The following is a 57003-nucleotide window of genomic DNA, read 5'->3' as shown; positions in this document are numbered from 1 at the left end:
CATCTTTGCTTGGACACCGCCGCATTTTTGGGCGCTGGCTATCCACCGTCGCGATGATTATGCCAAAGTGAATATGCCCATGTTGCCAGTAACGCATGGCATTGAATATACAAAAAGTGCCATTCTGTTATATACCCTAATACTATGCATTGTGTGTCTCTTACCTTATATTGTCGGCATGACCGGCGCTATTTACTTAGTGGCCAGTACGTTACTGAATTTACGGTTTTTGCAGTACGCGTGGAAACTGAAATTCTTTGCAGAGGCCAGCACAGCGATGGCCACCTTTAAGTTTTCCATTGTGCATTTAATGTTGCTATTTTTGGTGTTAGTGGTCGATCATTATTTTAAGGTATTAACGCTTTATGTTTCGTAGTATTAGTTATTTATTATTGACCGTAGGGGCATTGGTCGCCGGTGTGCTAACATTTTTGATGTTACAACAACCCGCAGCGCCGAAGCAGGCATTGGTGTATCCTCAGGCGCGAAATTTAGCCGAGTTTAGCTTAACCGATCAACATGGTCAGACCGTTGGTCGACAAGATCTGTATGGGCAATGGACGCTCGCTTTTGTTGGCTACACCTTTTGCCCAGATATTTGCCCGCTGACCTTAGCTAAGCTTGCGGGTGTGCAGCCCGAATTAGCGAAAATGCTCAACGAGCCATTGAAAATCTGGTTTATTTCGGTGGATCCACAGCGTGATACACCTAAGCAAATTAACGAGTACGTCAATTATTTTCAGCAACCGGCATTGTTAGGTGTTACGGCAGGACACGATCAGCTGTTTCCGTTTGTTCGAAATATTGGTTTGATGTACGCCATGAGCAGTAATGCCGAAGGCAATTATCTGGTTGATCATAGTGCTTCGGTAGTGCTATTGAATCCACAAGGACAAGTGGTAGCTATGTTTAAACCCGAGATGGTGGTTGGGCAGCCGCCGGTGATTGATCCCGAACAGCTGCTTGCTGATTTCCCGTTGGTGTTAGCGCAACTTAAATAACGTTATTGACCTTAGCCTGCGTTTAACCAAGGTTGCGAATACCAATAAAAGTAACCTTTTTTACTGAGCGATGGCGCAGTGCAGTTATAACGACTACGTCCGCGATTTAAAGGTTTACTGGCGGTGACTTCAAATGTTGTTGCATTTAACCAGACCGGCTCAAGCACTTCACTGCCTGCATAGCAGCGCAGTTGTTGCCGACGAAAATCCTCTATTTGCAGGGATAAGCGCAGTGTAGGCGGGTTAGCACTGACTTGCTGATCGGCCATCACATACTCTGTAATAGGAAAGGCCAGCGTACGCAATTTTTGACTGAGATCTTTGAGATCCGCATACTGACCCGCTGCAGGATAACGCGGGATCCGCGTTAATTTTGTTAAAGGGCCAATGGCTCCCGATTGCTGACCAATACCGATAAAGCCTAATTGCTGCACTAAATCTTCTAGTGCATTATTAAATTCGCCATAAGGGTAGGCTAACCATTTATGCTGTTGGCCCGTTTCTTCTTGAATGCGCTGCTCTGCTTGCAGAATACTTTGCTTCATCCGCTCTAACCAAGCCACTTCTGTTTCATCTTTATTGCGTGTTGCCATATGCTCATGCCACATGGCGTGGTTAGCGATTAACACGCCATCATCTGACATTTGTTTGACTTGCGGCCAAGTTAGCACCGGCCCGATACGCTGATCAATCGCGCCTGGGCTGATAAAAAGCGTATAGGGGTAGCCGAATTCCTGCAAAATAGGGTGGGCCGTGGTGAAATTGTTTTCATAACTATCATCAAAGGTGATTACCACGGCATTATCGGCAATCGGTTGTCCCGAGGTTAATTGTTGAATTAACACATCAAGGCCAATAACTTGAAAGTTGTTATCGCGAAAATAACTGAGATGGGCGCGAAGTTCATCTGGGGTAACACTGCTCACACGCGGCGTGTCGCTGGCAACATGATGATAAATCAACATTACGGCCGCTTGAGCCGGAGAAAGTATTAACGAAAGTAACAGAAGTATCAGCGCACGCATAAAAAAGCCCCAATAAGGATATCGAGGCTGTTATAGCATAGTTGGTAATAAAATGCTGCTAGCGCACTTAGTAATAAGAGTGTTCGCCGCGCTGGTGCTCTGTAATGTCTTTTACGCCAGACAACTCGCCTTCGAAACGTGCTAATAACTCTTTTTCAATGCCTTCTTTTAACGTTAAGTCGACTTGTGAGCAGCCATTACAGCCACCGCCAAATTGCAGGATTGCCACGCCAGTGGGTGTTAATTCCATCACGCTAACACGGCCACCATGGTTGGCTAATTGCGGATTGATTTCACTATCGATGACATATTGCACGCGTTCCATTAAAGGGGCGTTGTCACTCACCTTACGTACTTTGGCATTCGGCGCTTTTAATGTCAGCTGTGAACCCATCTGATCGGTCACAAAATCGATTTCTGCGTCCACTAAGTAAGGTTTACTTTCTTCATCAACCACCGCGTCAAAGCCGGTAAAGTTCAACGTGATATCGGTTTCTTCAACCGCATCGGGTGGACAATAAGACACGCCACATTCCGCCTGAGCCGTGCCAGGGTTGACCACAAACACCCGAATGTTGGTGCCAGCAGGTTGTTTTTCTAACAGCTTGGCAAAGTGGGTTTGAGCCTGTTCTGAAATTGCAATCATAGTAGTACCTGACTAAATTACTAGGTTATGCCTTATGATACTCTTCCTATTGCAGCGATGCCAGCCCTGCTTGAGTTTTGTGCTGCTTTCTGGCTAACTTGGCTAATACTCTAGAGGGAATATAATGAAAAAACTGGCTACAATTATTTTGTTTTTTGCAGTTTGGCAGGTACAGGCCAACTACTTCAACGAAAAAGTCATTAACGACGTGTCCGCACCTGAAGCGGTGTTAGGTTTCAAAGTGGGTGACTGGCATGCGCGACATGATCAAATTCAACGTTATTTTGAAGTGGTCGCAGCTCAATCGGATAGAGCACAACTGGAAGTTATCGGGAAAACTCATGAGCAGCGGCCGTTGCTACAATTGGTTGTTTCTTCTCCTGAAAATTTAGCTAATTTAGAACAAATTCGCTTGCAGCATTTAGCTCAGGTGCAAGGCAATGCTCGCATTACTGCAGATAGCCCAGTGGTCATTTGGTTGGGTTATAGTATCCATGGTAATGAAGCGAGTGGCGCCAACGCAGCCTTGGTTTTAGCGCATTATTTAACGGCAAGCACTAATCCAGAAGTACAGCAGTGGTTAAAGCAGGCAATCATTTTAATTCAGCCCAGTTTAAACCCTGATGGTAATGACCGCTTTGCAAGTTGGGTGAATATGCATCGAGGCAAAGTCGCGGTGACAGATCCACAACATCGAGAGCATATTGAACCCTGGCCGAACGGCCGACCGAATCATTATTGGTTTGATTTAAATCGGGATTGGTTATTACTGCAACATCCGGAAAGTCAGGCGCGTTTAGTGCAATTTCACAAATGGCAGCCGAATATTGTTGGCGATTATCATGAAATGGGTACCAACAGCACGTTTTTCTTCCAGCCCGGCATTCCGTCACGCAATTACCCATTAACACCTGAGCGCAACTTTGAGCTGACTAAAATGATGGCGGGTTTTCATGCGCAAGCCTTTAATCAACGAGGCGCACTGTATTACACGCAAGAAAGCTTCGATGATTTTTATATCGGTAAAGGCTCAACCTATCCGGATATCAATGGCAGTGTCGGCATCTTATTTGAACAAGCCAGTAGCCGTGGCCATGCCCAAGAGTCGATTAATGGTGTCTTAGCTTTTGCTGATGCCATTAAAAACCAGTTTGATGCCTCGTTATCAACTATTCGTGGTGCTGTAACCAATCGGCAACAGCTATTAACCTATCAACAAGCGTTTTTCGAGTCTGCCGCGCAGCAAGCCCGCAGTGATCGCGCTAAAGGCTATATCTTAACGGAATCGCAAGATCAAAGTCGTTTAACGGACTTATTGCGTTTATTAGCACAGCATCAGATCACGGTATATCCATTAGAGCAAGATTGGCAATATGAGCAACAACAGTTTAAAGCCGGTCAAAGTTATTATGTGCCATTACAACAGGCGCAGTATCGGTTATTAAAAGCGGCCTTTAGTACCGATAAGTCCTTTAATGACAACACGTTTTATGATGTGTCGGCTTGGACCCTGCCTTATGCTTATAACATTGATTTTGTTCAGGTCAACCGCGAGCCTGGCCGTGCCTTAGCTGAACAACCTTGGCAATGGCAGCCTCGGGCACCGCAACAAACGCCAGAAGCAGAAGGTTATGCCTACGTATTAAATTGGCAGGATCAGCAAGCCCCAGTAATGCTGCATGCGATGCTGGCTGAAGGTTTAGTGGTGCGTGCAGCGCTGGGTGATTTTACGGGGACTACCACCAAAGGTAATCGCGGCTTTAAAGCGGGTGCCATGGTTATCCCTGCGGGTTTACAGCCACATGCAGATTGGTTTTTCCGCTTACAAAAAATACAAGAGCGCTTTAATTTACCCATCTATACCCTCACCACAGGGCTAAACAGTCGTGGTAGTGATCTGGGTAGTAGTAATTTTACGCCTGTTACTTTACCGCAAGTGTTAGTGGTGGCAGGGCCAGGTGTCAATTCCACAGAAGCCGGTGAAGTGTGGTTTAACCTCGAGCGTTTAGCCGGTGTTTCACCCAGTATGATTGAGCCTGATCGCTTATCACGAGTTAATTTAAACCGTTATACCCATATTATTGTGCCAGATGGTAACTATCGCAGCTGGTCTGAGGCAGACATTAATCGTTTGCGGCAATGGACCATGCAAGGCGGTATTTTGTGGGGTCATAAAGGTGGCGCCACTCTGTTAGCGCAAGCCAAACTGCTACAAGCTGCGGTGTGGACTGCAGATGATATGGCCGAGCTGATCCCTGCTAATGAATTAACCTATGCTGATAAAGAGGCTTTGGCCGGCAAACGTCGCATTGCTGGGGCTATTTTTAATGCTGAATTGGATTTATCACATCCGTTAACCTTTGGTCTCAATCGTAAAGATATGCCGCTGTTTAAAAACTCTAATGTGTTGTTACAGCCAAGCAAAGCACCCTTTGTTAATGTTGCTAAGTACAGTGCTGAACCCCATTTAGCCGGTTACACCGCAGCAGAATACGTACCACGCATAGCCGAAGGTGCGGCTCTCGTTGCGCATAACTTAGGTCGTGGTCGGGTCATTGGTATGACGGATAACCCGGTGTTCCGTGGCTATTTCCAAGGTTCAAGCCGTTTACTCGTCAACGCACTGTATTTAGGTCATGGTTTTAGTGCTAACGCGGAAGATGAAGAGGATGACGAGTAGTTAAACGCGGGGGTTACCGCCAGCGTCCAAACGCTAACTTGGCTAGCACCATGCTGTTTTAGCAGGCGCGTCAGCTGATTGGCTGTTGCGCCGGTTGTCACAACATCATCAATTAATGCTACATGTGCCGGTAATTTGCCGGCACAAGTTATTTGAAACACCCCTTTTAAATTCTTCTGGCGCTGTTGTCGATTTAACCCCACTTGATGTGCGCCGTCTTTGCTGCGTTGTAAAATATCCAACAATGGCAACTGCAAATTGTTGGCGGCAAGCTCAGCCAGTATTTTGGCTTGATTAAAGCCACGTTTCCGCTCTTTTTTACGCGTCATTGGCACATACACAATCGCATCGGGCAAGGGGTGGCCTGCAGCTTGATAGTGTTTCAGTAGTTGCACAAACTGCTGCTGTAATAATGCGGCCGAATAGGCATCGGCATGAAATTTCCAACGGCGGATCCAATGCTTAAAAGGTAATTGATACCAAGCTAAACTGAGTAAGCGATCAAACTGGCAATCTGTTAAACCATTGCTGACTGCCGGAAGCCAGAGCAGGTTATAATGGCAGAGGGCAAAAGGTAATTGGGGTAAAGCAGTTTGGCAATCAGGGCAAAGCAATTGCTGATGGTTGAGCACTGGCAGGGTGCACCACAAACAGGGAGACGGCAGAAGTTTTTGCCATAGCCAACGCAATGTATCGAGTAGCTGCATAGTCATCAGTGGTCAGTGTAAATGGAATAAGCATGGCAGAAATGAGTAAAAATGCTAAGCCAACCTTGGTGCTATTGCACGGTTGGGGATTGAACAGCGGTGTCTGGCAGCAAGTTAAAGCCACCCTATCAGAAGATTATCAGGTCGTTACGCCAGATTTACCGGGTTTTGGCAAGAATCAGCGTTTTCCAAGCGGCTATGCTTTTGACGACGTTGTAACGCAACTAGCGGCGATGATCCCTGTACAAAGTTATCTATGCGGTTGGTCGTTGGGGGGGCTATTAGCTATTGCCATTGCCGCACGTTATCCCAATAAGGTTGCGCGATTAGGGTTAGTTGCCGCCTCACCGTGTTTTCTGGCGAACGCCAACTGGCCTGGTATGCAAGCGGCAGTACTCGAGCAATTTGCTCAAGCACTGACCCAGAATATTGCGCTGACTATTCAGCGTTTTCTGGCGATCCAGGCGATGGGATCAGAACATGCCCGCGCTGATATTCAACAGCTTAAACAGGCGATTGCCGCCGCACCTTTGCCTGCAGACGAGGCCGTACACGGGGCTTTACGTTTATTAACAGAGCAAGATTTAAGGCAAACGTTTAGCACCTTAAGCCAGCCGGTGTATGGTTGCTTTGGTCGGCTTGATTCATTGGTGCCAGTTGCGGTAGTGCCTGAACTACAAACACTTTTGCCAAAAGCGCACTGCACGGTATTAAACAAAGCCTCGCATGCGCCCTTTATTTCTCATCCTAACGAGTTTGTCAGTTGGCTACAGAATGGGTTGTTGGCAAAGGAATAGCTTTCTTTTTCTGGCTTTATGGTTAATAATTAATCAATATAGATCTCATTACGGAAGTCACACTATGCAAATACAATCTGCTTATGCTGCAGGCATGCAAGGTTTGCAGCGCGCGAGTGCCGGGATTACGGAAGAAACCGTTAATATCAATCGGCAAACTCAGCAAAATCGTATTCAAGAGCAAGATGTTGCCGCACAAAACAATCGTGAAGCAACCGCTGCCACAGCATCTGAGCCGGTGCAAGACACAACGCAATCCATAGTTAAAATGGAGCAGCAACAAGTCGCGGCACAAGCGAACGTTCGTTCTTTGCGTACGGCAGATGAAATGCTCGGTAGTATCATCGATATTCGAGTGTAAACTCTATGCAAATCACATCCACCTATCCTAACGTCAGTATCAACACCGCGAATCCGGCAACGGAACAGGCGCGGCGTGATATGCAGCGTCGAGAGTTGGTGGAGCCTGTTCGTGACACTGAAAAGGGCAGTGCTGAACGTGCATTAAATTCAGATGATCGCACCCGTAATGGCAATGCGAACAGCAATGTCACTTTGTACGACCGTAATGGTAAAGAAACCGAAACCCAACAAGCGGTAGAAGGGCGGCAGCAACAGTCTTCCGATCAGCAATCTTCTGAACAACAGGCTTCAGAGCAAAAATCTTCCGAGCGGCAAGCCGCTGAACAGGCAGAACAACAAGCCCAAACCGAGCAAAATGAAGTGCGTGAGTTACAAGCGCGCGATCAAGAAGTGCGGGCACACGAGCAAGCGCATGCCACCATTGGCGGTCGTTATGCCGGTAGCCCCAGTTACGATTATCAACAAGGCCCTGATGGTCGTCGTTATGCTGTCGGTGGCGAAGTGCAAATTGATCTCAGTCCTGTGCCAGGTGATCCGCAAGAGACTATTCGTAAAATGCAGCAGGTTAAAGCGGCGGCATTAGCGCCTGCTGAACCTTCGGGGGCAGATCGCAGTATTGCGGCGGCAGCGAGTCAGCGTGCGCAACAGGCCCAGGCAGAATTAATAGCACAAAATGCCGAAAAGCTGATTGAAGCTGCGGCCAGTTCAACAGCTAATAGTGAAACAACTGCTTCGTTGAATGCTGCGACGGCAACAGACACCCCTCAGCAAGTAGAGTCGGCACCGGTTGCCGGTATTGTATTACCGCAGCGTGAGCGCCTAGAAATAAACTCCATGATGCAGACACGTACTAAAGTGATTCAAAACTTCTACCAGTTGGCGACAGAGCCACAACAGCGGCCACTGCGCCAACAAGCCTAAGTTTCAGCCCATCGCTACTTTTTGGTTTTCGCTAATGCGGCGGCAAAGGCCTGTCCCATTGCCGCGTTTGCGCTCTCGGGTTGCGGTTTTACCTTGGCTGTTTTAGTGGTTACGGGTTTTTGACCACTCGCTGCCGTTGTCGCCTGCTGTGTAGGTTCGTTTAATTTCATGGTAAGAGCAATACGTTTGCGCGCCGCATCCACTTCTAACACCTTAACCTGCACAATATCCCCAGCTTTAACAACCTGATGCGGGTCACTGACAAATTTATCGGCTAAAGCTGAGATATGCACTAAACCATCTTGATGCACACCGACATCGACAAAGGCACCAAAGTTGGTGACGTTAGTTACGACGCCTTCTAAACGCATGCCGACTTTTAAATCCGCTAAGGTTTCCACGCCCTCTTTAAAATGCGCCATTTGAAATTCTGGCCGCGGGTCGCGCCCTGGTTTATCGAGCTCTTTGATTAAATCGGCGATGGTCAATAAACCAAAATGTTCATCAACAAAGCGAGCCGGATCAAGCTGCTGTAAAAAGCTGCTATTGCCAATAATTTGCTCCACGCTTTTTTGGTGTGCCGCTAAGATTTTTTCCACTAAAGGATAGGCTTCAGGATGCACACCAGAGGCATCTAACGGGTTTTCGCCATTGTTGATGCGTAAAAAGCCAGCCGCTTGTTCATAGGCTTTAGGGCCAAGGCGTGGCACTTTCAATAGTTGTTTACGTGTGTTGAAGCGACCATGCTCATCGCGATATTGCACAATATTTTGTGCCAAAGTTTTATTCAGGCCCGCCACTCTGGCTAACAAGGCGGCAGAAGCGGTATTCAGATCAACACCAACAGCGTTTACGCAATCCTCGACTACGGCATCGAGCGATTTGGTTAATAAACTCTGATTGACATCATGTTGATATTGGCCAACACCGATGGCCTTGGGTTCAATTTTGACCAGTTCGGCAAGCGGATCTTGTAAGCGACGGCCGATTGAGACTGCGCCACGAATTGAGACATCGAGATCGGGAAATTCTAAGGCCGCTAATTCAGATGCTGAATAAACCGAAGCGCCGGCTTCCGACACCATGACTTTGCTGATACGTTGTTGTGGTAAGGCTTTTATCACTTCAGCGGCCAGTTTATCGGTTTCTCGCGAGGCGGTACCATTACCCACCGCAATTAATTCAATCTGATACTGTTTAGATAGGGCAATCAGCGCTTGTAATGATTTGTCCCATTGATTAGTTGGTGCATGAGGATAGATAGTCGTGTGATTAAGCACCTTGCCTGTTTCATCAATGGCGGTCACTTTAACGCCGGTACGTAGGCCAGGATCGAGCGCGAGTGTAGGGCGCATACCGGCAGGCGCGGCCATTAGCAGATCTTTTAGATTACGCGCAAACACCTTGATGGCTTCGGCGTCAGAGCGCTCACGCAATTCGCTAAGTAAGTCATTTTCTAGGTGAAGTTGCAGTTTCACTTTCCAAGTCCATTGCACCACGGTGCGTAAAAACGCATCGGCAGGGCGATCAAGCTGGCGCAATTTAAAGTGATTCGCCACCATTTGCTCACAGATAGCATGCGGTTGCTCAGCGTTAGCATCGGGGATCAATTGTAATTGTAAGATACCTTCGTTTCGTCCACGAAACATCGCTAAGGCGCGGTGTGAAGGAACATGTTTCAGCGGTTCGGTATGTGAAAAATAATCACTAAATTTAGCGCCTTCCGCTTCTTTACCGTTAACTACTGTGCTTTGTAATTGCGCATTGGCAGTAAGGTATTCACGTAGTCGAGCTAACAAATCCGCATCTTCAGCAAATTGCTCCATTAAGATATATTTTGCCCCATCTAGCACCGCTTTCACATCGGTATAGCCGGCATCAGCATTGATATACGCAGCGGCGGCTTGCTCAGGTTGCAGCATCGCATTGGCTAATAATGCCTCCGCTAGCGGCAGGATCCCCGCTTCAATAGCTAATTGGCCTTTGGTACGGCGCTTGGTTTTATAAGGCAGGTATAAATCTTCTAAACGGGTTTTATTATCGGCGGCTAATAATGCCTGCTCTAGCGCAGTGGTTAATTTGCCTTGCTCAGCAATGGTTTTTAAGATCACTTGCCGACGCTCTTCTAACTCGCGCAAATAGGTTAAACGCTGATCTAAGGTGCGAAGTTGAGTGTCGTCTAAAGCGCCTGTCACTTCTTTGCGGTAACGGGCAATAAAGGGCACTGTCGCTCCTTCATCTAATAAAGCGATGGCTGCGGCAACTTGCTCTGGACGAGCAGCAATTTCGGCGGCAATTTGTTTAACAATGATAGACATAATAGCTTCCTGTCTGCATTGTGCAGTAACCACGAGGCAGACGTTGGTGAGTTAAATGAGTATAGGCTAAGGCCTTAACGAGAAAATAATAGCGTGACATTTTACAATGCTGCATCGGGGTAATGGATAGCAACGATATACCAGTCTTTTAGTCCGGTCGGTGTTTGCACTGTGGCCATATCATCAACTTGTTTTTTGAGTAAGGCGCGGGCCATCGGAGCATCGATAGAAATGTAATCGTTGCGACCATAAATTTCATCTGGGCCGACAATCCGAAAGGATAACGTTTGACCATCATCATCTTCAATTACAACCGATGCGCCAAAGAAAACACGACCTTCTTGCTGTGGCGAATAATCGACAATACTTAGCGTATCTAAGCGCTTTCGTAAAAAACGGATACGGCTATCGATCTGTCGCAATAAACGTTTATTGTACTGATAATCCGCATTTTCTGAGCGATCCCCAAGGCTGGCAGCCCAGCTAACAATACGGGTGACTTCGGGTCTTTTTTTAAACCACAGTTCATCATGTTCGTTTTTTAATTGCTGATATCCGGCGCGCGTGATCAATGTTGTTTTACTGCTGGTTCTTTTCACGAGAAGTAACAAGCCTTGTTAAAAAAAGCATAAAGTGTTGGGCGATGTTGCCAGTTGCTAGTGCTGATTATCAATCAAAGCCGTTGTTGGCGTAAAGCCTTTTAGGGGCCTACCGCGCTACATCATCAGCTCTTTTAGAATAAAGGAGCTGCCTTGTCTTAGTGATGGCGTGTTCGTTTGAAAAGTTTTGTAACATTGTTTGTGCTTAAGGCTTGATGCAAAGCCAGTGATTTCGTTTATAGTGAGGAAAATGCAGCACAAAGGACAAGGCAGTGGTCACAGAGACAACAAAAATCCTAGTAGTGGATGATGACTTACGTTTACGCTCATTATTAGAGCGTTATCTGGTCGAGCAAGGTTATCAGGTACGCAGTGTGGCAAATTTTGAGCAAATGCAGCGCTTAATGGAGCGTGAGCATTTTCACCTGCTGGTGCTCGATCTGATGTTACCTGGTGAAGATGGTTTATCTATCTGCCGTAAATTGCGTCAACAAGAAAACGATATTGCTATTATTATGCTAACGGCAAAAGGGGATGAGGTTGATCGGATTATCGGCTTAGAAATGGGCGCAGATGATTATTTACCGAAGCCTTTCAACCCCCGTGAATTACTGGCTCGTATTCGTGCAGTGCTGCGCCGTAAAAACAAAGACGTGCCTGGTGCGCCAAGCCAAGAAGAAACTATTGTCACTTTCGGTCCTTTTCGTTTTAACCTTGCTACCCGTGAAATGTTTAAAGGTGATACCGTTTTACCATTAACCAGCGGCGAATATGCGGTACTTAAAGTGTTGGTGAATCATCCCCGAGAGCCGCTCTCACGAGACAAATTGATGAATCAAGCGCGTGGTCGTGATTATTCAGCGATGGAGCGCAGTATCGATGTGCAGGTGTCGCGCTTACGTCGTATGTTAGAAGATGATGCAACTAACCCTCGCTATATTCAAACAGTATGGGGTTTAGGCTATGTGTTTGTACCCGATGGTCGGTTGAATTAATGCCGTTTTTACCGAAAAGCGCCTTTGGCCAAACGGTTTTCTTAATTGGTTTTTTGCTGCTGATCAATCAATTAGTGTCGTATTTCTCGGTGGCGTTTTATGTAATTAAACCCAGCACGCAACAAATAAGCTATCTGATTGCTCGCCAAGTTAACTTACTGATCCCAAAAACGGATGTGTCGGCAGAAGCCAATGCGATATTACGTCAGCATGTCGAAAGCATCACCGGCGCTCAACTGTTTTCGGAAGCCGAAGCACAAGAGCAAGGCTTAGCGAATGCCAGTTATTATCGTTATTTTTCACAACTGATGTCGAAAGAGTTACAAACTGATACCGAAGTTCGTATTTCGCAAACAGAAAACTTTGTATTTTGGGTGCGTTCAAGCACTGCTCCCGAGTATTGGGTCCGCGTACCACTCACCGGTTTAGAAGAAACTAGCTTTCCGTTATTAACCTTTTATTTATTAATGATTGGTGTCCTCAGTGTTATTGGTGGCTGGTTGCTAGCACGTCATCTAAATCGGCCTTTACAGGGGCTACAGCACGCAGCGATTCAAGTTGGTAGAGGTGAATTTCCACCACCATTGTCAGAAAAAACCGGTGCAAGGGAGATTACAGCAGTAACCAAAGCGTTCAATTACATGGCAAAAGGGATCCAGCAGCTTGAACAAGACCGTGCGCTATTGATGGCTGGTGTGTCACATGATTTGCGCACACCGCTTACACGGATCCGTTTGGCTTCTGAGATGATGAGTGAGCCAGATAGCTGGATCAGAGAGGGCATTATTAACGATATTGAAGATATGAATGCCATAATCGATCAGTTTATTGATTATTTGCGCCATCACAAACAAGAAGAGCTACAACAGGTGGCGTTAAATGAATTGCTGCTGGAAACCGTGCAAGCGGAATATGTGCAGCAACGGCAGTTGATAACACGTTTAGATCCGCACTTGCCATTATTGTGGCTGCGCCGCATTGCGATAAAACGGGTATTAAATAATTTATTGGAAAATGCACTGCGCTACAGTGACGGCGCTATTGAAATTAGTAGTGGCTATCAGCGCCAAAAGAAATTGGTTTACTTTGAAATCCGGGATCACGGCCCAGGTATCCCAGAAGATAAAATGCAGGCTATGTTTACGCCATTTGTGCAAGGTGATGAAGCGCGAGGCAGTGGCGGCTCTGGCTTAGGCTTGGCCATTATTAAAAAAATTATTGATACGCACTCAGGTGAAGTTCGATTAAGTAACCATGCGCAGGGTGGCTTAGTCGTAACTGTACTTTTTCCCTTGCAAAAACCGCATTAGTTTTTTTGTAACATTTGTCAACCATTCTTGACGCAAAGTTTAAATATACACATCTCTTTACACTTATTTTGTCTCTAACATCATTACATTTGTATGAAGCTGTGGTAAAAACAGTAAGGAAGCCGTTAAAACGTACTTGGCTTTAATTATAAAAACAACATTCTCGCGGTGATGCCCATCACAAACCTAGTGAAAGGTGTTAACGCTGGTTAATAAGAGCGTTTAACGATAAATAAACGCCAGCATAATGACATAAAAACAATAGTTTTAAGGAGCAACACCTTGGTGAACATGAAAAAAGCCCTACTGGCATCGGCCATCAGCATAGCGATCTCAGGCTCTGCGCAGGCAGGTATTCAGCAATTAAAAGCGGCCAATGGCCAAAGCGTACATGAAGTTTATGGTGCTGTGTCAGCTTCTATTGACGAGCAAGCTCAAACGCCTAGCGCTTGGTACGTATTATTAAATGCCCCTGCCACTACCGAAGCATTAAGCGGTCAACAATATAATGTGCAACTTGCGCAGCAAATTACCGCTCAAGTTGAAACTTTACAACAAGACATCACAGCGCAATTATCAGTATTAGATGCAGATGCACAAGTTTTAGCAACGACTAAAAACTTAGCAGCCGGTATTGTTGTGCAGGCTAGCCCAGAAGCTTTAGTTGCACTGCGTGCGAATCCTGCCGTGGTTGATATTATGCCTATTTATGACAGCGAATTGCATGTCGCAGATAGTGCGCCTTACATCAAAGCGAAACAAATTGTCGACGATGGCTTAGCCACGGGTGCGAATACTCGAGTGGCTATTTTAGATACCGGTATCGATTATACTCATAGCCTGTTAGGCGGCCCTGGCACAGCAGAGGCTTATAGCGCTGCTATTGCTGCCTCTGCACAAAGCACGGCTCCAGCTTGGCCACAAGGCAGTGTGATTGGTGGTTTTGATTTTATTAATAATGATCCAAACCCAATTGACCCTGCGGCCGAAGGCCATGGTACTTGGGTAGCTAGCGCCGTAAATGGTATTGCCCCAGATACTTCTTTTTACGGTTATAAAGTGTGTGCGCCAGCACCGGTCAACTGTACGGGTGTGGCACAACTTCGTGCTTTAGAAGCTTCGATGGATCCCAATGGTGATGGTAACTTAGAAGACCGCGTTGATATTATCAACATGTCTTTAGGTGGTCAGTTTGGTTCAACTCAAACAACATCGGGTACGCAATTCTTAATTCAACGTGCAGTGAATTTAGGTGTGAACGTGGTGATTTCTGCCGGTAATGACGGCAATATTCCATTTCGCGTTGGTGGCCCAAGTACCACACCAAATGCTTTATCAGTTGGCGCGATGACCAACCCAGCAACCTCAGTGGGTGTATTTGAAAGTGCTGAGATTGATGGTGAAGATGTCGTTATGGTTGCAGCAGGTTTTAACAAAACCTTTGATTTTAGTTTTAATTCAAGCACGACACCTTTAGTGGTTATCCCGGGAAGTTACACTGCCTGTGATCCTTTAGCTGAAGATGTGGATTTAACGGGTAAAGCGGTATTGCTGTCGCGTGGTACCTGTGGCTTCGTAGTAAAAGCCAAAGTAGCACAAGATCGCGGAGCAGCGTTTGTGATCATTGCTAACAGCAACCCAGGTGAAGCACCGATTGTTGCTGGTGGTACAGACGACTCTGTGACAGTACCAACGATTATGATTACCAAAGAAGTCGGCGATGCTCTGAAAGCCAAGTTAGATGCTGGCGAAGTGGTGAGCTATGACATTAAATCTGCTGCTAAATCTGGTGCGGGTGCAACAGCCGATTTCACATCACGTGGCCCTTCAATGGATGGTTTATTAAAACCTGAAATTACTGCGCCAGGTGTGCAAATTCAAATGGCACGAACCGGCACGGGCACAGGTACCTCAAGAGCAAATGGTACCTCATTTTCAGCACCTATCACTGCCGGTGGTGTGGCTTTAGTACGTGAGTTATTGCCTGATCGCAATGCTTCTGAAATTAAAGCGACGTTAATGAACACGGCCAATATGGACGTGTACTTAACACCAAAAGCCATTAATCCAGATGCGAAGTTAGCGCCGATCAGCTTGATTGGTGCTGGTTTAGTAGATGTGGAAAAGGCGGTAAGTTCGCCAGTGGCTGCTTGGGTACATGATACCGCTTTTGATACCAAACAAGCGGCATTATCCTTTGGTTTACAGACGCTGGATAGCGTCAGCTCCATGACAAAGACAGTAACGGTCAAAAACTTTAGCACTAGTCCAAAAACTTACCAATTAAGTGCCCAAGCGCGTTACGCTGATAAAGCGGAGACCGGCGCATTAAATTGGAGCATGCCGGCTAGTATTACTGTGCCAGCAGGTCAAACTGTTAACTTTGATGTGACCTTGACGATTGACCCAGCTAAATTACCGGCATTTACATTAAGCAATGGCGTGTATTACAGCCCGTTGATGGCAGCATCTCAGCTAGATACTGCTGAATATGATGGTGCTATTGTTTTCAACGATGCTGCAACCAGCACAGCGAACGACTTACATTTGGTTTATCACATCATCCCGAAAGCCGCAGCGAAACTTCGCTTAGAAGGTGAATTAGTCAGTGGTAAAGCGGCAACAAAAATTACTAACACCGGTGTTGTTGATGTTGAACCTTTTGCTTCAACCTTAGTGGCAGCGTCGCCAGTCAACGCGACCTTGAATCCTAAGCATGATATTCGTGCAGTAACCTTGGATATTGCAGAGGCGGGTTTCTGTGGTTCAGGTTATGCAGTATACCCGACGATTCACTTAGAAGGTGGCGTTAATCACTTATTACAAGGCAACTATTCAGTTGATTTGGATGTGAATAACGATGGTGCTTATGACTATACAATGAACACTTTACTCATCACACGTTTTGGTGCGGCGTATGCGGCTTCGCCTGGTGTGTTTGTATCGTTTAATACTCGCTTTGGTACTTTATCTGGTCCATTTGGTGATGTAATCCACTATGCTGGTGGTAAACAAGTGACGCTTGAGGCTTGTTTTGAGTCTGTTGGCCTATCTGCCATGGATTTAGGTCGCACAGTGAATGCACGTGTTAGAACAAGTAGTGATTCTTACTCACTGACAGCAACGAACATTGCTGATTCACTGACCACTACGATGACTATTGCACCATCACCAGCGGTAACCTTATCAAGCAGCGCTGAAACAGCACCTGCTCCAACGGGTGCTGAAACGACAGCAGCAGATGATGACACTACTGTAACGATGTTACAACCAGGTGAGTCAGCTTATGTGATGCGTCCAGCGGGAGATAATCGTAGCTTTGTGATGATTTCTGCTGCTGCAGAAGCTATTGCCGTAGCCGATTACTCAGCCCCAATGGCAGCACCAACCGTTACTGCAAACCAAACTTTCTCCGTGAATGAAAACACAGCGACAGGTACAGTGATTGGTACCATTGATGCAGAAAGTGATTTCCGCTCTGCCGTAGCCGAGTTTGTTGTTCTGGGCAGTTCTTCTTCGGTCATCAAAGTAGAGAGCAACGGTGACATCGTTGTCGCTAATGCAGCTTTATTGGATTATGAAGCGGGTCTGACGTCAGTACAATTTGAAGTGGCTGCAATGGATACTTCAGGTAGTGTTTCTAGCCCAGCTAGCGTAACAGTAAATGTGGTTAACGTTGCAGATGCTATGCCAACCTTGACGGCCACGGTGAGTATGGCAACCTTAGCGTCGGGTACTGCTGCTGGTACAGTTGTGGGTTCTGTTGCTGCGCAAGCAAACGAATCGGGTGCCACGATCAGCTCGGTAACCACAAACAATTCATTGTTTGCGGTACAAAATGGCCAGTTAATTCTGACGCGTTCACCGAGCCGTGATGATGCGAAAACACATAGCATCGTGATCACCGCTCGTGACTCTGCAGGCTTACAAGCTACGGCTAACGCCAGTGTTACTGTAACGCATAAGAGCTCAGGTGCTTTCGGACTGTTTGGCCTGTTATTAGTGCCAGTGCTGTTTATCCGTCGCCGCTTTGCTAAAAAAGCGTAATTAAGCGTTCGCTTTAAACTAAAAAACCTCCGACTTGTCGGAGGTTTTTTTATAGGTTAAACGAAAAGTTTAAAGTTTATCGTGGATAGCTTGCAGATCATCTACGCTAAAGTGATAAGACTTATTACAGTATTCGCATGACATATCCAGCCCACCTAAGGCTTGCTGTTCTGCCACTACATCACGGCCTAAGCTAAATAAAGCGCTTTCACACTTTTGCTTCGAGCAACCACAGACAAAGCTAATCGTTTGGCTAGGAAACACTTCAACCTGTTCTTGATGGTACAAGCGATAGAGCATGTCATTAGGCGGCAGGTCTAACAGCTCCGTTGCGGTAATCGTATCGGAAAGGGTGACTAAATCTTGAAAATCCTCTCGCGCTTTATCAGGCTCAACCGGTAATACTTGTAACATAAGTCCGGCGGCACGGCTTTTCTCGCCAATATCGGTGAATAAATAGAGGCGGGTAGGCAACTGCTCTGATTGATGAAAATACGCTTCTAATGTTTCGGTGAGGCTATTCCCTGTCAACGGAATAATGCCCTGGTAGCGTTCGCCTTGAGTGGGAGTAATGGTGACTATTAGATAGCCATGCCCAATCAGTTCGTTAAAGCTGTCGCCTTGTAACTCCGCTTGCATTCGCACTACACCACGGAACTGTTGAAGGTGATTGCCGTTTACCGCGGCGAATTTAACTGGGCCATCACCTTGCAGCTGAACAGCAATTTCGCCTTCAAACTTTAAGGTAGCGGTGAGTAAGCTGGTCGCCATAACCAGTTCTGCCAGTAATTGCTTAACGGGTAATGGATATTGGTGATGTTCTAACATGTGTTCTAGGCTGTCACTCGCATAAGCTAATTCACCGCGAACATGTTTTTGTTGAAATAAAAAACGTATCAATGCATCCGAAGCCATGCTGGTTTCTCTCACTGCTGGGATTTTAATAATAATAATTGCCGCCGCTCTTTCTTATCAGGTTTGGTATCCGGATGCGGTGCAAATAAAGAGTTAGTTTTACGTAATTCCGCGCGTTCTGCGCGCCGCTGCGTACTTTCAGCGGTTTCTTCATAAAGTTGTTGTGCCAAAGGTGCGGCTAAACGCTTTTCAGTTAAGCCGGTCACGATCACAATTTTTTCATCTACACCTTGCGCTAAACGAATGGTTGCACCAATCTCAACTTGACGACTTGATTTACAGCGTTGGCCATTGTAATGAACCTTTCCACCGTCGATCATGTCTTTAGCTAACGCGCGTGTTTTATAAAAGCGGCAGCCCCATAACCACTTGTCTAAGCGAATGTTCTGCGGCGCTTTTTTATCAGTGTGATGTTGAGTTGTCATCTTTTACCTGTAAATTGTTCGACCATGGTAGATTATTTCACGTATAGACAAAGGTTATCACGAGTTGAGTTGACTAAAAACCATAGCTACCCTGATGGTCGGTTTGGCTATTATAGTGGAAAAGTTCCTTTTGGCTTACAATCAGCGTTATTTTTATGGTTATAAGTTTGTAAATAAGCACGGCAAAGCTTGTTGATGCCGTTGCAACTCAGTAAGATGCTTTAAGCTTAATATCAGGATGAGAGTATAAATTTGAGTTTCTCAATGTCCCTTCTTCAGTTGCCCACGCAGCTAAAAAAGCTGCCGTTACGGCCGTTTCGCAGTGCCTTGAATCTGTTGCTGCTGTTGATATTAGCATGGCTTCTCGCAAAATTGAGTTGGCAGTTACTGCCATCGCCCACCACGCCCGCCTTAATGGTGTCGAGCAGTGCTAGTAACGGCTACGTTAATCATGAAGTACCGCAAGATTTAAACAATTTAACGCGCTACGCGCTATTTGGTGAGGCGGCACCCGAAACAGCCGCGCCAGTGGCGGTTGTCACGGAGGCGCCAAAAACACAATTAAATGCCAAATTAACGGGCTTAGTGGCTGTGCCCGCTAAGCCTGAAGCCGGGAGTGCCATTATTGAGCAACGCGGCACAGAGGTAACTTATGCTGTTGGTGATAATCTTGAGGGTACCCGTGCTAAATTGCACCAAGTGTTAGATGATCGCGTATTGCTGGAAATTAATGGCCGCTATGAAACGTTAATGCTGGATGGTGTCGAATTTACGCGAATCGCGCAAGCAAATGCCGGCTTAGGCCGGGAAGATAATGCCGATGCCTATGTCGTAGAAGAGCCCATAGTGTTAGCTCAACCTATTGCGACAGGGTTTAATACACCTGAATTGCAGGCTCGCCGTGACGAGATTATGGCTGAGCCGATGAAGTTTTTCGATTATGTGCGGGTGACACCGGTACAACGAGATGGACAGCTTGCGGGTTATCGATTGATGCCAGGCAAAGATATTGCCATCTTCCAACAGCTTGGTTTTTTAGAAGGCGACCTGGCTGTTGAGATTAATGGTGTGGCGCTAAACGATATGCAACAAGCGTTGCGTGTAATAAATGATATCCGCGATGCCACTGAAGCATCGGTAAAGGTTGAACGAGATGGCGAAATCAGAGATATTCTGTTTAGTCTGTCACAATAATATAATGATAAAAATTGGTTAATCTCTCATGAAATCAGGCTTTTTCCTCAGGAACAAAGGGCGCACTCTTGCCAGTATGATGTTAGCTGCGTTGCTCAGCTTTTCAGTGGCTGCAGATAGTGACATTAAGTACTCGCCAAACTTTAAAGGCACCGACATTAATGAGTTTATTAATATCGTCGGTATGAATCTGAAAAAAACCATTATTGTTGACCCGCAAGTGCGGGGTCGGATCAATGTGCGTAGTTACGATATGCTGACCGAAGAGCAGTATTATCAATTCTTCCTCAATGTGCTGGAAGTATACGGCTTTGCTGTTGTCGAAATGGACAGCGGCATTATGAAAGTCGTGCGCAACAAAGATGCGAAGACATCCAATATACCGGTAGTGGGGGATGATGACCCTGGCTTTGGTGATGAAATGGTGACGCGGGTGGTTCCGGTGCGTAACGTCTCGGTTCGCGAATTAGCCCCCTTGCTACGGCAGTTTGTTAACCAGGGTGGTGGTGGCCACGTGGTAAACTACGACCCTTCTAATGTTATTATGATGACGGGCCCTGCTGCCCTCGTGGCGCGCTTGGTTGATATTATTCAACGCGTGGATAAAGCGGGCGATCAGGAATTAGAAATCCTGAAATTGAATTATGCCTCTGCTGCCGAAATCGTTCGTATTTTAGAAAATATCTATCGTTCACAGAATCGTGGTGAACAACCTGATTTCCTTGTGCCGAAAATTGTCGCAGATGAACGTACCAATAGCGTGATTGTCAGCGGCGAAGCGCAAGCCCGTGAGCGCGTGATTGCGTTGGCCAAACGTTTGGATGCGGAATTACAAACTAGCGGTAATACCCGAGTGTTGTATCTGAAATACGCCAAAGCTGAAGATCTCGTGCCAGTGTTAAAAGGCGTAAGTGATTCTATTGTCGCTGAAGCGCAAGGTGCACAGCAACCGACACCGCAAACGGCACGACGCAGTGGCGGTCGTGAAATCAGTATTGAAGCGCATCCAGATAGCAATTCTTTAGTGATAACAGCACAGCCCGATATGATGCGCTCACTCGAAGATGTCGTAAGGCAATTGGATATTCGCCGTGCGCAGGTGCTAGTTGAAGCGATTATAGTCGAAGTGTTTGATGGCACGGGCACCGATTTTGGTGTGCAATGGTTGAATGAAAATGGTGGTGGCACCAACTTTACCGGCACGAATACGATTCCAATCGTGAATATTGCAGCGGGTGCGGCACAAGCGTCACAAATTACGCGCGGAAATACCACACAATCTCGTGATCCTACCACCGGTGAATTAATTACTACCACAACTGCTGATACTAATCGTGACTATACACAGCTAGCCACTGCTTTGCAGAGCCTGAATGGCGCTTTGTTAGGGTTTTATAACGGTAACTGGGCTGCTATTTTACAGGCCGTTCGCACCAGTACTAACTCTAACGTTCTGGCCACGCCACATATCACTACCATGGACAACCAAGAAGCGATTTTCTTAGTCGGTCAAGAAGTACCGGTGATTACAGGTTCAACCGTTGGCTCTAACAATACTAACCCTTTTCAACAAGTACAGCGCCAAGAAGTGGGTATCAAGTTAAAAGTTACCCCACAAATTAACGAAGGCGATGCGGTACAGTTAGTGATTGAACAAGAAGTATCCAGTATTGGCGGCACTACCGCGGTTGATATCACGATTAACAAGCGTGAAATTAAAACCACCGTGATGGCCGATGATGGTGCCACCATTGTACTGGGTGGGTTAATTGACGAAGACGTGCAAGAAAGTGAATCAAAAGTTCCGCTGTTAGGCGACATACCTATTCTGGGGCATTTATTCAAATCAACCAGTGTCAGTAAGCGTAAACGAAACCTAATGGTATTTATTAAAGCGACCATTGTCCGTGATGGTAGCGCTATCAGTGGCATTAGTAAGCAAAAATATAACTTTATTCGTGCTGAGCAATTAAAGCGCGAAGAAGAAGGTATTCGCTTAATGCCGCTGACTAATCAAGCTGTGCTGCCTGAATGGGACGAGTCGTTAAAATTACCGCCCAGTTTTAACGAATATATTGAGCAGCAAAACCGATCTGCTGTTGATGGGAAGAAAGAACAATGATGAGCGATGTCGCCGACCTGGAAATAACACCGGTCAGCAGCAAAATCCGCTTACCGTTCGGATTTGCTAAACGCTATGGTGTGTTATTGCAGCAACAATCGCAAAATTGGGTGCTGTATGTGCAGCCGACAACGACGCCACAAGCTTTGCTTGAGGTGCGCCGTTTGTTGGCAGAGCCTTTTACAGTACAAAAGCTGGATGCTGCAGCCTTCGAGGCATTGCTCGAAGCTTCTTATCAGCGCGATTCTTCCGAAGCACAGCAATTGATGGAGGATATTGGTAACGAGGTCGATTTGGCTTCACTTGCTGATGAAATTCCTGAAACAGAAGATTTGCTAGAAAACGAAGATGACGCGCCGATCATTAAATTAATTAACGCGATGCTCGGTGAGGCCATCAAGCTAGGCGCGTCAGATATTCATGTAGAAACCTTCGAAAAAGCCTTAATTATTCGCTTTCGGGTTGATGGGTTATTGCGGGAAGTGCTGCGACCACATCGGCGTTTATCCAGCTTATTGGTATCGCGCATTAAAGTTATGGCCAAGTTAGACATTGCTGAAAAGCGTTTGCCTCAAGATGGTCGTATTAGTTTACGTATTGCCGGTCGCGCAGTGGATGTGCGCGTATCCACCATGCCATCGAGTCATGGCGAGCGTGTGGTACTGCGTTTACTTGACAAAAATAACTCGCATCTAAACTTAGCCGATCTGGGAATGACCCCTGCGGTAGAGCAGCTATTCTCGCAACTTATTTTAAAACCTCATGGCATTATTTTGGTCACCGGCCCTACGGGTTCCGGTAAAAGTACTACGCTGTATGCCGGTTTAACCGAAATTAACACTAAAGATCGAAATATTCTTACGGTAGAAGATCCGATTGAATATGAATTAGAGGGTATTGGCCAAACTCAGGTGAATAGCAAAGTGAATATGACCTTTGCTCGCGGTTTGCGTGCGATTTTACGACAAGATCCCGATGTGGTGATGGTCGGTGAAATTCGCGATCTTGAAACGGCACAAATTGCCGTACAAGCCAGCTTAACCGGTCACTTGGTCTTGTCGACTTTACACACCAACACCGCTGCAGGTGCAATAACGCGTCTTGAAGATATGGGTATTGAAGCCTTTTTACTGTCTTCGAGTTTACTCGGCGTGCTCGCGCAGCGACTGGTTCGTACTTTATGTCCGCACTGTAAAGCTGAGCATGTGCCAGATAAAGAAGAACGTCATTTACTCTCGGCCAATAAAAAAGAAGACTTGCTAATTTATCGTGCCACCGGCTGTGAGCACTGTAACTTTAGTGGTTACAAAGGCCGTACCGGCATCCATGAACTGATTGTGGTTGATGATCAGATGCGAGAGATGGTACATAACGGCAAGGGCGAGCAAAATATTGAAAAATATGCACGACAATTCAGCCCCAGTATCCGCAGCGATGGCTTTAGTAAGGTGTTAGCCGGTATTACAACGTTAGAAGAAGTACTGCGGGTTACCCGTGAGGATCTGTAATGGCAGCCTTTGAATATCAAGCCTTAGATGCCTTTGGTAAAAAAGCCAAGGGGGTATTAGAAGCTGATAATGCTCGTCAGGCGCGACAGCTGTTGCGTGAGCGTAAGCTAACGCCTTTGACCGTTGAAGTGGCCTCACAGCAAGAAAAAATGCTGGCCAGTGGTAAAAGTTGGTTGAAACGCAAAATATCAGCAGCCGAGCTGGCACTGATCACACGGCAAATTGCGACCTTAATTGCTGCAGCCTTGCCGATTGAAAGTGCCTTATTGGCGGTTGCCGAGCAGTGTGAAAAGCCGCGTTTAAAAAATATGATGATGTCGGTGCGCTCTAAAGTTGTCGAGGGTTATAGCCTCGCCGAGGGCTTAGCCGAATTTCCACACGTGTTTGACCATCTCTACCGCTCAATGGTGGCGGCGGGCGAAAAATCTGGGCATTTGGACCAGGTACTTAATCGCTTAGCTGATTATACCGAGCAGCGGCAACATATGCGTAATCAGATCATTATGGCCTCGGTTTATCCGATCGTTATGGTCGTGGTGTCTTTGCTGGTTATCGGTATTTTATTGGCCGCAGTCGTCCCCAAAATTACTGAGCAATTCGAATATATGGGGCAACAATTGCCTGCCCTGACCCGATTTATGATCAATGCCAGTGAGTTTACCCAAAGTTACGGTGTGATTATTGTCGTAGCGCTGTTGTTGTTACTGGTAGGTTGGCAACGATTATTACAACGGCCTGCATTTCGGTTGCGCTATGATCGGCGTATTCTCAGGGTTAAAGTGATTGGCCGCATCGTCAACAGTGTAAACACTGCGCGGTTTGCTCGTACGCTCAGTATCTTAAATGCCAGCGGCGTGCCGTTGTTAGATGCTATGCGCATTAGTGCTGATGTGTTAGCCAACAGTTACATGAAGCAAAGCGTGGCCGAAGCTGCGTCGAGAGTGCGTGAGGGGACATCATTAAAGTCAGCTTTAGAGCAAACTAAACTGTTTCCACCGATGATGCTGCATATGATTGCCAGTGGTGAAAAAAGCGGTCAACTAGATTCAATGCTAGGCCGAGCCGCTGATACTTTAGATCGTGAATTTGAAATGACCATGACCGTATCGTTAGAGATTTTTAAACCTTTAGTGGTTATCGTGCTAGCGGTGGTGGTGTTTCTGATTGTATTGGCAATTTTATTGCCGATTTTAGAGCTTAATAACATGGTAGGAAAATACTAAATGAAAAAGAGTGCCGGTTTTACCTTGCTGGAAGTGATGGTGGTTATCGTCATCCTAGGATTGCTTGCCAGCTTTGTCGTGCCAAATTTAATGGGTAATCAAGAAGAAGCTGCTCGTCAAAAAGTTGTGGTGGACATTCAACAATTAGAAAATGCCCTAGATATGTACCGCTTGCGCAATAGCTTCTATCCCACCACGGAGCAAGGGTTAGAAGCCTTGGTCACAGCACCCACCTCGCAACCGGTGCCACGTTCTTACCCTGAAGATGGCTTTATTCGTCGTTTACCCAAAGATCCTTGGGGTGAAGAGTATATTTTGATTAGCCCTGGCCAAATGGGTCGCTTAGATGTGTTTAGTAAAGGACCCGATCGAGTTACTGGTACGGATGACGATATCGGTAATTGGAATTTAGACGGTAGCAATTCAGGCAATAATTAATGCGGCGTGCTGCGGGCTTTACTTTATTGGAAGTGATGCTGGTGATACTGTTAATCGGCATCCTGGTATCAACGGTAGTACTGAGTTTTGGTAATGACTCAGTGCAAGACCGTTTAGACAAAGAGGTAAATCGCTTTCAACAAGTGTTTCAGCACTTTGCTGAAACGGCTGAATTGCAGCAGCAAGAATGGGGCCTAGTAGTCACAGCAAACAGTTACGCTTTTGTGTTATACAGCGATGATGGTTGGCAGTGGGTTGAAACGCCGACGGCTGCGGCAGCCTATCAATTACCTAGCGGCCTGTTATTGCAGTTAGAGCTAGAGGGTTTGCCGGGCGCTGAGCAAAATTTGTTGAGTGAGTTAGAGTTTGACACGCCTGAGTTAACAGAATTAGCTGAAACGGCGGCTGAGCCACCGCTACCCAAGGTTTTTATGTTGTCGTCCGGCGAAATCAGCCCGTTTCGATTGCAGTTTCGATGGCGTGAAAATGGTGAAACCTTAGAGCAAACGGTCGGCACCGATTTTAGTATTCCGTTAATACGTTTTGAATTAGGTAATCGTTAATGCGCCAGCGTGGTTTTACCTTATTAGAGCTCTTAGTCGCGCTAGTGATTTTTGCCACCGCGGGTGTGGCGATTATGCAAGCTAGCACAAATCACATGCGCGCTTTACTGCAATTAGAAGAGTTAACCATTGCCAGTTATGTCGCGAACAATCAATTGCAACAAGCACAATTTTCGCGTACTTGGCCTCCGCGTGAGTTAGAACAAGGCGAAGTCGAGATGGCAAACCGCACCTGGCGTTGGCAAATGCGTGCCACCACAGTGCCGGATCAAGACTTGCGGGAGTTGACGGTCAGTGTACGTTTAGAGCAGCAGCCCGACGTGGTGATATATCAGCTGAAAACCTATGTTGGACGGCTTGATGAATAACCGTGGATTCACGTTTTTAGAAATGTTGTTGGTGATGGCGCTTTTTGCCATCGTCGGTTTATCTTCCGTAGCCGTTTTAAGCACCGTGACGCAAAGCGATGCTGCCTCTAAGTTATCTATCGCCCGTTTGCAACAATTACAACGCGCGATGCTGTTGCTAGAGCGCGACATTATGCAGATCAGCCCTCGCTATGTGCGCATTGAAGGTGATGCACCGCAGCAAGAGCGGTTGTGGGGTGAGCAGTATTTGCTTGAAAGTGAAGATCATGGAGTCAGTTTTACGCAGCAAGGTTGGCGTAATCCGGGTATGTTATTGCCGCGCAGTGAAGTGCAAGCGGTGGCTTATCGTTTACAAGATGGTCAGTTACAACGCTTGTTTAATGTCTATGTCGATGCCGTTAATAATACCGAGCCACAACAACAAAATTTATTAGCAGAGGTTGAGCAATTTCAACTGACGTATTATAGCGCAGGCGAGTGGGAAGAGCGCTGGCAGCATCAATATTTGCCAGAAGCGATAAAAGTACGCATTAAGCAACGCGATTTAGGTGAGTTAGAGCGGATCTTTGTGTTACCCAATGCGCTTTGGCGCAAGGGGGGGTTATGAGCAAATGCCAATCGCAACAGGGCGTTGCTTTAGTCACCGTTATTATGATTGTGGCCATCATCACTGTGCTGGCCGTTGGCATGAGTAGCCGTTTGCAATTGCAATTGCAACGTCAGCAAAATTTACAACAACAACAACAAGCTTTTTGGTATGGCATGGGCGCAGAAGCCTTTGCCCGCGTGTTGTTACGTCGCTCCTTAGCGGGCGCGGAGACGGTGCATTTAGGCCAAGATTGGGCTGCGCAGGGCGCCAGTTTTATGGTTGAAGATGGTCAAATTGCCGGTGAAATACAAGACTTACATAGTTGTTTTAATTTAAATGCTTTGCAACAGCAACCGGACCGAACTCAGCCAGGCCAATTGCAGCAAACGTTAGCTCAGCGTAGTTTTCAACGTTTGTTAGAACAAGTCGTGCCAGAGCTGAGTATGCCTGCAGAATATTTAACGGCTCGGGTGAGTGATTGGTTAGATGCCGATAGTTTGCTCAATACCGCTGGCGGTGCTGAGCAAGATGATTATGCCAGTTTAGCTTTTCCCTATTACACCGCGAATAGTTTGTTTGTGTCGGTATCCGAGTTGCGATTGATGCTTGATTTAACACCGGCAGATTATCAGTTACTGCTGCCTTATGTTTGTGTTGTGCCAGAGCAAGCTGAATGGTTGTTAAACGTGAATACCTTAACCGAAGAGCGCGCGGCCTTATTAATGGCGTTGCTACCGGAGTTAACTGAAGCACAAGCACAAGAAGCCATCTTATCGCGACCAGAAGAGGGTTACACTGATGTGGACAGCTTTTTGCAAAGCAGCGCCTTGGCCGGTTTAACTGTGCCAGATGATGTGAAAAAAGTACTGACCGTTAAGTCTGATCACTTTACACTGCTAGCAACCACTGCCTACCTAGAAACCGGTTTTCGGCTGACAGTGGTATTCAAACGAGAAGAAAATAATGCAATCAAGGTATTGGCTCGGCGTTTTGGAGGCCAGGGATGAATGAACACATAATTATCAGGCTGGGTAGTCAGCCTGAGCAAAGCATCAGTTGGTTGGTCTGGGCGCCGTTAACGCAAGAAGTGATCGCGAGTGGCGAAATTGCTGCTGTCAGTGAATTACCGCAACTCGCTGCAAGGCTGGGCTCTGCTCGTGCCGTGGTGGCTCTGGTACCTGCGGCCGATGTGTTACTGAAAAAAGTAGCGTTACCAGCAAAACCGAACAAGCAACTGCTCCAAGCTTTGCCTTATATGCTAGAAGAAGAGCAAGCCGAAGATATTGATAAACTTTATATTGCGCTGGGTAAGGTAGAACAGCTAGCCGAACAATATTGGCAACAAGTGGCCATTTGTCAGCGACATCGACTAGAGCAATGGCTAGGTTGGTTACAAGAGGCTGGCTTTAAGGTAGTGCGCTTGGTGCCTGATGCTTTATTGCTGCCCGCTACCCGTTTACCTTGTTGTATTGAGTTACAGCAACAATGGTTACTGCGGCAAGATGAGTGGCAGGCAACCTCAATTGAAAGCGGTTGGTGGCCAGATTATTTGGCTTTAGCTCAATTGCCGCAAGTGCTCAGCTATAGCCCATGGCCAGCACATGTGCAGCATTTGCATGATACAGCAGCGCCTGAGCTACCTTTAGCCTTGCTCGCCAAAGGCCTAAACGAAACCGATTTTAATCTGTTGCAAGGTTCATATGCACCAAAGCGTGCACAGAATCGTTATTGGCAACAATGGAAATTAACGGCGATGATCGGCGGCCTATGTTGTTTACTGTATTTTGTGCAGCTTGGCACAGAAGTATATCAACAAAAACAACAGTTAGCGGCGACAGAGCAGCAACTGCGTGCCTTGTATCTCGAGACTTTCCCGAATGATCGCATTGTCAATTTGTCTAGGCAAGTACGGCAAAAACTGCAAACCGTAGGTGCTGGTAAGCAAGAGCCGCATTTCTTAAATTTATTAGCGGTTCTACAGCAGCGGTTAGAAAAGCTTCCTGATTTGAAATTAGATTCGCTTCGCTACGATGCATCTCGGCAAGAATTACGTTTTGGTGCCAGTGCCGCCGGCTTTCAGAGTTTTGAGCAATTAAAATCGCAACTAGAGCAGGCCGGCTATCAAGTCGAACAAGGCGCACTGAGTAACGATGGTAATCGGGTACAAGGCTCAGTTGTGATGCGAGGTGCAGTATGAAGCAACGCTTTTTTCAATGGTGGTATGGCTTAGCGTCACGTGAACAACGCTTAGTATTAATTGCAGTGCCTTTAGTAATACTGGGGGTTTTTTATTGGTTAATCTGGCAACCGTTACATCAGGCTAAGCAGCAAAATGTGGTTGCTTTACAACAAATGCAACAACAGTTGATCGCTTTACAACAAGCTAAGCCGCTATTACAGCTGGGCGATACCAGCCCAGAACGCGTGGGGGGCAGTTTAGCGCAGATTATTAGTAATAGTGCACGTAGTTTTAATATTCGGGTCAGTCGGATGCAACCGCAAAATGATCAGTTGCAATTGGTGCTAGATGATATTGCTTACGCACAATTATTACCGTGGTTACACCAATTACAGTATCAAAATGCGGTGCGTTTAGTCAGTTTAGACATCGGCGTCACTGATAAACCGGGTATCGTTCGCGTGCGCAGAATGGTTATTGAGTAGTATGAAAAAATATTGGAAGTATGTTTTAGTTTGTTTGCTGGCTTATAGTGTTTTTATGTTAGTTCTAACGCCAGCCAGTTGGTGGCTACGCTTAGTGCCCTTACCGGCTAATGTGCAGTTAGGCACGATTACTGGCACATTATGGCGCGGCGAAGTACAAGGTATCGCTTATCAAAACCTCGTGTTACCGACATTAGAATGGCAACTCGCGCCATGGTCATTATTCACGCTGCGAGCCAAAGTTAGCTTTCACGCCGGCAGTGTGCAGCAAGAGCAACAGCCTTACATGCAAGGCACTTTGATTGCAGGTTTTAGCGAGATGCAATTGCAGCAATCCTTATTAAAAATGCCTGTGGCAACCGTGGTGCCGATGTTGCAATTACCGCTACCCGTGCAAGCTACGGGGAATTTGCTGTTGCAAATAGACCAACTTAATTTAAAACAAGGTGCGTGTCAGCAATTGCAGGGCCAAGCGTCATGGCTTGATGCCAAGTTACAACCGCCAACAGGGCAATGGCTAGATTTACAGCAATTGCATGCTGATCTCAGCTGTGAGCAGGATCTGCCGGTGCTGGTAACCGATGCCAATAACGTGCTGTCTTTAGATATTCGCGCGAGTATCAAGCCAAGTGGTCGTTTGACGGTACAGGGCAGCCTAAAACCGTCGGCCGACTTACCCGAAGAGGTGCATCAAGCGATGCGCTTTGTCGGGCAGCCGGATGCGAATGGCCGTTATTCATTAAACTTTTGATGGCGGCTCTCATAAATAGCCGGTAGCAGTTGGTGGTAATCGGTAACCGCAGCATAGTCACTGAAGTTATTATGCGGTTTTTGACTGTCTGGGTTAGCCACCGCCAATAGATGCTTAATACCAAACTGCTCTGCGGCTTGTAAAATGACTAAGCTGTCATCGACGAATAAGGTTCGATTAACATCAAAACCTAACCGTTGTTGCAGTTTTTGCCAGAGCAGTTGGCTTTCTTTCGTTACGCTAAACTCATGTGTCGAGATTAACTCTTCAATGTAGTTAGCAAGATCAGTGCGTTCGAGCTTTAAAGACAAGCTGTCAGGATGCGCATTAGTCACCAGCACAATATGTCGCCCGGTGGCTTTTAGGGCAGTGAGAAAAGCCGGCACATCTGCGCGCATTTGGATTTTATTGATAATTTCACGCTTTAATTCGGTGATCGGTAATTGCAGTCTTTTGCCCCAATAGTCGAGGCAGTACCATTCTAGTTTACCTTGCAAACGTTGGTATTCTTCTGCCAATTCAGCCGCCGCTTGCTGAGGGCTGATACCGCTAATTTCAGCCCAGCGCAGGGGTAAATGCTGTTGCCAAAAGTAGTTATCAAAGTGCAAATCGAGCAGGGTGCCATCCATATCGAGCAAGACGGTGTCGATTTCTGACCATTGCAGCATAGGTTTTTCCTATTAATCGTTTTATAGTAGTGTCTGATGTTAAGTTTACCAGAGAGCCCAGTATGACGCAGCGTAACAGCGACAAACAAAAACCAGAAATTCTTGCGCAGGAAATTGTCGCTCAAAGTCGATTGTTTAAAATTGAACAATTAGAGTTACGGTTTAGCAATGGCGTAGAACGCACTTACGAAAGAATGCGTGGAAGTAATCGTGGTGCAGTAATGATTATTGCTTGCCCTGATCCCAATAACTTTTATCTGGTCCGTGAATACTCAGCAGGCACCCATGACTATCAACTTGGTTTTCCCAAAGGCTTGATTGATCCTGGTGAAGACGTGGTAACAGCGGCTAATCGTGAACTCAAAGAAGAGATTGGTTTTGGCGCGAAGCGCTTCGTGCAATTAAAATCTCTGGCTTTAGCCCCAGGCTATTTTAATGCTACAATGCACATAGTATTAGCCTTCGATTTATATGTGGAGCGTCTGGCTGGCGATGAGCCAGAGCCACTGGAGCTAGTGAGCTGGTCACGTCAGCAAACGGATTTATTGCTGCAACAGGCCGATTTTACCGAAGCACGCAGCGTAGCTGCTTTGTTGCTGGCACAACAGTATTTGGAAGCGAATCCGGATGTTTTTAAGCAAACTGCTGGAACCTGTAAAAACGACAGCCCGTGAAGCGGGCGCTATTTTGTGGGAAATGTACCAAACTGGTAATTTTACCGAACAACAAAAAAGTGACAGCAGTCCGGTCACCACCGCTGATTTGGCGGCTAATGCCCATATCATTGCACAACTATCGGCCTTAACGCCCGATATCCCGATCATCTCAGAAGAAACACATCTGGTTCCTTTAGCGCAGCGTTCTGATTGGCCACGTTATTGGTTAATTGATCCTATGGACGGTACGCAAGAATTTGTGGCTCGTAGTGGCGATTTTGCCGTGAGCATCGCTTTAGTAGAACACGGCTGGCCAGCGCTAGGGGTGATTTACTGGCCAAAAGAAGACGTTATTTATTATGCAACGCGCGGCAATGGTGCTTTTAAGCAGCAGGCAAACTTAATTAAACGCATCGCTGTACATCAACATCAAGCCGGTGAACAGCTGCGTATTGCGGTAAGTCGACGCCAACCACGACAACCGATAATTGATTTGCTCAGTGTGACACAACAGGTCGAGTATATCCCGCTAGGTAGCTGCTCTTTAAAAAGCTGTTTGGTTGCTGAAGGAAAAGCCGATTGTTATTTACGGTTAGGCCCAACCGGTGAATGGGATACGGGCGCGGTGCATGTCATCGTTGAAGAGGCCGGTGGTAAAATCCTCGACAGTCAATTTGCACCGCTGAGTTACAATCAGCGTGAAACACTGGCCAATCCGGATTTTATGGTGATAGGTCAAGCTGCGGCTTCTTGGTCAGACTTAATCCGCGCAAAAAGTACTACGCGGATCCTGTAATTAAATTACCAAATCCTGTAAGTAAACAACAGGCTGCAGCCCTTGCTGTTATTGGCTTACAGCCCGATTGCTTGTCAATAATCTCTATCTTTTATGTTTGAAAAACGCTATGCTTATCAGGTGTTTTTTGAACAAATTTCAGCCGTTTGTTCAAAACGCAACAAAATTTAAATAGTCCGCTAGAGACGCACCTTTACCTACAGTACCCTAGGAGTCAACAACATGTCCGATCTGGATCTGGGCCAATACGGCATCACGGATGTCGCGGAAGTCATTTACAACCCTTCATATGATTTACTATTCGCGGAAGAAACACGTAGTGATTTAACTGGGTATGAAAAAGGTAAACTCACAGAGTCAGGCGCCGTATCAGTTGATACGGGAATTTTTACTGGTCGTTCTCCTAAAGATAAATACATCGTTCGAGATGACACTACACGCGATACGGTTTGGTGGTCTGATCAAGGTAAAAATGACAACAAGCCTATTAGCACTGAAGTATGGACCGACTTAAAAGCGCTGGTCACCAAGCAATTATCAGGTAAGCGTTTATTTGTTGTTGATACCTACTGTGGTGCGAATGCCGATACTCGCTTAGCCGTTCGTTTTATCACTGAAGTGGCGTGGCAAGCGCATTTCGTTAAAAACATGTTTATTCGCCCAACAGACGCTGAGTTAGTGACGTACAAGCCTGATTTTATTGTGATGAATGGCGCGAAATGTACTAATCCTGATTGGCAAAAGCATGGCTTAAATTCAGAAAACTTTGTGGCTTTTAACTTAACTGAGCGTATTCAGTTAATTGGTGGCACATGGTACGGCGGCGAAATGAAAAAAGGTATGTTCTCTATGATGAACTACTTTTTACCGCTGCAAGGTATCGCTTCGATGCACTGTTCGGCCAACGTGGGTGCGGCAGGCGATGTTGCTGTCTTCTTCGGGTTATCAGGCACGGGTAAAACAACGTTATCAACTGATCCAAAACGTCAATTAATTGGTGACGATGAACACGGTTGGGATGACGCTGGTGTATTTAACTTTGAAGGCGGCTGTTACGCGAAAACGATCAACCTGTCGAAAGAGAATGAACCTGATATCTTTAATGCTATCCGTCGTGATGCCTTGTTAGAGAACGTCACGGTCTCAGCTGACGGTAAGATTGATTACAACGATGGTTCTAAAACCGAAAACACGCGTGTCTCTTATCCGATTTATCATATCGATAATATCGTGACCCCTGTATCCAAAGCGGGTCATGCGAAAAAAGTCATTTTCTTAACGGCTGATGCCTTTGGTGTGTTACCACCGGTATCAAAATTAACCAAAGAACAAGCGAAGTACCACTTCTTGTCTGGTTTTACGGCGAAACTGGCAGGCACCGAGCGTGGCATTACTGAGCCAACGCCAACCTTCTCTAGCTGTTTTGGTGCGGCTTTCTTAAGCCTACACCCAACGCAATATGCGGAAGTATTAGGTAAGCGGATGGCAGCATCAGGCGCTGAAGCTTATTTAGTGAATACCGGTTGGAATGGTTCAGGCAAGCGCATTTCGATTAAAGCGACGCGAGCTATTATCGACGCTATCCTAGATGGCAGTATCGAGAACGCGGAGTTTGTGCAATTGCCTTACTTTAATTTAGCCATGCCAAAACATTTGCACGATGTTGAAGATGGTATTTTGGATCCGCGCATGACGTATGCCAATGCGGCTGATTGGGAAGTGAAAGCTCAAGATCTGGCAAGCCGTTTTGTTAAGAACTTTGAAAAGTTTACTGACAATGCCGAAGGTAAAGCCTTAGTTGCTGCTGGCCCTCAGCTGTAATTATTGCGTGTTATTAAAAAAGCCAACCTCGTGAGGTTGGCTTTTTGCTTTGTAAGCCGCAGGTTCTGGTTTGTATTGCACAAGTCATCGCGGCTTTCTTTGTCTCATTAATCACATTGATGCAAAGTTGGCGCTATGTCACCGTTGCTGCGATTGGGAATGGCAGAAGACGATTATGACTTCGCGCGCTTGGCAATACCGTGAAAATGCGTTGGGCCGCCGGGCATCGTGGGATCCATTTGAAAGTCGATATCGATAATCTCCCAACCTTCTTCACCTAATGCATTTAAGTAAGCTTCAGCTTGCTCTACCGTTCGCCCTCTAAAAAAGCCAGTTTTTCCAGCGTTGGCAGAATCAATAATTTTATATTCCCACATAATTGTTTATCGCTCCTTTATTGCGATATCGGCTAGATTCTACATTGAGCCGTCAGCAGCTTGTTGTTGCATAAAATGTTGCTTAGACATCAGGTTAACTGTTTCGTCTAACTCAGAATAGACAATCAAAACCTCGCCTGCTTTTAGTTGCCGCCGGATAGCTTGTACCTTGACTGCTAAGGACACTTCTTGCTCACCGTAATCGGTGCCTTCGCGCAGTACAAAGCTTTCAATTAAGTTATCTAACGTGGTGGGGTCGATATCGGTATAAGAAATAATCATAGATTTAGTTGCTGTTTAATGAAGGCGGGGATCCGCTGGTTAAGCCAGAATACCGGTTTAAACGGACTGCTGCCCGTCACAAAGCCAACATGTCCACCATGTTGGCTCAGTTCGTAGTGTACACTGGCGCTTAAGTCTGTTGGTTTAGGGATCACAGCATCACTTAAAAACGGATCGTCATGGGCATGGATCACCAAGGTTGGGATTTGAATATGCCGTAAAAACGCTTTGCCACTGGCTTTTTGATAATAATCTTGCGCATCACGAAAACCATGTATTGGTGCAGTATAATGCTGATCAAACTGTTCAATGCTGCTAAAACTGCGAATTTGCTCAAGGGTTAGCGGTAAGGGAAAGTTAGCATGAGACGCCAGTTTCTGCTCGGTACTGGCTTTTAAACGGCTTAATAAATAGCGTTGGTACACCTTGCTGCTGCCGCTATTGATCCGTTTGGCACTGGCAGATAACGCTAAGGGCGGGCAAATGGCCACCGCAGCTTTAAGTAAATTCGCCCCACCTTGCTCACCACAATATTTGACTAACACATTGGCGCCGAGCGAAAAGCCGACAGCGCTGATCGGCATTAGCGGAAAGCGTTGCTGTATTTGCGTGATGACTTCGGCAAAGTCACCGGTATCACCACTATGATAAGCGCGTGGCAATTTATTAGGTTGGCCATGGCAGCCACGAAAATGCATTAACACGGCAGGCCAATTGCGCTGTTTTAGTTCTGTGAGTAAGCCTTGAATATAATGGCTATCGATATTGCCCGCTAAACCGTGTAAGAGCACCACTAAAGGCCGCGTATCCGTCGCCTTGGGTAATTCTGTCCAATTTAATTGCAGTTCATCGCCATCACTGAGGGTAAATAATTCTGCTTGGCTACTGAGCCGAGCTTTTGGGCTCAAGTACTTAGCGAAAATGGTTTGCAGGTGAGCATGCTTTAGCCACCACGGTGCTTTAAAGCTGCTGGTATAAACTGGTCTGATCTGAGCTTGCAAAAGGCGGTATCCTGGTAAACAATGAATCATTAATGATATTTAGGTGCAGCACTATGCAACGAAGACAATTTATTTTATCCGGTATCGCTATCGCTGCTGCATCAAGCCTAGGAATTGGCGTTTGGGGTTGGCAGCACAGCTTTACCCCAAACCATGCTAACCGAGATCTTGTGCTATCAGCGTTATTACCGGCTTTATTATTGGGAGCCTTACCCACAGCTGCGACTTTAGCAGAAGCGGAGCTGATACGCACTAAAACGGCCATTGCCGATTTCATCCCTTTCTTGCCGTTACGCCAGCAACAAGAATTACATCAGTTGTTTAATCTGCTTGCCCAGCGCCTAACTCAGCTGGGTTTAACTGGGCATCTTAGCCATTTAACAAGTTTATCTTTGCCACAACGTTTGAGCCTGCTAGCGGCTTGGCGTGATAGTTACTTGCAATTGTTACAGCAAGCTTATCATGGACTAAGAGAGCTGCTATATGGCGCTTACTATGGTCAACCCGAGCATTGGGCCGCGCTGCCATATCAAGCCCTGAGACTTCGCTAATGACAGTGAAACATATTGATGCCAGTACTTTAACGCACGATCAGCATTATAGTGCAGATGTAGTGATTATCGGCTCCGGTGCAGGGGGCGGCATTGCCGCCGAGCAACTTACCGCAGCCGGTTTTAAGGTGTTGTTAGTGGAGGAGGGCGCATGGTATCAGCGTGAAGATTTTGTCATGGAAGAGCGCTGGGCTTATCCGCAGCTTTATCAAGAAGGTGCGGCTCGTAAAACGCGTGACCAAGCGATCAGTATTTTACAAGGTCGTACGGTGGGAGGATCAACCACAGTCAATTGGACATCGTCATTTCGTACGCCAGCGGCCACCCTAGATTACTGGCAGCAGCAGTTTGGTTTAGCTTTTCAGGCTGAGCAAAGTTTAACGCCGTTTTTTGCTTTAGCGGAACAGCGTTTAAATATGCAGCCTTGGTCGCTGGCACCTAATGCGAACAATCAGCAGTTGCAGAGAGGTTGCACGGCATTAGGTTGGCACTCTGGTGTTATTAGTCGAAATGTGAATGGTTGCGCGAATCTTGGCTATTGTGGTTTTGGTTGCCCGATAAACGCTAAACAATCGATGTTGGTTAGCACTATTCCTGCAGCGCTGGCGCAAGGGGCAACATTACTCTCTCGTTTGTCGGTAAGGCAATTAAACTGGCAAGGAAACAAAATACACAGTCTCAGTGCATTGCCGGTTAATGCTTATTTTCAGCCGCAAAAAGGCATTAACGTCACGATCAGTGCCAAGCATTATATTGTTGCGGCGGGGGCCATAGGTTCACCGGCGTTGTTACTTCGCTCGAAGGTACCAGACCCTTCGAAACGGTTGGGTAAGCATACTTATTTACATCCGAGTGTCATTTCGGGTGCCATATTTGACGAGCGTATTGCCGGTCATCAAGGCGCGCCGCAATCTATTTATTCTGATCAGTTTGTTTGGCCACAAGATAAAGAACACATCGGTTATAAACTGGAAGTGCCCCCCGTACATCCGGTTTTAATGGCGACGAAGTTAACGGGCTTCGCCGAGCAGCATGCGCAATTAATGCAGCAATTTGACCATCTTCAAGTCACCATTGCGTTGTTACGCGACGGCTTTCACCCTGATAGCCAAGGAGGGCACGTTCAATTAGATCAATTTGATCAGCCATTGCTGGATTACCCGATCAGTGATTACCTATGGCAGGGGATGCGCAAGGCGTTGTTATCGATGGCCGAGTTACAATTCGCCGCCGGTGCCAAACAGGTTTTGCCTATCCACCATGACGCGCAAGCTTATCGTAGCTGGACAGAGGCGCGGCAAGCTATTCACAATTTAGCGTTAAAACCACTGAAACAAACCGTGGTATCCGCCCATGTGATGGGAGGATGTAATATGAGCGCAAAAGAGCAGGATGGGGTAGTTGATAGTTTTGGCCGACATTTTCAACTGGAAAACCTGTCGATATTTGATGGCTCTATTTTACCTAGCAGTTTGGGGGTTAATCCGCAACTGACTATTTACGCGTTGGTTTGGCGTAATTGTCAGCAGCTAATTCAGCAGTTAACCTAGCTTGAATTTTTAAGGGTATAGGGCTTAACTATTTTTGTTTTTAGCATCGACTTTAATCTTAAGATTAAACGGAATTGTGTTAGGCTAATTACCGATTATAGATTGTTTTATGAGCGGTTATGACTTCTCCTTTGTACACTGCGTTAAGTCACTACATCGATTTATTACTCGATGCGGTTTGTGCTGTTGATCAGCATGGATGTTTTGAGTTTTTAAGTCAGGGCGCCGAGCGTATTTTTGGTTATAAGCCAGAGGAAATGCTTGGAAAGTCAATGTTCAACTTTATTCATCCGGATGATCGGCAAAAAACCCTAGACGCAGCGCAAGCTATTAACCAAGGCCAAGTCGTTATCGACTTTGAAAACCGTTATATTCGTAAAGATGGTCAAGTGGTCTATCTGTTATGGTCGGCGCGTTGGTCTGGTGAAAAACAACAGCGAGTGGCCGTAGCGCGTGATATCACTCAATTAAAGCAGACTGAAGCACGGCAAGCGGCCATGTATGCTATTTCAGAAGCCGCTTTTACGGCCGATGATCTGTTAGCCCTCTATCAACAGTTGCAACACATTATTGCCAGTCTAATGCCTTTACGCAGTATTGTTATTGCCCGAGGTGCCAACGCCGCTGAATTGTACCTACCCTACATAAATTTAGAGCAAAATAACGCAGCTCAGCATGCTGGTGCTGAACAATTTTGTTGTGGCGTGCTGCAACAAAGCACTGCACCGCATCAGCAATTAGTACCCGATCAGCAGGGTTGGTTAGGGGTGCGATTAAAAGCGTCGGCTAAAACATTAGGTGTGCTAGCGGTACAACTGCCAACAGAGCCTGGGGCCACCGGTTTTGCCGATAGTGAACTGTTTGACTTTATTGGTCAGCATATTGCTATCGCCATCGAGCGAAAAGAATTATTGTCGCGTTTACATTACAGTGCTTTATACGATGAGCTAACCCAGCTTCCTAAACGCGAACTGTTTAAAGATCGCTGCCAACAAGCTTTAGCGGCATTGCCTCGTCATAATGGCTGTTTAGCCTTGTTCTATCTCGACTTAGACAATTTCAAACCCATCAATGATCAATTAGGTCATGCTGCGGGTGATAGCGTGTTGCAGGAAGTAGCAAAACGCATTCAACGCTGTATTCGGCATAGCGATACGGTGGCGCGTTTTGGTGGCGATGAATTTGTTATCTTGTTATCAAAGTTAGATGAGTACAACGTGGTGTTCGCTATTGCTGAGCAAATACGGCTTGCTTTAGCTAAACCGATCCTAGTTGAACAGCATGCTATTCATGTCACCACCAGTATTGGCGTTGCCTTGTATCCTAGTGGTGGCGCCAATACCGAACAACTGATGGCTACCGCTGACCAAGCGATGTATCAAGCAAAGCGACAGGGTGGCAATCGCTGGTTAGAAGCTAAGCCTAACTAAGCATGGCTGGCCAGCATTAAGCTGGCGCCAAGTTGTTTAAAGTAACTGAGCCAGTAATGGCTTAATGCTACGGTTAAAGTGGCATCTGGATAAATACCAAGCTTCGCTGCAGCACTTTTCTGCGTACCAGACACCAAAAAACTGTTCTTAAGTGGCTGGCTTTGCAGCACTGTTTCAAAAGCACGAGCGGCCATTTCTTCTGGCAAAGCCAAATAAGCACGTTGGCGGGCTTGATCCAATTGATGGCAATGTTGAAAAAACGCGCTAGGGTTTTGTTTATCTGGGCTGAGGTACAGTAACTGAAAGGCCTCTTCAAGCAACAGGGTTAAGGGATGCACTTTTAAGGGGAGGTTATCTAGCCACATACGACTGGCAAAGCGGCCTGTTGGCGCGGCCACGCTAAAGCTTTTTGCCGCAACGAAATGGTCAAAAGCATGAAACCACTCATGGGCTAAACTGCCACCACCGGCATTTTTAGCCAGTGCCAAGATACGGCCTTGAGGTTGATAAAAAGCGGCCACACCGGGTTGGCCGCCAATGCCAAACGTCAGTGCCAAACTTCCTTTTAATGAAATGACTTCTGCAGGTACCTGCAGCATTTGCTGTAAATCACAAAAGGCATCAAAGAATAAGTTGGCGGCGAGCTGTTGCTCTGCCGCGGTAACCCAGCGGCCGATATGGATACTGTTAAAACCAAATATGGCTACGAGATCGGCAAAGCTAACATCAGCGCCACTGCGATGCGGTGGGCCGTTACGATAATATTGGCGTTGAATTCGGGGAGATCCTGGCATGTCGTTAGTTTAACGACTGCTAGCACCGTGTTGCAACAAAAAAGCGGGCCACCTTGCTCGGAGAAACACAGCAGCCCGCATACCTGAAAGGTTAAGCGTATAAACTATCGAAAATACTCAAAAAGGTCGGTTGTTGGCGGATAGCCACTGGCATTTTTAAGCGGCGTGCTAAATCTTGAGCATGGATCAAACCACGAATATGATGTTGGTCACGGTCAACCACCACGCAATATTGTTCCCCGCTAGATTGCAGCGTATTGATAATATCGGCAATGGTGCAGTTTTGCAGCTGTTGATACGCCAAGGCCTTGATGCGATCTCGTGGCCGCATTAAATCGCGAATTTTTAACTCACGCCGATCTGCACCTAAAATTACCTGACGCATAATGGCTTGTTCAGATAACTGCTCAATATGGATCAAGCCAGTCAGTTCATTGCGATCATCCACTACCAGTTTTAACGGGCTGCGTTCTTGTTGCATCATCAGAAATGCATCAGCAGCAGTGGTATCACCGGCAATGATGGTCGGCTCGCTGTGTTTAAAGTCAGTAAATACGCTGGTGGCAGGTGATTGCAGCGTCGCTTGGGCGAAGTCGGCTGGTTGCATCAAATGATCGACGTTTTCTAAATTAAATAAGGCTAATTTTTTCATGATAAATACTCACACATAGAGGCACGCAGAGGCCGCGCCGAATTAATAACAGAAATAAACTATTAAAATCAGATGTGGAGTAAAGCGGGGGGAGCGCGAGCGGTATCTGGGCTGCTCGTAAATGCAATCCAGGGCGCAGAGTAACTTAGGTTTGGTGTTGATGGGTTTACGGGGCTTAAAAATTGAAGATCGACACAATTAATGTCAACTTCGTCAGGCTCTGGTTCAGCGTTATTTAGTGCTTGTGGATGGTTGAATAACTGCGGGCTAACTGCTTGAAATTGACTGTCAGCCAAAGGTGATAAACGCTGATCATGCGCATGGCTTGTTTCTGTTGTTAACAACAGACTCAAGTACAATAGTGCGATGAAAGCATTTAGCAGCGGCATTAATGACTACAGTAAAATTTTAATAAGATAAGATGATAATGATAGCTAACGCCACAAAGCACAAGTAGCTAACTAAAAAATAATTATTATCCTCTTTAATTATCGTACGGGTAAAGTGTCTGCTTTCCCTAGTGTGTTCGTTTTTTTCGCTAGCTTCTACGGCCACGAATTAATCTTATCGCTAATATCACTACTGCTAATACTAGCAAGATATATGTAAAGCAACTCATCGTAACAGAAAACACCAATCCTAAGCCCCACAAAATAATCAGTACAACAATCAAGGTTTATAACATACCGCTTTCCTATTATCGGGAGAAACCGAATTAGAATGCAGCGAAGCATTTAGTCTGTTTGTACGTTAGGCAGCATAGGCACTTAATTAGGATGCCTTGCATTAAGATAAGGTGTTTAATTTTGCTTGCATGCTTAACATATCTAGCGCCAATGCTTCGGCCACTTTAATGCCGTCGATGGCGGCTGATAAGATACCGCCAGCATAGCCTGCACCTTCGCCGGCTGGATATAAACCCTTAATATTAACGCTTTGGAAATCGGCGCCGCGTTTAATACAGATGGGCGAGGAGGTGCGCGTTTCTACTGCGGTGAGTAAACCATCCGCTTTGGCAAAGCCACGAATTTGCTGCTCAAAAGCGGGGATCGCTTCACGAATGGCAGCGGTGGCATAGTCGGGCAGTAAGCCCGCTAAATCGGTTAGTTTTATGCCCGGGGTATAAGACGGTTGTACTTCACCCAATTCAGCAGACGATTGGCCTTTTAAGAAATCGCCAATTAATTGCGCTGGCGCCCGATAATCTTCACCGCCCAGTTTAAACGCTGCTTGTTCTAACTTACGCTGCAAATCGATACCGGCCAATGGATGCCCAGGATAATCTTGCTCGGGATGAATACCGACCACGATAGCACTGTTGGCATTGCGTTCATGCCGCGAGTATTGGCTCATGCCATTGGTCACAACTCCGCCTGTTTCAGACGCCGCAGCGACCACAGTACCACCAGGACACATACAGAAACTGTAAACGGTGCGTCCGTTTTGACAATGATGCACCAGCTTATAGTCAGCCGCGCCTAAGATAGGGTGGCCTGCGCTAGGGCCCCAACGGCAGGAGTCGATCATAGATTGTTCATGCTCAATGCGAAAGCCAACTGAAAACGGCTTGGCTTCAACATACACTCCCGCATCATACAGCATTTGAAAGGTGTCACGCGCGCTGTGGCCGATAGCCAATATCAAATGCTGACACGCTAAGTAATCACCGTTATTCAGAGTGACACCCTCTAGTTGCTCATCAGTGATATGCAACTGCTCGACTCGGCTGTTAAAGCGGATCTCGCCACCTAGTGCAATAATGCTCGCACGCATTTTTTCGACCACACCCACCAGTTTGTATGTACCGATATGTGGTTTACTGACATACATAATTTCTTCGGGTGCACCTGCTGTAACAAATTCAGTTAACACTTTACGCCCGTAATGTTTCGGATCTTTGACTTGGCTATACAGTTTACCATCAGAAAAAGTACCGGCTCCGCCTTCACCATATTGCACATTCGACTCAGGGTTAAGCTCTTGACCGCGCCAAAAACCAAAAGTGTCTTTAGTGCGTTCACGTACTGCTTTGCCACGTTCCAAAATAATCGGTTTAAAGCCCATTTGTGCTAATAATAACCCCGCAAATAAACCACAAGGGCCTAAACCCACTACGATAGGGCGTGAGCTGAGTTCAGCAGGAGCCTCTGCCACAAATTTGTATTGAGTATCGGGTGTGGGTCGAACATGCGGATCTTTGCTAAAGCGCGCCAATAAAGCAGCTTCTTTTGCTACATCAATATCCAGCGTATAGGTCAGTTGGATCGCCATTTTTTTGCGAGCATCAATTCCGCGCTTAAAGACCGTGATGTGTCGCACATCAGCATCAGCCACGCCCAATTTATTGAGTACGGCAGTACGTAACTCGGCGTTTTCATCCTGATGGTGCAAAGGTATTTTAATTTCGGTTAAACGCAACATAACAATCCTGCTGATAATCGCTGAAAGTCTAAGCAAGGCAAAGTGCCAGCTAAAAAGTGTTATTTTACGTGATCTCGGCTCGGTTGTCCGTATTCGTTTGCGATTGTCTTGCGTTGCTCAGTTGTTTTTCGTGGCTGCTGCAGTATGATCAGCATCTGTTTGAGTAAGAGGGGTGTGACATGGCATTTGTGGTAGGCGAAAACTGTATCAAATGTAAATTTACAGACTGTGTGGCGGTGTGCCCAGTAGATGCTTTTTTTGAAGGGCCGAATTTGTTAGTTATTAGCCCAACCATATGTATTGATTGTGGTTTGTGTGAGCCAGAATGCCCCGCGAACGCGATTTTTCAAGAAGAGAAAGTACCGACCGAGCAGCGCGACTTTATTGCCCTAAATGCAGCATTAGCTGAGGTTTGGCCAAATATTCGCACGGTAAAAGCGGCGCCAGCCGATGCGGATGCCTGGAATGGTGTAGCCGACAAATTACAATATTTGGAAACCTAAGCAACGGGTAAATTATTCTTCAGCAGTTTCAATTTTATAAATAAAATAAACCGCATAAAAAATGCATAAACCAACAACAATGGCTAACCCTGCAAAAGAAATAAAAACTACCGGATCGTTTAGAAACTCATGCCAAATGTTCATCTGAAAACCCTCTTTGCTTGTGACAAACAAAGTGTAGTTTTGGCTATCTAGGCCAGCTGTGATCTGGATCAAGCTTTAAGACAAGCTCGCCACAAACTGTGCGCTGGCTTGACGTAGATCAATTAATTCACGCCTTAATTGCGCTGATGAAGGTACCTGTAATTGCTGCAGGTAATCACTGAGGTTATCGGCATTACGTTGGGTATGAAAGCGTAGCTGCGCCACTAACAGTTGTTGCTCTAGTTGTTCGGCCACTAATTCGGCTTGCAGCAAGCCTTGTTTTAATTGTTGCTGTTGCGCTGCGCTGAGGCCTAAACAGGCTAATTGACTACGCTGCTGGCGCAAGCCTTCGGTAATTTGGCTGTTTAATGGGGTTAACGCCTTAAGCGCTGCTGCTAGGCTAAACGAAGTCAGCTGCCAGTGTTGCTGCTCAGCTAAACTTAACGCCAACAGTACATTGATGTTGGCGTCATAGTCATTTTGCCAGCGTAAGCAAAGCGTTTTTAGCTGTGGATAAACGGCCAGGCTAAATTGCCAGAGCAGGGCACTGTCTAGGCTAAGTAACGGCTCGTCTAAGGGCTTATTGACCATTTGCTGCCCAGAAGCTACTGGTTTGTTGTTCCCATTGCTCTTGTGCCATAAACCATTGCTCTTCTACTTGGTCTTGCTCGGCACTGGCGCTGCTTTGTTTGCTAAGTAACGCGGTAAGCTGGGCTTTTTGCTCTGCATCATAAATGGCCGGATCGGCCAGTTGTTGTTCTATCTCAGCAAGTAGGGCGGCAAGTTGTTGCTGGCGTTGTTCTAATTTGTCGATTTGTTGCTTTAATGGCCGCAGTACATTACGAAGTTCAGCTTCTAAGCGTTTTGTGTCTTTGCGCTGCACCGCACTATTCCTGGTTGGTGCGTTATTATCCAATGCGGCGGCTTGGGTTTGCCGGGCATCTTGTTGCATCCACTGGTAATAGTCTTGCAAAACGCCTTCAAATGGTGCCACTTTGCCATGTGCTACCAAATAAAACTCATCGGTGGTGCTGCTCAGTAAATGCCGATCATGCGACACCACAACAATGGCCCCAGCAAAGTCTTGTAACGCCATAACGATGGCTTCGCGCATTTCTAAGTCTAAGTGGTTGGTGGGTTCATCAAGTAACAATAAGTTAGGTCGTTGATAGACTAACAGTGCCAACACTAAACGGGCTTTTTCGCCGCCAGAGAAGGGCGCACAGGCTTCTAAGGCTTTATCGCCATGAAAACCAAAGCCACCCAGAAAATCGCGGAGCTTTTGTTCGGGTACTAAGGGGTCTAACCGCACCAGATGTTGCAGCGGCGAATCTTGTGGTCTAAGCGTTTCTAGTTGATGCTGCGCAAAGTAGCCTAAGCTAACGCCATTGGCATACCACACTTCACCACTTTTCGGTGTTAGCTCGCCGGAAAGCATTTTAATCAGGGTCGATTTACCCGCACCATTGCGACCCAGTAAACCAATACGACTGCCAGGCAATAGCTGAAAATTAATATTACTTAAAATAACCTTGTCACTGTAGCCGGCTTGCACGTTTTCCATTTTCAGTAACGGATTAGGTAAGGCTTTAGGATCGCGAAAACTAAAGTTAAACGGTGAATCAATATGGGCAGGTGCCAACATGGTCATGCGTTCTAGCGCTTTGATGCGGCTTTGCGCTTGGCGTGCTTTAGTGGCTTGAGCTTTAAAACGGTCAATAAATTGTTGTAAGTGAGCAACTTGGCGTTGCTGCTTTTCAAAATTCGATTGATGTTGCGATAATTGTTCGGCTCGCTGGCGCTCAAACTGGCTGTAATTACCTTTGTACAAGGTAACGGTTTGTCGCTCAATATGCACAATGTTGTCGGTTACAGCATCAAGAAAATCGCGGTCGTGGCTGATCAGTAATAAGGTACCCGGATAATTAGTGAGGTACTTTTCTAACCAAAGCACGGCATCTAAATCAAGGTGGTTGGTCGGTTCATCCAGCAAAAGCAGATCCGCAGGTTTCATCAGTGCGCGCGCCAAGTTCATCCGCATACGCCAACCACCCGAAAAAGACTTTACGGGGTGTTGTTGGGCATCGCCACTAAAGCCTAATCCCGCTAACAGTATACCGGCTTTCGCTTCCGCTCGATAACCATCAAGCGCTTCAATTTGTTGATGTACTGCCGCTAAATCGCTTTCACTACACTGACTACGCGCTTTGATTAATAGCGGGAAAAGTTGCTCATCACCTTGCAGCACATAGTCTAGGGCGGAACAATCCAGAGCAGGGGTTTCTTGCGCTACGGTGGCGATAACCCAGCCAGCGGGCAGGTTAACGTTACCACTGTCGGCATGCAGTTTTCCGAGCAATAACGCAAACAGGCTTGATTTACCGCAGCCATTTGCACCGACAATTCCCACCTTTTGTCCTGGAAATACGGTAAGATCGGCCCCACTGAATAACGCATTAATACCGCGGCGTAATTCGACCTGCTGTAACTGGATCATGTTTTTCCTTGTAACAGTGAACTAGGTGGGCAATTTTACGCTATATCCCAGATAAGCCAAGGGCAGTTCGTGAAATTTGCCTTTTACTCTGCCTATAACCCATGAGGATCTAAATGACGCAGCGCAAAAAGAAACGCTTCATCGCTGGCGCAAGTTGCCCACAATGTAAAGCGCAAGACACCATGAGTTTATTTATCGAAAATAATGTTGAGAAGGTGGAATGCGTGGCTTGTGGGCATCAAATGACCCAACCCGAGCAGCAGATCGCAAAATCAACCCGCAGCAACGAGATGGTCATTGGTGTGTTTAAACCAGAATAAGCCGCTTACAAGGCGATTAATAATGCGGCGGTGGCGGCTCTTCTTCAGGACGTAAGATTTCACTGTCTTGCGGTAATTGCTGTAGTTTCTCTGCCAGAGTTAAAATTTGGCGTTGCAATTGATCAATACGTTTTTGATGCGCTAATAATTCTTCGTGTAAGCAGTTAACGGTATCTTCTTGAAAAGCAATTTTGCTCTCCAGTTCAATCAGATGTAACTGAATATCTATAGGTTCACTACTCATTGGTTATTTTCCATACTTCGGCTAAGCCACTGGAGCTTTCGCTAATTATACGCTGTGCATCAAGAAAAGCGACTGCATGCACAACGGCACTTTCTGGTCGGCTGCCAACGCGTGGAGAAACCCGCCAGCGTTGGATCTCGCGACCGGTTTTGACCTCCCATAACACGAGGTTACGTGTTGGCGCGCCGGTTAATAAAAAACGCCCATCAGCGCTAAATCGAACGGCACTGAATACTTGCTGCCTTGTAAGCATTTGCAATTGGCTGACAAGTTGTCCTGTTTGTATATGCCAAATTTGCGCTAAATGTTGGCTATCGGCAGTAAAGGCGAAACGCCCTTGTGGATCCAAGGCGACTTTAGTTACTCGACTGGGATGCGTGAAACTATATCGAATTTGCGCGGTCTGAGTGTCCCACAAGTAGGCATTGTAATCATTGCTACCCGTTAAGGCATAACGACCGTTTGGTGACATGGCCACGCTATTGATGCGTTCGGTATGACCGATAAAATCTAAGCGACGGCCACTGCTCAGCGTAATGTGTTGCACGGTATTATCGCTTTTGCCAATCAGAAGATGGGCGCCATTGTTCGAAATAGCAATATCGCGAATGCTGTGTTGGTCGGTTTGCCAATATCCAACATTTTGACCATCTGCCGTGCGCCAAAGCGCAAAAGTGTGTTGATCTGCCGTCAATACGTGGCTGTTATCTTCACTTAGTGCCAAATTAAGCACTAAATTGTCACTGGCTTCTTCATGTCGCCATTGATACTTTAAGGCGTTTTGCTGTAGATCCCAAAACGAAATGCCGTCTTGTACGGATGAGACCACCGCATATTTGCCATCTGAAGACAGTGCTGCGGCATAGCTTACGTTGGCAACATGAGGCCATTGCTCCACAGGGGTCGTTTCTACCTTGCTGCAGGCACTGAGTAATAAACTAAGGAAAAGCACAGGATATTTCATCTTAGGTGTTAACCTCATCCAAACAAAGCGTTAGTATAGCGGGGCGAATAGTCCCTTATTAAATCATATTTTAGCAATTGCACTGCTAAACTTTGGAGAAAAGAATGCGCGTTAAAACTAAACTGACTCTGGTTGCTGTAGCGTTGTTAACGCTGAGCGCTTGTAACAAAGAAGAAAAAGCTGAAGTGGCTCCAGTAATGGAAACAGAACAAGCAAAACAAGCTTATAGCTTAGGCGTATCTGCGGGCCGTTATTTACAAAGCACCGTAGATGAATACAGCAAAATTGCTATTCCATTAGACTCTGCGTTAATTTTACGTGGCGTGCAAGATGGTATGGCCGGTAAATCTGAAGTATCGGAAGAAGATATCCAAGCGCTATTAACCGCGTTAGATGAAACGTACCGTGCAGAGCAGGCGAAAATTGCTGAAGCTTCAGCCGCATCAGCGAAAGCCGCAGGTGATGCCTTCTTAGCTGAAAATGCCAAGAAAGAAGGCGTGATGGTAACTGAATCAGGTTTACAGTATGAAGTGATACAAGCTGCTGATGGCGCTAAACCTGTTGCAACTGACACCGTAAAAGTACACTACACCGGTACTTTAACCGACGGTACAGTTTTTGACAGCTCAGTAGAGCGTGGCGAGCCAATTGAGTTCCCATTGAATCGCGTTATTCCAGGTTGGACTGAAGGCGTGCAGTTAATGAATGTAGGCTCTAAGTTCCGTTTCACTATTCCGTCAGAATTAGCTTACGGCGAACGTGATATGGGCACTATTGCACCACATAGCGTATTAGTATTCGAAGTAGAATTATTGGATATCGTTAAAGCCCAGTAAGTAGCCCAATAGCAGAAAAAGCGGCTTAAAGCCGCTTTTTTTATGGTCTTCAAACTGCGGTGGTATTATCCGCGTGTCTAATATAAAGCGTTTCAATCAGTTTATCTTCTAGCTCAAAGCGCTCTTCTAAAGCTTGGCCTAAAGCCGACAATTCGATATCAAAACTGCCACTGTTACGTGTGCTTAGATGCTCGGCATATTTATCGTTAAACTCTAACGATAAGTCAGTAGAAACGGCAATCTTTGGATATAAGCTATCTGCTAGTCTACGGCTGTCGGTACCATTAACGGCACATTGTGTAACAATTCGTTCGTAAACCTCAAAGTGACCCGCCGATAAGTAGTCCATCAATAGTTGACAAAACTCTCTAATTTTTTCTTGTGAAGGCATGGTATGACGATCTTTTTCAAAAGGTGGCAAACCAGCTAAGCGGCAATAGCAAACAATAATTTGCTGTCTTTCTGCTAGCCAATTATCGATGGCTGTTAGGCTACCGCCCCACTTTTGTTGTGCTTGCTGTACGCGGGTGTACATTAGCTTCTCCTTAGGTGCAGTTACGTTTCTGCATTAATGCCAAATTAAAAGAATTTCATAGCAAAGATCAACCGTTTTTTTATTGGTCTGCTCAGTAACTACCAGTATGATAGCTGCAACATAGCATAGTAGCGCGCGGAATAACCCACTAATGATCAAACACAGTGTTGTATTATCAGCAAAAGAGCAAGCATATTGGTTCATTGTGAACCAAGGCCGGGTATTTTTATCAGCTGAGGGTACATTGCCTTTTGGAAGTCAAAGTCACTTACCGATAGCAAGCCAAGGTACACAGATTTGTTGGATCGGCGAATATCAGCAACATCCCTGTTATTTAATGGTGTTTGATGATCAGGCAACCGATGAAACGCAGTGGCATTCAGCTCGCGTTTTTTTAACGCATGGTGAGGCATTATTTCAATTAGCGGCCAGAGCCACGCAAGTCGCACTGTTTTTACAAACACATCGCTTTTGCGGGCAATGTGGTAGCGCCATGCATTTGGTCAATTGGGAATTAGCCAGCTTATGTCATAAGTGTGGTCATCGCTGTTATCCTCGGATCGCACCTTGTGTATTAGTGGCGATCGTCAATGATGGCAAAATCTTGCTGGCGCGTTCTAGTCGGCATAAAGCCGGTTTTTTTTCGGTGCTAGCCGGTTTTGTTGAGTCAGCCGAAACCTTAGAGCAAGCCGCTATACGTGAAGTAAAAGAAGAAGTGGGCGTTGATATTACGGATTTGCAGTATGTGGGGAGTCAGCCTTGGCCATTTCCGCATTCTTTGATGACTGGTTTTTTAGCCCAGTACGCTGGCGGAGAGATTGTTTGTCAACCGCATGAAATTGAAGAGGCGTATTGGTGTGAGTTGGATAAGTTGCCACAAACGCCAGGTATTGAAACCTTATCAGGACAACTCATTGCTTTAGCACAGCAGCGTTATGGCAGAAAATAAAAAAGCCACAAAATGTGGCTTCAATGGGGAAAGCATGGTCTCGTATAATCGAGCTTCGTATTTGTTGTTTCTTGACTAGCGCAGGGATTTTATAGCAGATAGCGAGCAGCGATACAAGCCCATATGACAAAATAATGAACCTTAGCTGAATATATCGTGAATTTTAGTACGGCCTTAACGCAGCAATTCCGGCCAGAGCATAGAGCTTCGGGCGCTTAGCTGTTAAAATATCGCAACTATTAGCACAGCGGAAAAGTTATGCAATTAAAAAATGATCGTTACCTAAGAGCGCTTATGCGTCAACCTGTCGACCAAACGCCTATTTGGATGATGCGCCAAGCCGGCCGTTATCTACCTGAATATCGCGCCACGCGAAGCGTAGCAGGTGACTTTATGTCGCTGTGCAAAAACCCAGAACTGGCTTGTGAAGTGACGATGCAGCCATTACGCCGTTACCCCTTAGATGCGGCTATTTTGTTCAGTGATATTTTAACGATCCCAGATGCGATGGGTTTAGGATTAACGTTTGGTGTCGGTGAAGGCCCTCGTTTTAGTAAACCGATCCGTGACTTTATGGACGTGGTGCATTTACCTATTCCTGATCCTGAGCAAGAGTTGCGTTATGTGATGGATGCCGTTCGTACTATTCGTCGCGAACTGAACGGCAGTGTGCCCTTGATTGGTTTTTCAGGTAGCCCATGGACTTTGGCAACCTACATGGTTGAAGGCAGTGGTAGCAAGACGTTTAGCATCATTAAAAAGATGATGTACAGCGAGCCAGAGATCCTGCACATGTTATTGGATAAGCTGGCGCAAAGTGTCATTTTATACCTGAATGCGCAAATTGCTGCAGGTGCGCAAGCACTGATGATTTTTGATACCTGGGGTGGAATATTAACACCACGCGATTACAAAGAGTTTTCATTAAGCTATATGCAAACGATCGTCAATGGCCTAACAAGAGAAGCTGACGGTCGTAAAGTGCCCGTCACCTTGTTCACCAAAAACGGTGGTCAATGGCTTGAGACCATGGCAGCAACCGGTTGTGACGGTTTAGGTTTAGATTGGACCACGGATATTGGTCAGGCTCGTGCGCGAGTCGGTGATAAGGTTGCGCTACAGGGTAATATGGATCCTTCTGTTCTGTTAGGTAGCCCAGAGCGGATTCGGCAAGAAGTGCAAGCCATTCTAGACAGCTATGGTCAAGGCACTGGACATGTGTTTAATCTGGGGCATGGAATTACCCCAGACGTGAATCCTGAACATGCCGGTATTTTTATCGAAGCTGTACAAGATTTAAGCCGTACTTACCATCTGCAAACAGAGTAGCCATTAGCGTAAGTAAAAAAAGCAGCACGGGTGCTGCTTTTTTCGTTTAGAACAACCGGTTTAAACCGTTGAGTGCGGCTACCCGATAGGCTTCTGCCATGGTCGGATAGTTAAAGGTCGTATGCACAAAGTAATTGAGGTTATTACCGCCATTTTTTTGCATCATAATAGCTTGGCCGATGTGCACAATTTCTGCTGCCCGCTCGCCAAAACAATGGATCCCTAAGATTTCCAACGTATCACGATGAAATAACAGTTTCAGGCTACCGACATTGGTATTAGCAATTTGCGCCCGTGCCAAGTGTTTGAATTGAGCTCTGCCCACCTCGTACGGAATTTTCGCCGCCGTTAACTCTTGCTCGGTTTTACCGACTGAAGACATCTCAGGGATGGTGTAAATACCTGCAGGGATATCCGCAATCAAATGCCCATCTAAGTTACCTTTCACAATAGCTTCACCGGCTAAACGACCTTGGTCGTAGGCAGCACTGGCTAGACTTGGGTAACCAATGACATCGCCGACGGCATAAATATTGTCGATACTGGTTTGATATTGTTTAGTGACTTTTAGTAAGCCACGGCTATCTGCTTCTAACCCCACATTCTTTAATGACAGCGTATCGGTATTCCCAGTACGGCCATTAGCAAATAGGAAACAGTCGGCTTTCATCTTTTTGCCCGATTGTAAATGCAAGATAACGCCATCATCGGTGCCTTCGATATGAGAAAACTCTTCACCGTGGCGGATGGTCATGCCTGAATTCCAGAAATGGTAACTGAGAGAATCAGATATTTCGGCATCCATAAAAGATAACAAACGGTCACGGGTATTCACCAAATCGACACGCACGCCAAGGCCGCGGAAAATGGAGGCATATTCACAACCGATCACACCAGCACCAAAGATAATGATATGCCGTGGATCATGCTGTAACGATAAGATAGTGTCGCTGTCATAAATACGCGGATGACTAAAATCAACATGCGGTGGTCGATAAGGGCGTGAACCACAAGCAATAACAATCGTTTCTGCGCTAATCACATAGTGACTACCGTCAGTTTGAGTGATTTGAATATGGTGGTTATCAATAAAGTTCGCTTCGCCTTGATGCATTTTGACCATGTTGCGATCATAAAAGCCCGCACGCAGTCTTACTTGTTTCCGGATCACGCCAGCGGCATGTTTCAGAATTTGCGAAAATGTCAGGTTTTTTACCTGCTCTTCCATTTGGAACAGTGGGTTTTCATTAAACTCAATCAGTCGGCTAACCGAATGGCGCAATGCTTTAGAGGGGATAGTGCCCCAGTGGGTACAGCCGCCGCCTACTGAAGAGTAACGCTCGATTGCAGCCACCGATTTACCACTTTTGGCTAAATACATGGCGGCACCTTCACCGCCAGGCCCTGTGCCAATTACAATGGCATCATAGTCATATTTAGGTTTTTTATCTGCCGATTTTGCTGTCACTAGCTGAATTCTCACACTGTTTTACTGTACAAATTAGCATAACAGGTATCAGAGACAAAAAAAGAGGCAAAGCCTCTTTTTTAAATGTCAGCGGGTTGAACCCTTATTGAAATGCCGCAGTTAAACGTTGCCAATGATTTTGTTGCTGCTGCAAATGTTCTTTTAATTCTTGATAACGTTGGGCAAACTCTGATGCATTATATTGGTTAACCAAAGCAGCACGACGTTGTTGCAGAAAGTCTTTTTTCAGCTGATAGTAAGCTTGCAACTTAACCATTAACAGTTGGTATTCCTGTTCGAGTAATTGCAATAGTTGTTCTGAGTTCGGCAGTAACATGGCTTTTTGTTGTGCGCGTTTTAATTGCATTTTCGCAACAGCTTGAGCGATACGATCTTCGGGCACGGTGCGTAAATTCCAAGTTAACTTTAACCATGAACAGCTTTTGATCAGCCATTTAGTCGGATCAAACTGCCACCAACGAATACCGTTACGATAATCATATTCAAAAATGTGGTGATAGTTATGATAACCCTCACCGTAAGTTAATAAGGCAAGAATGCCATTATCACGTGCGCTGTTTTGATCGGTATAAGTTTGCTTACCCCAGATGTGCGCTAGCGAGTTAATAAAGAAAGTAAAATGATGACTTAATACTAAACGTAACACCCCCACGCTTAATAACATGCCCCACATATTACCAAAAATAAAACCCAATAAAACGGGCACACCAATATTAGTAAGTAAGGCTAATGATAAATAGTGCTTATGTTGAAAAGCTAAGATTGGGTTTTTCTGCAGATCGCGAACATTATTATAGTTGTTATAAGTGTCGCCTTGATAATCACGTAGCATCCAACCGATATGACTGTACCAAAAGCCTTTGCCTGCCGAGTAGGGATCTTTGTCATTATCATCAACATGCCGGTGATGATCTCGATGATCTGACGCCCAATGGATCACACTGTTTTGCAGAGCAAATGCGCCACCGATAGCAAAAATCCATTGCAAAATAGGATGTGCATCATAGGTTTTATGCGACCATAAACGGTGATAGCCAGCAGTAATAGCAATACCACAATAACCCATACATAAGATCATGGCGATAATTTCTACTGCCGTAAAGCCAATAGTCAAGGCATAATAGGGAGCCGCGACAGCGGCAACTAAGAAACTAGAACTAAATAACAGTACATTAGTCCAGATAATTGGATTTTTTTTCATGGGACCACACTTTGAGCTTACAACTGTTCGCTAATTTACCGAGCAGCTGCGGGTAGGTCAAGGTAAATCGGTTCTATTACACCAAGATTGGGATGTATCGTGAGCAGAGCAGAACAAAAAGAACGAACCCGCCAAGCCATCATTAATGCGGCGTTTTCACAGTTAAGTGCGGAAAAAAGTTTCGCGAGTTTAAGTTTACGTGAAGTGGCGCGTGAAGCCGGAATTGCACCCACATCTTTTTATCGGCATTTTTCAGATATGGATGAATTAGGGCTAACTCTGGTAGATGAAGCGGGTTTAATGCTCAGGCAACTCATGCGCCAAGCACGGCTTCGCATTGAGAATAATGGCAGTGTTATTAGTACTTCAGTTGAAACCTTTATGGAGTTTGTGACTGAAAACAGTAACGTATTTCGTTTATTACTGCGTGAGCGTTCTGGTACCTCGGCGGCATTTCGGGCAGCGGTAGCACGAGAGATCCAACACTTTTCCGCTGAGTTAGCGCATTATCTTCGTAAGCAAACCGAATGTACGGTTGAGCAAGCACAGTTACAGGCCGATGCCATGGTGACATTAGTGTTCCATACTGGCGCAGATGCCTTAGATGCACCAACCGAACAATGTCGGCAGTTAACACGACGCACCATTTTGCAATTACGCTGGCTGGCGCATGGCGCAGCCAGTTATGGTCGAAAACCAACGGACTAGCGTGGCAACCGTTTTAACCACACTCCGGTTTCAATATGATGGGTATAAGGGAACTGATCAAACATCGCTACTTTTTGTAATTGATGGGTCTTTTGTAAAAAGGCGAGATTATCGGCCAGTGTCTCAGGGTTACATGAGATATATAGGATATCGTCAAAACGACTGACTAACGCTAAGGTGGCAGGATCTAAGCCCGCGCGTGGTGGATCAACTAATACCGTATTCAACGCTAAATTTTTCAAATCTAACTGTTTTAGGGTTGTCCCTTCAGCTAAGGCAGCTGCAACATCTTCGGCCGACATTTGCAGCACTTGTAGATTGTCGATCTTATTCAGCGCAATATTAAATTCGGCTGACTTAATAGAACTTCGAGCCAACTCGGTAGCAACCACTTGATTAAAATGTCGAGCAAGAGCCAAAGAAAAATTGCCATTACCACAATACAGTTCGAGTAAATCACCGTTCAGTTCTGCAGCAACACTCGCAGCCCATTGCAACATCTGTTGGTTAACACCGGCATTAGGTTGCGTAAAGCTCCCCTCGACTTGTTGATAATGCAAAGGTTGCTGGTCGACATTAAAAGTCTCGGTAACGTAATCTTCGCTGAGTACCACTTTTTGTTTACGCGAACGGCCAATGACTTTGATCTTATAATCAGTCGACAAGCTAGCGACTAATTGTTCCGCAGCTAATTGCCATGTTTCATCTAGCTTTCTTTTATAAATCAGGCTCACGAGTAATTCACCCGTAGACGTCGCTAAATAATCGGCCTGATAAAGTTTATATCGTAATTCATGGTTAAATTGGATCTGCTTTAATAGTACTGGCATAAAGTTAGCTATTAGCGTGCAGGCAACAGGGAAGTAATCAATTCTGACGGGCTGGCGCGTTTCTGGATCAAACATCGCATGATAGATGTCATCGCCATTGTGCCAAATACGAAACTCTGCGCGTTGCCGAAAATGACTGGCAGCAGATCGAAATAACTGTAAAGGGGCAGTGTCATCGAGTTGCAATAACTGAGTAAGGCGTTCTGCCTTTTCAGTTAATTGTGTTTCATATAAAGCGGGGAATACTTGACCTATCGACATGAGACTCTCTATTGCTAGCATTTAAACAGACATTTTACGTGTTTTTACTAGCAGAGCCAATGCGCAACAAGCAAACCTGGCACCGAACATCATTATTTAAAAGGGCCAGGTCAACTTTAAAAAGATTACTCAGCAGCTTGGTTTTCATCATCCTGACGATCACGGGCTTCACGAACTTTTAATGTGCGTTCTTGAAATTCGAAATCATTTAATTTGCCAATCATGTTGTTCGCATCGGTAGCCGCAACTTCAACAAAGCCAAAACCACGACGGCGACCAGTTTGACGATCTTTCATCAATCGCACATTTATAACCGTACCAAAACGGCCAAATAATTCCTTAACTGCATCTTCATTAGCACGGTAAGGTAAGTTACCTACATATAACGTGGCGGTATCGCCTTGAAAGCCTTCAGTCGAAACGGGATTGTTGACTGCCTTAAATTGTGCGGTTGGTTTTTTAACATCAACTAAGATAGGGACTAAGATACCGCATGTTAGTACGCCAGCGATAAAAGTCAAAGCAGTAGACATAGATGAAACTAAATAGAAAAGGACAAAGGCGATAACAGCGAGGGCCAAAGTATAAGGTAAGGTGTTTCTTAAAGTGGGTGACATAGTAAATTCCTGCAGATAAATGAAAAAAGGATTCTTGTAATAAAAAGCATAGACATCTTAACGATTATTTTATGAACAGCCAACAGAAATAATGCATCTAATGCCTTACTATTTGGTACAAAAATAATCAAAATGAGCTTTTATTGAGCTCTTAACATTAAACGAGCTATTTTTTACAAAAAAGCACTTGCAGGATATTTAAAAGGTCCTATAATGCGCGCCATGCCACGGGGGATGCGGCGAACGAGAGTTCAGCGAAACCTGAGGTGATAAAACGAAGTTGCAAAAATCTTTAAAAAAGACGCTTGACAGCAGAGTTTAAATCACTAAAATGGCCGCCTCGCTTCAGGATGCTGATGAAAGCCTCAAAAAGCGAAGTGAAGTAAAAGAGTCTGGTGTGATGATAAG

The 57003-nt window shown here is 45.9% G+C and carries 58 protein-coding genes (1 of these 58 only partly in view); 33 read left to right on the top strand and 25 right to left on the bottom strand.

Annotated features, from left to right (window positions below; genetic code table 11):
- Positions 1–376, top strand: partial view of a heme o synthase gene (cyoE, locus tag JAO78_RS10645; RefSeq protein ID WP_226751335.1) — the end only. The gene continues 536 nt to the left of window position 1, outside the view; the window shows 376 of its 912 coding nt (coding positions 537–912); its start codon lies off the left edge, out of view; the stop codon is at positions 374–376.
- A complete protein-coding gene (locus JAO78_RS10640) occupies positions 366–1001 on the top strand; it encodes an SCO family protein (RefSeq protein WP_226751334.1) in 636 nt (211 codons plus the stop codon). The genes cyoE and JAO78_RS10640 overlap by 11 nt, the downstream gene beginning before the upstream one ends.
- An 11-nt stretch (positions 1002–1012) precedes the next feature.
- Here JAO78_RS10640 and JAO78_RS10635 read toward each other — a convergent pair whose 3' ends face one another.
- Together JAO78_RS10635 and nfuA are read right to left on the bottom strand one after the other, a co-directional pair.
- Positions 1013–2026 carry a polysaccharide deacetylase family protein gene (locus tag JAO78_RS10635; protein WP_226751333.1) on the bottom strand — a complete coding sequence of 338 codons (1014 nt, stop codon included), beginning with the start codon at positions 2024–2026 and terminating at the stop codon, positions 1013–1015.
- Positions 2027–2093: 67 nt separating this feature from the next.
- Complete coding sequence (gene nfuA, locus JAO78_RS10630; protein WP_226751332.1) at positions 2094–2672, bottom strand: Fe-S biogenesis protein NfuA; 579 nt, start codon at positions 2670–2672, stop codon at positions 2094–2096.
- Positions 2673–2796: 124 nt separating this feature from the next.
- Here nfuA and JAO78_RS10625 point away from each other — a divergent pair, with 124 nt between their 5' ends.
- Positions 2797–5352, top strand: a complete 2556-nt coding sequence (locus JAO78_RS10625) for a M14 family zinc carboxypeptidase (RefSeq protein ID WP_226751331.1) — start codon at positions 2797–2799, stop codon at positions 5350–5352.
- On the opposite strand, the gene JAO78_RS10620 is transcribed toward JAO78_RS10625, so the two are convergent.
- A complete protein-coding gene (locus JAO78_RS10620; protein ID WP_226751330.1) occupies positions 5307–6065 on the bottom strand; it encodes a ComF family protein in 759 nt (252 codons plus the stop codon). The two genes, JAO78_RS10625 and JAO78_RS10620, sit on opposite strands and share 46 nt — an antisense overlap.
- A 26-nt stretch (positions 6066–6091) precedes the next feature.
- On the opposite strand from JAO78_RS10620, the gene bioH reads away from it, so the two are divergent.
- From bioH to JAO78_RS10605, 3 genes are all read left to right on the top strand, one after another.
- Positions 6092–6856: a pimeloyl-ACP methyl ester esterase BioH gene (bioH, locus tag JAO78_RS10615; protein WP_226751329.1), complete on the top strand. Its 765-nt coding sequence runs from the start codon at positions 6092–6094 to the stop codon at positions 6854–6856.
- A 64-nt stretch (positions 6857–6920) separates the two neighbouring features.
- A complete protein-coding gene (locus JAO78_RS10610) occupies positions 6921–7217 on the top strand; it encodes a hypothetical protein (protein ID WP_226751328.1) in 297 nt (98 codons plus the stop codon).
- Between the two features lie 5 nt (positions 7218–7222).
- Complete coding sequence (locus JAO78_RS10605; protein ID WP_226751327.1) at positions 7223–8140, top strand: putative metalloprotease CJM1_0395 family protein; 918 nt, start codon at positions 7223–7225, stop codon at positions 8138–8140.
- Between the two features lie 14 nt (positions 8141–8154).
- On the opposite strand, the gene JAO78_RS10600 is transcribed toward JAO78_RS10605, so the two are convergent.
- The gene (locus tag JAO78_RS10600; RefSeq protein WP_226751326.1) at positions 8155–10458 is read right to left on the bottom strand and encodes a Tex family protein; all 2304 of its coding nucleotides are present in this window, start codon (positions 10456–10458) and stop codon (positions 8155–8157) included.
- 101 nt (positions 10459–10559) lie between these two features.
- The gene (gene greB, locus JAO78_RS10595) at positions 10560–11057 is read right to left on the bottom strand and encodes a transcription elongation factor GreB (RefSeq protein WP_226751325.1); all 498 of its coding nucleotides are present in this window, start codon (positions 11055–11057) and stop codon (positions 10560–10562) included.
- Positions 11058–11329: 272 nt separating this feature from the next.
- Between greB and ompR the strand changes: the two genes are divergently transcribed.
- The 3 genes from ompR (at position 11330) to JAO78_RS10580 (ending at position 17409) form a co-directional block, all read left to right on the top strand.
- Positions 11330–12052, top strand: coding sequence for an osmolarity response regulator transcription factor OmpR (gene ompR / locus JAO78_RS10590; RefSeq protein WP_226751324.1), 723 nt, complete (start codon positions 11330–11332; stop codon positions 12050–12052).
- Positions 12052–13362 carry a two-component system sensor histidine kinase EnvZ gene (gene envZ, locus JAO78_RS10585; RefSeq protein WP_226751323.1) on the top strand — a complete coding sequence of 437 codons (1311 nt, stop codon included), beginning with the start codon at positions 12052–12054 and terminating at the stop codon, positions 13360–13362. The genes ompR and envZ overlap by 1 nt, the downstream gene beginning before the upstream one ends.
- 291 nt (positions 13363–13653) lie before the next feature.
- Positions 13654–17409 (top strand): S8 family serine peptidase, encoded by a 3756-nt coding sequence (locus JAO78_RS10580; RefSeq protein ID WP_226751445.1) that lies wholly within the window; start codon positions 13654–13656, stop codon positions 17407–17409.
- 69 nt (positions 17410–17478) lie between these two features.
- Here JAO78_RS10580 and hslO read toward each other — a convergent pair whose 3' ends face one another.
- Together hslO and hslR are read right to left on the bottom strand one after the other, a co-directional pair.
- A complete protein-coding gene (hslO, locus tag JAO78_RS10575; RefSeq protein ID WP_226751322.1) occupies positions 17479–18324 on the bottom strand; it encodes an Hsp33 family molecular chaperone HslO in 846 nt (281 codons plus the stop codon).
- An 11-nt stretch (positions 18325–18335) separates the two neighbouring features.
- Entirely contained in the window at positions 18336–18749 is a 414-nt protein-coding gene (hslR, locus tag JAO78_RS10570; protein WP_226751321.1) for a ribosome-associated heat shock protein Hsp15, read from the bottom strand.
- A gap of 264 nt (positions 18750–19013) precedes the next feature.
- On the opposite strand from hslR, the gene gspC reads away from it, so the two are divergent.
- The 12 genes from gspC to JAO78_RS10510 are packed head-to-tail and all read left to right on the top strand — an operon-like array spanning position 19014 to position 30169.
- The gene (gspC, locus tag JAO78_RS10565; protein WP_226751320.1) at positions 19014–19943 is read left to right on the top strand and encodes a type II secretion system protein GspC; all 930 of its coding nucleotides are present in this window, start codon (positions 19014–19016) and stop codon (positions 19941–19943) included.
- Positions 19944–19971: 28 nt separating this feature from the next.
- The gene (gene gspD / locus JAO78_RS10560) at positions 19972–22065 is read left to right on the top strand and encodes a type II secretion system secretin GspD (RefSeq protein WP_226751319.1); all 2094 of its coding nucleotides are present in this window, start codon (positions 19972–19974) and stop codon (positions 22063–22065) included.
- Entirely contained in the window at positions 22062–23573 is a 1512-nt protein-coding gene (gene gspE / locus JAO78_RS10555; protein ID WP_439647509.1) for a type II secretion system ATPase GspE, read from the top strand. Before gspD ends, gspE begins: the two co-directional genes overlap by 4 nt.
- On the top strand, positions 23573–24796 hold the full coding sequence (gene gspF, locus JAO78_RS10550) for a type II secretion system inner membrane protein GspF (protein WP_226751318.1): 1224 nt from the start codon (positions 23573–23575) through the stop codon (positions 24794–24796). The genes gspE and gspF overlap by 1 nt, the downstream gene beginning before the upstream one ends.
- Positions 24797–25234, top strand: coding sequence for a type II secretion system major pseudopilin GspG (gspG, locus tag JAO78_RS10545; protein ID WP_226751317.1), 438 nt, complete (start codon positions 24797–24799; stop codon positions 25232–25234).
- On the top strand, positions 25234–25797 hold the full coding sequence (gspH, locus tag JAO78_RS10540; protein ID WP_226751316.1) for a type II secretion system minor pseudopilin GspH: 564 nt from the start codon (positions 25234–25236) through the stop codon (positions 25795–25797). Before gspG ends, gspH begins: the two co-directional genes overlap by 1 nt.
- Entirely contained in the window at positions 25797–26165 is a 369-nt protein-coding gene (gene gspI, locus JAO78_RS10535; RefSeq protein WP_226751315.1) for a type II secretion system minor pseudopilin GspI, read from the top strand. Before gspH ends, gspI begins: the two co-directional genes overlap by 1 nt.
- Entirely contained in the window at positions 26158–26772 is a 615-nt protein-coding gene (gene gspJ / locus JAO78_RS10530; protein ID WP_226751314.1) for a type II secretion system minor pseudopilin GspJ, read from the top strand. The genes gspI and gspJ overlap by 8 nt, the downstream gene beginning before the upstream one ends.
- Entirely contained in the window at positions 26769–27761 is a 993-nt protein-coding gene (gene gspK / locus JAO78_RS10525; protein WP_226751313.1) for a type II secretion system minor pseudopilin GspK, read from the top strand. The genes gspJ and gspK overlap by 4 nt, the downstream gene beginning before the upstream one ends.
- A complete protein-coding gene (gene gspL / locus JAO78_RS10520) occupies positions 27758–28951 on the top strand; it encodes a type II secretion system protein GspL (RefSeq protein WP_226751312.1) in 1194 nt (397 codons plus the stop codon). The genes gspK and gspL overlap by 4 nt, the downstream gene beginning before the upstream one ends.
- Positions 28948–29418, top strand: coding sequence for a type II secretion system protein M (locus JAO78_RS10515; RefSeq protein ID WP_226751311.1), 471 nt, complete (start codon positions 28948–28950; stop codon positions 29416–29418). The genes gspL and JAO78_RS10515 overlap by 4 nt, the downstream gene beginning before the upstream one ends.
- 55 nt (positions 29419–29473) lie before the next feature.
- Entirely contained in the window at positions 29474–30169 is a 696-nt protein-coding gene (locus tag JAO78_RS10510; protein ID WP_226751310.1) for a type II secretion system protein N, read from the top strand.
- Here the strand turns inward: JAO78_RS10510 and yrfG are convergent.
- The gene (gene yrfG / locus JAO78_RS10505) at positions 30151–30837 is read right to left on the bottom strand and encodes a GMP/IMP nucleotidase (protein ID WP_226751309.1); all 687 of its coding nucleotides are present in this window, start codon (positions 30835–30837) and stop codon (positions 30151–30153) included. The genes JAO78_RS10510 and yrfG overlap by 19 nt on opposite strands.
- Before the next feature lie 62 nt (positions 30838–30899).
- Here yrfG and nudE point away from each other — a divergent pair, with 62 nt between their 5' ends.
- The 3 genes from nudE (at position 30900) to pckA (ending at position 34110) form a co-directional block, all read left to right on the top strand.
- On the top strand, positions 30900–31511 hold the full coding sequence (gene nudE, locus JAO78_RS10500; protein ID WP_226751308.1) for an ADP compounds hydrolase NudE: 612 nt from the start codon (positions 30900–30902) through the stop codon (positions 31509–31511).
- Positions 31465–32289 (top strand): 3'(2'),5'-bisphosphate nucleotidase CysQ, encoded by an 825-nt coding sequence (gene cysQ, locus JAO78_RS10495; RefSeq protein ID WP_226751307.1) that lies wholly within the window; start codon positions 31465–31467, stop codon positions 32287–32289. Before nudE ends, cysQ begins: the two co-directional genes overlap by 47 nt.
- 222 nt (positions 32290–32511) lie before the next feature.
- Positions 32512–34110 (top strand): phosphoenolpyruvate carboxykinase (ATP), encoded by a 1599-nt coding sequence (gene pckA, locus JAO78_RS10490; protein WP_226751306.1) that lies wholly within the window; start codon positions 32512–32514, stop codon positions 34108–34110.
- A gap of 173 nt (positions 34111–34283) precedes the next feature.
- Here pckA and JAO78_RS10485 read toward each other — a convergent pair whose 3' ends face one another.
- Genes JAO78_RS10485 through JAO78_RS10475 form a run of 3 tightly spaced genes read right to left on the bottom strand, consistent with a single transcriptional unit; the run spans position 34284 to position 35770 of the window.
- On the bottom strand, positions 34284–34487 hold the full coding sequence (locus JAO78_RS10485) for a DUF4177 domain-containing protein (protein ID WP_226751305.1): 204 nt from the start codon (positions 34485–34487) through the stop codon (positions 34284–34286).
- 39 nt (positions 34488–34526) lie between these two features.
- Positions 34527–34769: a YheU family protein gene (locus JAO78_RS10480; protein ID WP_226751304.1), complete on the bottom strand. Its 243-nt coding sequence runs from the start codon at positions 34767–34769 to the stop codon at positions 34527–34529.
- Positions 34766–35770 (bottom strand): hydrolase, encoded by a 1005-nt coding sequence (locus tag JAO78_RS10475; protein ID WP_226751303.1) that lies wholly within the window; start codon positions 35768–35770, stop codon positions 34766–34768. The genes JAO78_RS10480 and JAO78_RS10475 overlap by 4 nt, the downstream gene beginning before the upstream one ends.
- Before the next feature lie 53 nt (positions 35771–35823).
- Between JAO78_RS10475 and JAO78_RS10470 the strand changes: the two genes are divergently transcribed.
- The 3 genes from JAO78_RS10470 (at position 35824) to JAO78_RS10460 (ending at position 39301) form a co-directional block, all read left to right on the top strand.
- Positions 35824–36321 (top strand): hypothetical protein, encoded by a 498-nt coding sequence (locus tag JAO78_RS10470; protein WP_226751302.1) that lies wholly within the window; start codon positions 35824–35826, stop codon positions 36319–36321.
- Positions 36321–37871 carry a GMC family oxidoreductase gene (locus JAO78_RS10465; RefSeq protein ID WP_226751301.1) on the top strand — a complete coding sequence of 517 codons (1551 nt, stop codon included), beginning with the start codon at positions 36321–36323 and terminating at the stop codon, positions 37869–37871. Before JAO78_RS10470 ends, JAO78_RS10465 begins: the two co-directional genes overlap by 1 nt.
- Positions 37872–37990: 119 nt before the next feature.
- On the top strand, positions 37991–39301 hold the full coding sequence (locus JAO78_RS10460) for a diguanylate cyclase domain-containing protein (protein WP_226751300.1): 1311 nt from the start codon (positions 37991–37993) through the stop codon (positions 39299–39301).
- On the opposite strand, the gene JAO78_RS10455 is transcribed toward JAO78_RS10460, so the two are convergent.
- The 4 genes from JAO78_RS10455 to JAO78_RS10440 form a co-directional block, all read right to left on the bottom strand.
- On the bottom strand, positions 39298–40095 hold the full coding sequence (locus tag JAO78_RS10455) for a CLCA_X family protein (RefSeq protein WP_226751299.1): 798 nt from the start codon (positions 40093–40095) through the stop codon (positions 39298–39300). The two genes, JAO78_RS10460 and JAO78_RS10455, sit on opposite strands and share 4 nt — an antisense overlap.
- Positions 40096–40186: 91 nt before the next feature.
- Positions 40187–40747, bottom strand: coding sequence for a CBS domain-containing protein (locus JAO78_RS10450; protein WP_226751298.1), 561 nt, complete (start codon positions 40745–40747; stop codon positions 40187–40189).
- Positions 40748–41285: 538 nt separating this feature from the next.
- Positions 41286–41420 (bottom strand): lmo0937 family membrane protein, encoded by a 135-nt coding sequence (locus JAO78_RS16865; protein ID WP_226751297.1) that lies wholly within the window; start codon positions 41418–41420, stop codon positions 41286–41288.
- Positions 41421–41533: 113 nt separating this feature from the next.
- Positions 41534–43168 (bottom strand): NAD(P)/FAD-dependent oxidoreductase, encoded by a 1635-nt coding sequence (locus tag JAO78_RS10440; protein WP_226751296.1) that lies wholly within the window; start codon positions 43166–43168, stop codon positions 41534–41536.
- Between the two features lie 179 nt (positions 43169–43347).
- Between JAO78_RS10440 and fdxA the strand changes: the two genes are divergently transcribed.
- Complete coding sequence (gene fdxA / locus JAO78_RS10435) at positions 43348–43671, top strand: ferredoxin FdxA (RefSeq protein WP_226751295.1); 324 nt, start codon at positions 43348–43350, stop codon at positions 43669–43671.
- Positions 43672–43683: 12 nt separating this feature from the next.
- On the opposite strand, the gene JAO78_RS10430 is transcribed toward fdxA, so the two are convergent.
- The 3 genes from JAO78_RS10430 to JAO78_RS10420 form a co-directional block, all read right to left on the bottom strand.
- Entirely contained in the window at positions 43684–43815 is a 132-nt protein-coding gene (locus tag JAO78_RS10430) for a DUF3149 domain-containing protein (RefSeq protein WP_226751294.1), read from the bottom strand.
- Between the two features lie 75 nt (positions 43816–43890).
- Positions 43891–44406 carry a DUF2390 domain-containing protein gene (locus tag JAO78_RS10425; protein WP_226751293.1) on the bottom strand — a complete coding sequence of 172 codons (516 nt, stop codon included), beginning with the start codon at positions 44404–44406 and terminating at the stop codon, positions 43891–43893.
- Entirely contained in the window at positions 44396–46312 is a 1917-nt protein-coding gene (locus JAO78_RS10420) for an ATP-binding cassette domain-containing protein (RefSeq protein ID WP_226751292.1), read from the bottom strand. Before JAO78_RS10420 ends, JAO78_RS10425 begins: the two co-directional genes overlap by 11 nt.
- A 113-nt stretch (positions 46313–46425) precedes the next feature.
- Here JAO78_RS10420 and JAO78_RS10415 point away from each other — a divergent pair, with 113 nt between their 5' ends.
- Positions 46426–46632 (top strand): YheV family putative zinc ribbon protein, encoded by a 207-nt coding sequence (locus tag JAO78_RS10415; protein ID WP_226751291.1) that lies wholly within the window; start codon positions 46426–46428, stop codon positions 46630–46632.
- Positions 46633–46648: 16 nt separating this feature from the next.
- Here the strand turns inward: JAO78_RS10415 and JAO78_RS10410 are convergent, their stop codons facing one another.
- A complete protein-coding gene (locus JAO78_RS10410; RefSeq protein WP_226751290.1) occupies positions 46649–46876 on the bottom strand; it encodes a SlyX family protein in 228 nt (75 codons plus the stop codon).
- Complete coding sequence (locus JAO78_RS10405; RefSeq protein ID WP_226751289.1) at positions 46869–47840, bottom strand: WD40 repeat domain-containing protein; 972 nt, start codon at positions 47838–47840, stop codon at positions 46869–46871. The genes JAO78_RS10410 and JAO78_RS10405 overlap by 8 nt, the downstream gene beginning before the upstream one ends.
- A 104-nt stretch (positions 47841–47944) precedes the next feature.
- Between JAO78_RS10405 and bamJ the strand changes: the two genes are divergently transcribed.
- On the top strand, positions 47945–48676 hold the full coding sequence (gene bamJ / locus JAO78_RS10400) for a BamJ family beta-barrel-assembly machinery protein (RefSeq protein WP_304504385.1): 732 nt from the start codon (positions 47945–47947) through the stop codon (positions 48674–48676).
- A 49-nt stretch (positions 48677–48725) separates the two neighbouring features.
- Here the strand turns inward: bamJ and rsd are convergent, their stop codons facing one another.
- Positions 48726–49211, bottom strand: a complete 486-nt coding sequence (rsd, locus tag JAO78_RS10395) for a sigma D regulator (RefSeq protein ID WP_226751288.1) — start codon at positions 49209–49211, stop codon at positions 48726–48728.
- 151 nt (positions 49212–49362) lie between these two features.
- Here rsd and nudC point away from each other — a divergent pair, with 151 nt between their 5' ends.
- A complete protein-coding gene (gene nudC / locus JAO78_RS10390; RefSeq protein ID WP_226751287.1) occupies positions 49363–50160 on the top strand; it encodes an NAD(+) diphosphatase in 798 nt (265 codons plus the stop codon).
- A 258-nt stretch (positions 50161–50418) separates the two neighbouring features.
- Positions 50419–51489 (top strand): uroporphyrinogen decarboxylase, encoded by a 1071-nt coding sequence (hemE, locus tag JAO78_RS10385; RefSeq protein WP_226751286.1) that lies wholly within the window; start codon positions 50419–50421, stop codon positions 51487–51489.
- Positions 51490–51535: 46 nt separating this feature from the next.
- On the opposite strand, the gene sthA is transcribed toward hemE, so the two are convergent.
- Both sthA and JAO78_RS10375 read right to left on the bottom strand, forming a co-directional pair.
- Positions 51536–52957 (bottom strand): Si-specific NAD(P)(+) transhydrogenase, encoded by a 1422-nt coding sequence (gene sthA / locus JAO78_RS10380; protein WP_226751442.1) that lies wholly within the window; start codon positions 52955–52957, stop codon positions 51536–51538.
- A gap of 103 nt (positions 52958–53060) precedes the next feature.
- Positions 53061–54179 carry an acyl-CoA desaturase gene (locus JAO78_RS10375; protein ID WP_226751285.1) on the bottom strand — a complete coding sequence of 373 codons (1119 nt, stop codon included), beginning with the start codon at positions 54177–54179 and terminating at the stop codon, positions 53061–53063.
- Positions 54180–54278: 99 nt separating this feature from the next.
- On the opposite strand from JAO78_RS10375, the gene fabR reads away from it, so the two are divergent.
- Complete coding sequence (fabR, locus tag JAO78_RS10370; protein WP_226751284.1) at positions 54279–54887, top strand: HTH-type transcriptional repressor FabR; 609 nt, start codon at positions 54279–54281, stop codon at positions 54885–54887.
- Here the strand turns inward: fabR and trmA are convergent.
- Both trmA and JAO78_RS10360 read right to left on the bottom strand, forming a co-directional pair.
- Positions 54884–55978: a tRNA (uridine(54)-C5)-methyltransferase TrmA gene (gene trmA / locus JAO78_RS10365; protein WP_226751283.1), complete on the bottom strand. Its 1095-nt coding sequence runs from the start codon at positions 55976–55978 to the stop codon at positions 54884–54886. The two genes, fabR and trmA, sit on opposite strands and share 4 nt — an antisense overlap.
- Before the next feature lie 125 nt (positions 55979–56103).
- Entirely contained in the window at positions 56104–56595 is a 492-nt protein-coding gene (locus JAO78_RS10360; RefSeq protein WP_226751282.1) for an RNA recognition motif domain-containing protein, read from the bottom strand.
- Positions 56596–57003: the final 408 nt, after the last annotated feature.

The organism is Alishewanella maricola, from assembly GCF_016343785.1.
GTDB classification, from domain to species: Bacteria; Pseudomonadota; Gammaproteobacteria; order Enterobacterales; family Alteromonadaceae; genus Alishewanella; species Alishewanella maricola.
Note: the sequence above shows the minus strand (reverse complement) of the source record. Positions and strands in the feature narration are given on the sequence as shown.

Excerpts from the sequence above, each read along its gene's own strand:
- JAO78_RS10640 (WP_226751334.1), top strand. The coding sequence starts at position 366 with ATGTTTCGTAGTATTAGTTATTTATTATTGACCGTAGGGGCATTGGTC.
- JAO78_RS10635 (WP_226751333.1), bottom strand. The coding sequence starts at position 2,026 with ATGCGTGCGCTGATACTTCTGTTACTTTCGTTAATACTTTCTCCGGCT.
- nfuA (WP_226751332.1), bottom strand. The coding sequence starts at position 2,672 with ATGATTGCAATTTCAGAACAGGCTCAAACCCACTTTGCCAAGCTGTTA.
- JAO78_RS10625 (WP_226751331.1), top strand. The coding sequence starts at position 2,797 with ATGAAAAAACTGGCTACAATTATTTTGTTTTTTGCAGTTTGGCAGGTA.
- JAO78_RS10620 (WP_226751330.1), bottom strand. The coding sequence starts at position 6,065 with ATGACTATGCAGCTACTCGATACATTGCGTTGGCTATGGCAAAAACTT.
- bioH (WP_226751329.1), top strand. The coding sequence starts at position 6,092 with ATGGCAGAAATGAGTAAAAATGCTAAGCCAACCTTGGTGCTATTGCAC.
- JAO78_RS10610 (WP_226751328.1), top strand. The coding sequence starts at position 6,921 with ATGCAAATACAATCTGCTTATGCTGCAGGCATGCAAGGTTTGCAGCGC.
- JAO78_RS10605 (WP_226751327.1), top strand. The coding sequence starts at position 7,223 with ATGCAAATCACATCCACCTATCCTAACGTCAGTATCAACACCGCGAAT.
- JAO78_RS10600 (WP_226751326.1), bottom strand. The coding sequence starts at position 10,458 with ATGTCTATCATTGTTAAACAAATTGCCGCCGAAATTGCTGCTCGTCCA.
- envZ (WP_226751323.1), top strand. The coding sequence starts at position 12,052 with ATGCCGTTTTTACCGAAAAGCGCCTTTGGCCAAACGGTTTTCTTAATT.
- JAO78_RS10580 (WP_226751445.1), top strand. The coding sequence starts at position 13,654 with ATGAAAAAAGCCCTACTGGCATCGGCCATCAGCATAGCGATCTCAGGC.
- hslO (WP_226751322.1), bottom strand. The coding sequence starts at position 18,324 with ATGGCTTCGGATGCATTGATACGTTTTTTATTTCAACAAAAACATGTT.
- hslR (WP_226751321.1), bottom strand. The coding sequence starts at position 18,749 with ATGACAACTCAACATCACACTGATAAAAAAGCGCCGCAGAACATTCGC.
- gspC (WP_226751320.1), top strand. The coding sequence starts at position 19,014 with ATGTCCCTTCTTCAGTTGCCCACGCAGCTAAAAAAGCTGCCGTTACGG.
- gspD (WP_226751319.1), top strand. The coding sequence starts at position 19,972 with ATGAAATCAGGCTTTTTCCTCAGGAACAAAGGGCGCACTCTTGCCAGT.
- gspE (WP_439647509.1), top strand. The coding sequence starts at position 22,062 with ATGATGAGCGATGTCGCCGACCTGGAAATAACACCGGTCAGCAGCAAA.
- gspF (WP_226751318.1), top strand. The coding sequence starts at position 23,573 with ATGGCAGCCTTTGAATATCAAGCCTTAGATGCCTTTGGTAAAAAAGCC.
- gspG (WP_226751317.1), top strand. The coding sequence starts at position 24,797 with ATGAAAAAGAGTGCCGGTTTTACCTTGCTGGAAGTGATGGTGGTTATC.
- gspH (WP_226751316.1), top strand. The coding sequence starts at position 25,234 with ATGCGGCGTGCTGCGGGCTTTACTTTATTGGAAGTGATGCTGGTGATA.
- gspI (WP_226751315.1), top strand. The coding sequence starts at position 25,797 with ATGCGCCAGCGTGGTTTTACCTTATTAGAGCTCTTAGTCGCGCTAGTG.
- gspJ (WP_226751314.1), top strand. The coding sequence starts at position 26,158 with ATGAATAACCGTGGATTCACGTTTTTAGAAATGTTGTTGGTGATGGCG.
- gspK (WP_226751313.1), top strand. The coding sequence starts at position 26,769 with ATGAGCAAATGCCAATCGCAACAGGGCGTTGCTTTAGTCACCGTTATT.
- gspL (WP_226751312.1), top strand. The coding sequence starts at position 27,758 with ATGAATGAACACATAATTATCAGGCTGGGTAGTCAGCCTGAGCAAAGC.
- JAO78_RS10515 (WP_226751311.1), top strand. The coding sequence starts at position 28,948 with ATGAAGCAACGCTTTTTTCAATGGTGGTATGGCTTAGCGTCACGTGAA.
- JAO78_RS10510 (WP_226751310.1), top strand. The coding sequence starts at position 29,474 with ATGTTAGTTCTAACGCCAGCCAGTTGGTGGCTACGCTTAGTGCCCTTA.
- yrfG (WP_226751309.1), bottom strand. The coding sequence starts at position 30,837 with ATGCTGCAATGGTCAGAAATCGACACCGTCTTGCTCGATATGGATGGC.
- nudE (WP_226751308.1), top strand. The coding sequence starts at position 30,900 with ATGACGCAGCGTAACAGCGACAAACAAAAACCAGAAATTCTTGCGCAG.
- cysQ (WP_226751307.1), top strand. The coding sequence starts at position 31,465 with ATGTTTTTAAGCAAACTGCTGGAACCTGTAAAAACGACAGCCCGTGAA.
- pckA (WP_226751306.1), top strand. The coding sequence starts at position 32,512 with ATGTCCGATCTGGATCTGGGCCAATACGGCATCACGGATGTCGCGGAA.
- JAO78_RS10485 (WP_226751305.1), bottom strand. The coding sequence starts at position 34,487 with ATGTGGGAATATAAAATTATTGATTCTGCCAACGCTGGAAAAACTGGC.
- JAO78_RS10480 (WP_226751304.1), bottom strand. The coding sequence starts at position 34,769 with ATGATTATTTCTTATACCGATATCGACCCCACCACGTTAGATAACTTA.
- JAO78_RS10470 (WP_226751302.1), top strand. The coding sequence starts at position 35,824 with ATGCAACGAAGACAATTTATTTTATCCGGTATCGCTATCGCTGCTGCA.
- JAO78_RS10465 (WP_226751301.1), top strand. The coding sequence starts at position 36,321 with ATGACAGTGAAACATATTGATGCCAGTACTTTAACGCACGATCAGCAT.
- JAO78_RS10460 (WP_226751300.1), top strand. The coding sequence starts at position 37,991 with ATGACTTCTCCTTTGTACACTGCGTTAAGTCACTACATCGATTTATTA.
- JAO78_RS10455 (WP_226751299.1), bottom strand. The coding sequence starts at position 40,095 with ATGCCAGGATCTCCCCGAATTCAACGCCAATATTATCGTAACGGCCCA.
- JAO78_RS10450 (WP_226751298.1), bottom strand. The coding sequence starts at position 40,747 with ATGAAAAAATTAGCCTTATTTAATTTAGAAAACGTCGATCATTTGATG.
- JAO78_RS10440 (WP_226751296.1), bottom strand. The coding sequence starts at position 43,168 with ATGTTGCGTTTAACCGAAATTAAAATACCTTTGCACCATCAGGATGAA.
- fdxA (WP_226751295.1), top strand. The coding sequence starts at position 43,348 with ATGGCATTTGTGGTAGGCGAAAACTGTATCAAATGTAAATTTACAGAC.
- JAO78_RS10430 (WP_226751294.1), bottom strand. The coding sequence starts at position 43,815 with ATGAACATTTGGCATGAGTTTCTAAACGATCCGGTAGTTTTTATTTCT.
- JAO78_RS10425 (WP_226751293.1), bottom strand. The coding sequence starts at position 44,406 with ATGGTCAATAAGCCCTTAGACGAGCCGTTACTTAGCCTAGACAGTGCC.
- JAO78_RS10420 (WP_226751292.1), bottom strand. The coding sequence starts at position 46,312 with ATGATCCAGTTACAGCAGGTCGAATTACGCCGCGGTATTAATGCGTTA.
- JAO78_RS10415 (WP_226751291.1), top strand. The coding sequence starts at position 46,426 with ATGACGCAGCGCAAAAAGAAACGCTTCATCGCTGGCGCAAGTTGCCCA.
- JAO78_RS10410 (WP_226751290.1), bottom strand. The coding sequence starts at position 46,876 with ATGAGTAGTGAACCTATAGATATTCAGTTACATCTGATTGAACTGGAG.
- JAO78_RS10405 (WP_226751289.1), bottom strand. The coding sequence starts at position 47,840 with ATGAAATATCCTGTGCTTTTCCTTAGTTTATTACTCAGTGCCTGCAGC.
- bamJ (WP_304504385.1), top strand. The coding sequence starts at position 47,945 with ATGCGCGTTAAAACTAAACTGACTCTGGTTGCTGTAGCGTTGTTAACG.
- rsd (WP_226751288.1), bottom strand. The coding sequence starts at position 49,211 with ATGTACACCCGCGTACAGCAAGCACAACAAAAGTGGGGCGGTAGCCTA.
- nudC (WP_226751287.1), top strand. The coding sequence starts at position 49,363 with ATGATCAAACACAGTGTTGTATTATCAGCAAAAGAGCAAGCATATTGG.
- hemE (WP_226751286.1), top strand. The coding sequence starts at position 50,419 with ATGCAATTAAAAAATGATCGTTACCTAAGAGCGCTTATGCGTCAACCT.
- JAO78_RS10375 (WP_226751285.1), bottom strand. The coding sequence starts at position 54,179 with ATGAAAAAAAATCCAATTATCTGGACTAATGTACTGTTATTTAGTTCT.
- trmA (WP_226751283.1), bottom strand. The coding sequence starts at position 55,978 with ATGTCGATAGGTCAAGTATTCCCCGCTTTATATGAAACACAATTAACT.
- JAO78_RS10360 (WP_226751282.1), bottom strand. The coding sequence starts at position 56,595 with ATGTCACCCACTTTAAGAAACACCTTACCTTATACTTTGGCCCTCGCT.